This window comes from Streptomyces sp. NC-S4 (genome assembly GCF_054353315.1).
On the sequence record NZ_CM135937.1, the window covers coordinates 5,939,532 to 5,996,417 of the forward strand.

The following is a 56,886-nucleotide window of genomic DNA, read 5'->3' on the forward strand; positions in this document are numbered from 1 at the left end:
GTGAAGTCCCCGTCCACGGCCCGCGCGTACGGGTCCAGGAGCAGCTTCGCCGGGTTGTAGCGGGCTCCCGTCCAGGGATCCCAGCGGCCGTGCACCCGAAATCCGTACCGCTGTCCGGGGCGTACGCCCGGCACGAAACCGTGCCAGATCTCGTGCGTGTGCTCCGTCAGGGTGCAGCGGGTCTCGGCGCCGGCCTCGTCGAACAGACACACCTCCACCGCCTCCGCGCCCTGCGCCCACAGGGCGAAATTGGTGCCCGCGGTCCCGTCGGGACCGTGATGGAACCGGGCTCCCAGCGGATGCGAGGACCCCGGCCACACCGGCGCCCCCGGACGCGTGTGCACCCGTATCACCTGACCCCTGACCTGGCCGTTCGGCCGCTCCTTCAGTCGGCCGTCGATCTGCGGTACGGGCACGGCCCGGCCGCTCCGCACCGCTTCCGCGGCATTGCTGACGGCTTCCACCGCCTCCTGCTCGGCTGCGCTCGACACTGCCCGCCTCCACGGCTCCTGGGTACCGGCGGGGGTAGGGGAGAGTACGGCCCCGGCGTCCCGGCCCGGGCCCGCCCCCGTCTGGTCCTTCACACTGTTCTGCCCGGACAGTTCTGCCCGGAACGTGGCCCGCACTCACGTTTCCCCCGCAGCGCACGGTCGTTGGAGGGATCGTGACACTTCTGACGAGGCGGGCAGGGGCGGGCTTGGCCGCCGTGGCGGCATGGGCGGGCCTGCTGGGCGGCCTGGCCGGATGCACCCAGGACGGCAAGGCCCCGGTCGAGATCCAGCTGCCCGGCAAACCCCGCTCGCCGGACGAGGCCATCCGCATCACCCCCGACGACAACGCGAAGGGGGTCCCCGCGGACGGACGGCTGTCGGTCACCGTGCCCGAGGGCCGCCTGGAGCGGGTCGTCGTCACCAAGGTGGAGGACGCCCAGCAGGAACTGGTCCCCGGCGCCATTGCCGCCGACGGACTCAGCTGGAGCCCCGACCCCGAGTCCGGACGGCTCGCGCTCGCGGCCAAGTACACCGTGGACGCCGTCGCCCTCGACGGGCACGACCGCCGCCAGGCCCGCCACACCACCTTCACCACCTACGTTCCCGAGGAGCGGTTCATCGGCTACTTCAAGCCCGAGAACCGCTCGACCGTCGGCACCGGGATGATCGTCTCCTTCAGGTTCAGCCAGGCGATCGAGCGCCGCGCCGAAGTGGAGAGGGCCATTTCCGTCACCTCCGATCCCGGCGTGCAGGTCGTCGGCCACTGGTTCGGACGGGAACGGCTCGACTTCCGGCCCAAGGAGTACTGGAAGTCCGGCACCAAGGTCACCGTGAAGATGGACCTGCGCGACATCGAGGGCGCGCCCGGCGCGTACGGCATCCAGGACAAGACCGTCGGGTTCACCGTGGGCCGCTCCCAGATCTCCACCGTGGACGCGGACGCGCACACCATGGAGGTCCGCCGGAACGGGCAACTGGTGTCGACCGTCCCGATCAGCGCCGGGGCGCCCAAGTCCCCCACCTACAACGGCAGGATGGTGGTGATGGAGATGTTCGACGTCACCCGCATGAACGGCCAGACCGTCGGCTTCGGCGGCGAGTACGACATCCCCGACGTCCCGCACGCGATGCGGCTCACCTCCTCCGGAACCTTCCTGCACGGGAACTACTGGTCCAGCCCCGACACCTTCGGCACCACCAACGTGAGCCACGGCTGCGTGGGCCTGCGCGACGACAAGGGCGGCGGCTCCGACACCCCGGCCGGCTGGTTCTTCGACCGGACCCTCGTCGGGGACGTGGTGGAGGTCGTGAACTCGCAGGACAAGACCGTCGCCCCCGACAACGGGCTGGGCGGCTGGAACATGTCCTGGGCGGACTGGGTCGCCGGCTCCGCCATCGCCTGAGCACGGGCGGCCACCCCGCCCGGGAGGGTGATCACTGTGATCGAAATGCCGTAGCGGGGAGTGTCCCCGCCGCGCCCCGCCGGAGCCCGCCCCCAGCCTGTCAGGGCACATCAGGGCAGCAGGCAACGGACGGAGCGTCATGTCAGCAAGGAACTGGACCCTCGGGCTCGCGATCGGAGCCGTACTGGCCTCCGCCGCGCCCGCGGCCTTCGCGGAGGGTCCCGGTGGCGACCGCGCGGCGGCGGTCGCCAGAGCTCCGCTTCCCGACGGGCTGGGGCCCTGCGTGCCGGGAGACTGCCCCGACCCGTACCCGGCCATCGGCAGCGACGGTGTCCCCCAGGGCCGGGACAACGGCATCAACATCTTCGCGGGGGGCGACTTCCGCGTCCGGGGCCGGGCCTCCGAGGCCGAGGGCCGGCTCGTCGTCCTCGGCGACTTCGACCAGGACAAGCAGGCGGGCGGGGACAGCCGCTACAACGTGGGCATCGTCGGCGCCGGATCGAGGGTGCCCCCGCCCGTCGGCGCCGACTTCCTCACCACCGGCGGATCGGTCACCGTCGCGGCGGGCGAACGCCTGCTCGCCGACGGCGGCGTCGTCCGCCACGCCGGCTCCGTCGAAGGCACGGTGACGGGCCGCCCGGTCCGCGACCCCGCCGCCGCCACCGCGTACGCGGGGCTGCGCGACCGGCTCAGCGCCGCCAGCCAGTGCTACGCGCGGGTCGGCGGACAGCCCCGCGCAGCCACCGGCACGGCCGTCAACAACGGCTACGAGACCGTCTTCACCGGCGACGGCTCCTCCGCGCTCCAGGTCTTCAACGTCGACGCGAACCTCGTCGGCAACGGGGGCGGCCAGCAGGGCATCCGCTTCACCCGCATCCCGGCCACGGCCACCGTGCTGGTGAACGTCCTGGGCGCCACCCGCACGATCAGCACGTACAGCGGCGGCATCCAGGACACCGACCCCCTCAACGCCTACCGCGACCGGCTGCTGTGGAACTTCCCGGACGCCACCACCGTGAACCTGACCGGCGGCGGCCAGTTCCAGGGCAGCTTCCTCATCGGGCAGCAGTCCTCGGAGACCACCGTCACCCTGCCCGGCATCAACGGGCGCTTCTTCACGACTGGCTCCGTCACCCACGGCAGCAGCACGACCGGGGGCGGCGGCCAGGAGTTCCACGCCTACCCCTTCAACGGCGACCTGCCCGAGTGCGCCGGCCCGGCCCCGGTCACCGGCACGGTCTCGGTGCTCAAGCGGGACGCGGGGACGGGCGCGGCGCTGGCGGGCGCGCGCTTCGAACTCTGGCGCGAGACGAACGGGACCGCCGGGCTGCAGGACACCGCGCCCCGGGCCGACACCCTGGTCGCCGAGTGCGTCACGCCGGCGAGCGGCATCTGCGAGCGGACCACCGAGCCCGGCACGTACTACTGGCGCGAGACCCGGGCGCCGTTCGGCTACGACCTGGACGAAACCGTCCACGAGCTGACCCTCACCGCCGAGAACGCCGCTGCCGGGGTCCGGTACGAGGCGGACAACCGGCGCACCCCCGAGCCGCCGGACACCGCCCGGGTGGAGCTGCGCAAGACCGACCGGGCCACCGGCCTCCCGCTGGCGGGCGCGCGGTTCGACCTCTGGCGGGAGAGCAACGGCTCCACCGGCCTGCAGACGGACCAGCCGGGCGGCGACACCCGTCTCGACGGGGCCTGCGTGACCGACACCCTCGGCACCTGCACGGTGGAGCTGCCGGTCGGGCACACGTACTACTGGCGGGAGACCGCCGCCCCCACCGGGTACGAGACCCCGGCCGACCCGGCCACCCGCTTCGACCTGGACCGGGGCGACGTGGCGGACGGACGCGTCGTCGACGTCGCGAACGTCCCGGTGAGCGAGGAGTACGAGGGCTCGATCCGGGTCGTGAAGCAGGACGCCAGGACCAAGAAGCCGCTGCGCGGCGCGGTCTTCGAGCTGTGGCAGGAGACCAACAACACCCCGGGCCTGCAGACGCGCGGCGTCAACGCCGACCGCCGGGTCGCCCCCGGCTGCACCACCGACCGCACCGGCGTCTGCGACTTCCGGCCGCTCCCCGAGGGCTGGTACTACCTGGTCGAGACGGCGGTCCCCGCGGGTTACGTCCTGCCGGCCGACCGGGTCACCGGCCCGCTGCGCCTCGACATCGGCACCCCGGACCGGCGCATCGTGGTCACGCTGCGGAACAAGCCGGTCGACCACGGCAAGGTCGACCACGGCAAGGGCGACCACGGGAAGGGCAAGCACCCCAAGCACCCCAAGGGTGATCACGGCAAGGGCAAGCACCCCCAGCAGCCCAAGCACCCGAAGGGCGACCACGGGAAGGGCAAGCACTCCAAGCACCCCCAGCAGTCCAAGTACCAGAAGCACCAGAAGCACCCGAAGCACCCGAAGAACGCCAAGGGCCCCCGGGCCTGATCCCTCGGCGGCCGCCCCCTCGGGATTGGCCTGATCACCTACCGTGCCCAGGTCGCGGGGGGCGGCCGCCACGGCACTTCTCCGGGCAGTTGGGACGGAACGGTGACAAGACCGTGGCTCATCGTGATCCCTCCGTGTGATTACCTGTCAACAAGCGCGCGACAGTCCGCGCGCGGGGGACATGGGGAGAACACGAGTGAACGTGCAGCCGATACGCGGCCGCGCCCGCACCGGCCTGTCGGCCCTGTTGCTGGGGGCGGCCCTGCTGTTCACCACCGCGTGCGGTGGCGGTGGCGGCAGCAACAGCGGCGGCAGCGGTGGCGACAACGCCGGGGGTGGCGGTAAGACCGGTACCGAGGCCTCCAAGGCGGTCGTCAGCGTCAAGCCCGACGACGGGGCCAAGGAAGTCGCCACCAGCGGCGTCCTGAAGATATCGAGCACGGGCGGCAAGCTCAGCACGGTGACCGTGGCGGACACCAAGGGCAACGCGGTCGAGGGCAAGATCGCCGCCGACGGCGCGTCCTGGGAGCCGGCCCGCCACCTGGCCTCCGCCACCGAGTACAAGGTGCACGCGGTCGCCAAGGACGAGGCCGGCCGGGAGTCCGCCAAGGACACCACCTTCACCACCCTGACCCCGACCAACACCTTCGTGGGCCACTACACGCCCGAGGACGGCGCCACCGTCGGCGTGGGCATGCCGGTCTCGATCAACTTCACCCGGGGAATCACCAACCCCGAGGCCGTCGAGAAGGCCATCACGGTCACGGCCGAGCCGGCCGTCCAGATCGAGGGCCACTGGTTCGGCAACGACCGCCTCGACTTCCGCCCCGAGAACTACTGGGCCGCGGGCACCAAGGTCACCGTGAAGCTCGCCCTCGACGGGGTCGAAGGCCGCCCCGGCGTCTACGGCAAGCAGACCCGCACGGTCACCTTCACCATCGGCCGCTCCCAGGTCTCCACGGTCGACGCGAGCACCAAGCAGATGGAGGTCGTCCGTGACGGCCAGGTGTTCAAGAACGTCCCGATCACCGCGGGCGCCCCGTCGACGACCACGTACAACGGTCAGATGGTCATCAGCGAGAAGTACGAGGTGACCCGGATGAACGGCGCGACCGTCGGATTCGGCGGCGAGTACGACATCGCCGACGTCCCGCACGCCATGCGCCTGTCGCAGTCCGGCACCTTCGTCCACGGCAACTACTGGGCCTCCTCCGGCACCTTCGGCTCGTCGAACGTCAGCCACGGCTGCGTAGGCCTGCGCGACCAGCGCGGCGGCGGCGACCCGGACGCGCCCGCGGCCTGGTTCTTCAACGAGTCGATGATCGGTGACGTGGTCGTCGTGAAGAACTCGAAGGACAAGCAGATCGCCCCGGACAACGGCCTCAACGGCTGGAACATGCCCTGGGCGGAGTGGATCAAGTAAGTACGCCGCCCGCGCGGCCGGAGTGGCCCGGTGCTGTGACCCACAGCACCGGGCCACTTCACGTTAACCGGCGCTAACCTGACCCGTATGACCCTCTCTCTCGAAGTCTCCGAAGGCGTCGGCACCATCCGCCTGGACCGGCCGCCCATGAACGCCCTGGACATCGCCACCCAGGACCGGCTGCGCGAGCTCGCGGTGGAGGCGACCGACCGGAGCGACGTCCGCGCGGTCATCATCTACGGCGGGGAGAAGGTGTTCGCGGCGGGCGCGGACATCAAGGAGATGCAGACGATGGACCACGCGGCGATGGTCGCCCGGTCCCGCGCGCTCCAGGACGCCTTCACCGCCGTGGCCCGGATCCCCAAGCCCGTCGTCGCGGCCATCACCGGCTACGCGCTGGGCGGCGGGTGCGAGCTCGCGCTGTGCGCCGACTACCGGATCGCCGCCGACAACGCCAAGCTCGGCCAGCCCGAGATCCTGCTCGGCCTGATCCCGGGCGCGGGCGGCACCCAGCGGCTGTCCCGGCTGATCGGGCCGTCCAGGGCCAAGGACCTGATCTTCACCGGGCGCATGGTCAAGGCCGACGAGGCGCTGACCCTCGGCCTGGTCGACCGGGTGGTGCCCGCCGCCGAGGTGTACGAGCAGGCGCACGCCTGGGCCGCCAAGCTGGCGCAGGGTCCGGCCATCGCGCTGCGCGCCGCCAAGGAGTGCGTGGACGCGGGTCTGGAGGCCGACATCGACACCGGTCTCACCATCGAACGCAACTGGTTCGCGGGCCTGTTCGCCACGGAGGACCGTGAGCGCGGGATGCGCAGTTTCGTCGAAGAAGGCCCGGGCAAGGCGAAGTTCGTCTGAGCCGGGATCCCGGCCGGGCATTCCGGTCCTCCCTGTGGGTGGATTAGCCAGGCCTTAAGGCAGCCTTAAGGGGAATGAGTGATCCACTCGCGGTGATCCCTTCCGTGTGGCGCCCCATTGCAGGTCAAGGCGCACGCGGAGGCCCTCCGGTTGCCTTTTGCATATGCCAGAACACCCCCCGGGAGTTGTTGAATCCGGGGGGTGTTTTCCTGTGGAACGGCCCGGGGGGGTCGGTCGGCCGTCCATGATGGGTGCATGGCGGGCCTGGAGGGTGTGGAACAGCCGCGGCAGCGCGGCAGCGTTTCGGCGGTACGGCTCACGGCGGCCGTCGAGGACGAACAGGGACTCAAAGCGCTGGAGTCGTACGGAAATCCGGCCGAGGCCGAAGTGACACTGCCGTCCATGCCGGAGTCGGCGAGCACCGCGCGCCGGCTCACCCAGTGCGTGGTGGTCCGCCTCTGGGGCCTCTCCCCGCAGATCGCCGAGCACGCCGTCCTGCTGGTCTCGGAGCTCGTGGGCAACGCCGTCCGGCACACCGGGGCCCGCTCCTTCGGCTTACGCCTGCTGCGGCGCCGCGGCTGGATCCGGGTGGAGGTGCGCGATCCCTCGCGCGGACTGCCCTGTCTGATGCCGGTCCACGAGCTGGACACCACCGGCCGGGGCCTCTTCCTCGTCGACAAGCTGTCCGACCGCTGGGGCGCGGACCTGCTGCCGCGCGGGAAGATCACCTGGTTCGAGATGCGGGTCGCCGACCGCCAGAACGCCTGAAGCCCCCGTGCGCCGAGTGGGGCGGTGTGGGGGCTTCATGGGTGCGCCGAGGATCTGAGGGGGTGTGATCCTCGGCGTGGCGACTTCGCTCGGGTCAATGGGAAGTCGTGCTTCCGACTATGGCAGACGAGGGCCGGAACGCCAAAAGTCCCTACTTGGACATAAGTGGGCAAATAGTAAGACTTTCTAGCTAAATCCTAGGTGAGGTGGGCCACCCACCTCGTAATCCATGAATAAATATCGACTGCTCTGTGTAAATCGTTGATCACATAGCGACCCGACCGCCCGATCGGCCCCTTTTGGCGACCGTCTTGAATTGGGTCAATCGTTACCTTCAGGGTCATCCACCCCTTAAATGGGCAAGTGCTCTCACAACCAGGCCGCCGCGCGGCCCTGCGCGTGGCCCTGCGCGCGGCAGCTCTCGGCACGGCCGGTACCGCCGCGGCCGGCCTCACCGCCGCCTGCGGACCGGGCCGGCCCGCCACCGCGCCCTCCGGCGCGCCGCCGGGTCCGGCCCGCCCGGCCCGCCCGGCACAGGTGGCTCCGGCCGCCGCCCCGCGCCGGTTCGCCGGGCAGCCCGTCGAGATCGGCCACGGTCCGCGCGACCGCCGCCGCGTCGCCCTCACCTTCCACGGCAACGGAGACCCCGCCATCGCCCGGGCGGTGCTGGCAGCGGCCGAGAAGGGGGGTGCGCGGGTCACCGTACTGGCCATCGGATCCTGGCTCGACGCACACCCGGAGCTGGCCCGGCGCATCCTCGACGGCGGTCACGAGCTCGGCAACCACACCCAGCGCCACCTCGCGATCAACGACATGCCCGAGGCGCAGGCCTACGCCGAGATCACCGGCTGCGCCCAGCGCCTCAAGCGCCTCACCGGCTCCATCGGCACCTGGTTCCGGCCCTCCCAGACCCAGTACGCGACCCCGCTCGTGCAGAGGCTGGCCCAGCGCGCGGGCTACCCGCACGTCCTCTCGTACGACGTGGACTCCCTCGACTTCACCTCGCCCGGCGCCGCGGCCGTCATCCGCACCGTCATCGGGACGATCCGGCCCGGGTCGGTGGTGAGTCTGCACTTCGGCTACGCGGACACGGTCGACGCGATGCCTCCCCTCCTCGAAGAACTCGCGCGCCGCGACCTGCGCGCGGTGACCACCACGGAGCTGCTGACCCCATGACGACCACCCGCCTTCCCCGGACTGCCGGCGTGCTGCTGGCAGGTCTGGTCCTCGCCGCCCTGGCCGGCTGCGGATCGGCCGGCAAGGAACCCGCCGAGGCACTCGGCACCAAGGCCCCGGCCAAGCCCGTCAAGGCCGCGCCGGCCGCCCCGCCCGGTCTGCCCGGTATGCCGCCCGTGCTCGATCCGAACGACGTCTACGCCGCGGACCGGCCGAACAAGCTCTCTCCCGTGGTCAAGGACTTCCCGTCCCGCGTCTACGTGCCGAACACCAACTCCAACACGGTGTCCGTCATCGACCCGGCGACCTACCAGGTCATCGACACCATCCCGGTCGGCGTCCAGCCCCAGCACGTGGTCCCCTCCTGGGACCTGAAGACCCTGTGGGTCAACAACAACCGCGGTCACACCCTCACCCCGATCAACCCGGCCACCGGCGAGGCCGGAAAGCCGGTCGAGGTGCACGACCCGTACAACCTGTACTTCACGCCGAACGGCAAGTACGCGATCGTCATGGCCTCGATGGACAAGGAGCTCGTCTTCCGCGACCCGCACACGATGGACCGGGTCAAGACGGTCCCCGTGACCTGCTACGGCGTCAACCACGCGGACTTCTCCGCCGACGGCCGCTACTTCATCGTGAGCTGCGAGTTCTCCGGCGAACTCCTCAAGGTCGACACCGAGCGCATGGAGGTCGTCGGCCAGCAGAAGCTGCCGTTCGAGGGCGCGATGCCGCAGGACGTCAAGGTCTCCCCGGACGGGAAGACCTTCTACGTCGCGGACATGATGGCGCACGGCATGTGGGTGCTCGGCGGGGACACGTTCGGGACCCCCAAACTGCTGCCCACCGGGAAGGGCTGCCACGGCCTCTACGTGAGCCGCGACTCCAAGGAGATGTACGTCTCCAACCGGGGCGAGGGCACCATCTCGGTCTTCAACTTCCCCGAGAACAAGCTCACCAAGAAGTGGACCCTGCCGGACGGCGGCAGCCCCGACATGGGCGGGGTCTCCGCCGACGGCAAGGTCCTGTGGCTGTCGGGCCGTTACCACTCCGAGGTCTACGCGCTCGACACGCAGACCGGCAAGCAGCTCGCCCGGATCCCGGTGGGTGGCGGACCGCACGGACTCGCCGTCTACCCGCAGCCCGGCCGCTACTCGCTCGGCCACACCGGCATCTTCCGCTAGAACCGGGCGGGCCGGATGCGGCGGTGCCCCGGAAGCTCGCACAGCTCCCGGGACACCGCGGTCCACTCGCCGGAGCCCGGGCAGCCGATCGACCCCCACTTCCAGCGCAGCAGTTCCTCCACCGCCCCGGCCATCGGCCCGGAGACCCCCCGAGGAGCCCCGTACGCTCCTCGGGGGCCGGGGCGAGCCGGTCGTTCAGCCGGCCGGCGAAGCCCGCCCGGTGGTCCGCCGGGCCGCCCTCCGCCACGAGCGCGTCGCCCCCGGGCCCTCAAGCTGCTCGGCGCCCATCGGCGGTCCTTTCGGTCGGTGCGCGGTCGCGGTCCGCGGCGCTCCCGGGTGCACCGGCCCCGGGCCGTACGACGGCGTACGCCTGGTTGCGGGTCGCGCGCAGGCCCCCGCCGCGCGCGAAGAGGACATCGGTCAGCGGCATCCTGACGTGGTAGGCCGCCACCGAGGACGGCACGTCGAGAATGCTCGGGGTGTCCACGAAGAACGGCAGCTCGGCCGCCATGTAGTCGAAACAGACCCGCAACTGCCCGGCCGTGATCGATTCACCTTCCGGCAACTTGGAGCCGACGAATTGCAGGGCCATTTCCTCGCAGCCCCTACGGAATTCCTCGTCGGTCTCCAGGAAATGTAGGACGCGACGGTGCAGTAGTTGGTAGACCGGGTTCGACTGGAATTCGGAAAGTGCCCGGACGCGGATTTCCACCCCTGGCGGGCCTGATTCCGTCACGCCCTTGAGGATCCGCCGCCGGACCGCCTTGATCTCCTTCGCCGCACGCTTCTCCGCATGCTCCCGGGTGTGGCCGAAGGCGGCGAACATCCGGTCCACGTGCAGGTCCGCGTAGACGAAGTCGACCTGCGCGAATCGGGTGGTGGCCCATCGGGCCAGGCCGGCGATGCGTTCGGCGCTGAAATAGCTGTTCCCGGGGCTCACGCCGATGAGCACATGGTCGCCGTCTTCCCAGATGTGTCGGCAGGTCCGGGTGAAGGGCAGAACTTCGAATGATGCGTCAGCTGTGATCGTCATCTGATTGATCGCCCTTGTTGCCACTTGTCCCTGGGAGCCCTGCGCTCCTGGTGTGGCGGCAATGCCAGTACGTTATGCCGTGGCCCCGGAGTGTGACAAGTGGAATCCTCGTCCATTTCTCCGGAATTATCCATTCCGCATTACGGGCCGGTAATTGAAATGATTTCTGCCGCCCGAACGGGACCCGGGGCGGGGGCGGACCGGGACGGCCGCTACCCTGAGCCGGTCAACAAGGCATCAAGAAGGAGTGGACCCAGTGGCGGACATCGAGAGCGCACGGACGACGTTCGGCAAGTTCGACGTGAACGGTGACGGCTTCGTCACGGCCGACGAGTTCAAGGCGGCCATGGCGGCCATGGGCGACCCGTTCGTCACCGGCCCCGTCGCGGACGCCGTGATCGCCGCCAAGGACGCGAACGGCGACGGCCTGCTGAGCTTCGACGAGTTCTGGGCCTCCCTGAACAAGTAGTCCCTCCGCCGCCCCGCCCCGCCCCGGACAGCCGGAGCGGGGCGTCGGTGTGCGTTGCGCGCCGGGCCCGGGGTGATCGGGCCCGCGCGTCAGTTCTGAGGTCCGGACATGTCCTCGACCTCGCCCAGTGCCTCCTCTAGCCAGTGCAGCCAGAACGTCTCCAGGGCGATCCCGCCGTGCAGCACGAGCCGCCGCAGCCGGTCCTCCACGGCGTCCCGCCCGGGCGGGAAGTCCCTCTCCTCGATGGCCTCGTACTGTGCGAGCTGGCGCCGGTGCAGCTCCAGATGGCGCCGCAGCTCGGGACCGAGCCCCTGCGGCCCCACGACACCCGCCGCGCGGATGCGCAGCAGCAGCGGGTCGCGCATCGGCTTGGGGTCCTGGCTCTCGCCGACCCACCGGGCCAGCTCCGCACCGCCGGCCGGCAGCACCTCGTACTCCTTCTTCTGCCCGCGCACGGGCACCTCGCTCGGCAGCTCCCGGATCAGCCCGGACTCCTCCAGGCGCCCCAGCTCGCGGTAGATCTGCTGGTGCGTCGCCGACCAGAAGTACCCGATCGACTTGTCGAACCGCCGGGTCAGCTCCAGCCCGGACGAGGGCTTCTCCAGCAGGGCGGTGAGGATGGCGTGCGGCAGCGACATGGCGCCATCCTAGGTTTGCGGCGGCGCAGGCCCCCACCCCGTGTCCGTACGGCCGTCCCCGGACGGGTGCGGCCCGCTGGCGGGGGCGGGGTGCCGTGGCGAGGCTGGTGGGTGTGGCTGCCGCATACGACTACTCGGACCTGACCGCCCTCTACGTGAACTGCACGCTCAAACGCTCGCCCGAGACCAGCAACACCGAGGGCCTGATCGACAGGAGCCGCCGCGTCATGGAAGCGGCCGGCACCCGGACCTCCCTCATCCGTGCCGTCGACCACGACATCGCGACCGGGGTCTGGCCCGACATGACCGAGCACGGCTGGGAGAGCGACCAGTGGCCGGTCCTCTACAGCCAGATCATGGACGCCGACATCCTCGTCCTGTGCGGCCCCATCTGGCTCGGCGACAACAGCTCCGTGATGAAGCAGGTCATCGAGCGGCTCTACGCCTGCTCCTCGCTGCTGAACGAGCGCGGCCAGTACGCCTACTACGGGCGGGTCGGCGGCGCGCTGATCACCGGCAACGAGGACGGCGTCAAGCACTGCGCCATGAACATCCTCTACAGCCTCCAGCACCTCGGCTACGCGATCCCGCCGCAGGCCGACGCGGGCTGGATCGGCGAGGCCGGGCCCGGACCCTCCTACCTGGACCCCGGCTCGGGCGGCCCCGAGAACGACTTCACCAACCGCAACACCGCCTTCATGTCCTGGAACCTGATGCACCTGGCCGCGCTGCTCAAGCGCTCGGGCGGCATCCCCCCGCACGGCAACCAGCGCTCGCAGTGGGACGCGGGCTGCCGCTCCGAATTCCCCAACCCCGAGCACCGATGAGCTCGCTGCTGAGGGTCCAGAACTTCGCCGTGTCGCGCGACGGATTCGGTGCCGGTGCGCACCAGAGCCTCGAGCGGCCGTTCGGCGACGCCGATCCCGGCGCGCTGCTCGCCTGGGCCGGAGCCACCGCGAGCTGGCCCCACCGCACCGACGCTGGAGGGAGCCGGGGTCTCGACGACTACTTCACCCGGGACTTCGCGCACAACATCGGTGCCGAGATCATGGGCCGCAACAAGTTCGGTCCCCAGCGCGGGCCCTGGACCGACCACGACTGGCTCGGCTGGTGGGGCGAGGAGCCCCCGTTCCACACCCCGGTGTTCGTGCTGACCCACCACGTGCGTCCCTCGTTCACGCTCTCCGACACCACCTTCCACTTCGTCGACGCCGACCCGGCCACGGTCCTGGAACGGGCGCGGGAAGCCGCGCGGGGCAAGGACGTCCGGCTCGGCGGCGGGGCCACCACCATCCGGGAGTTCCTCGACGCCGACCTCGTCGACACCCTGCACGTGGCGGTCGCTCCGGTGGAGATCGGAGCCGGGGTACGGCTCTGGGAGTCGCCCGACGAGCTGCTCGACCGGTTCCACCTCGACGTCGTGCCCAGTCCGAGCGGTGTGACGCACCACCTGTTCTGGCGCAGATGACGGCGGGGCCCGGGGTGCGTGCGCCCCGGGCCCCGCGTCCGGCACCGGTTCAGTGCGCGATGTCCACGACGAACCGCTCCGGCGAGTGCAGCGGGAACGCGCGGTAGTACGGCAGGGTGTCGAAGGCGGCGCCGAAGGTTACGTACCCCTCGTAGTCGCCGGTCAGGGCGATGCCCTTGAGCTTGCCGAGGTTGATCTTCTGCAGTTTCGGGCCCTGGTAGACGCTGTGCCCCGCTTCGTCGTGCGCGGCGGCCGGGTGGAGGCGGATCTCCAGGAAGTACTTCCCGGGCAGCGGTACGGGCTTCCCGGACCCGTCGTACACCAGCTGCGGAACGGGAGTGACGGTGACCGCGGGGACGTGGCCCCGGAGGTCGATGACGATGCGGTCGTACGTGGGGTGCCCGGCCCAGCGGGCGTTGACGACGAGCGGGGTCGGCGCCTGGGTGGTGGCGGCGCGGGTGGAGGCCGAGGCGGGCGCGGCGAAGGAGAGGCAGGCGGCGAGCAGGGCGCCGGTCGCCAGGGCCACGAACTGCCGGAGACGGGTGTGGATCATGACGTCCCCTCGATTCTCGAGAGACGGGGACCAGTGGCACTGTCTGGGACGCCCCGAGGGGATCCCGTGGTTCCGGTTCCGCCGTCCCGTTGCGTCGAGCTTCCGGCTACCTGTGCGCCGCTTCCGGTTGCGCGGCCGGTCGGCCGGTGACGGGCGAGGGGGCGGCGTTCCGCGTCGGGCGGAGCAGCAGTGCGACGAGGAGTGCTGCGGCTGCCATGGCGGCGCTGCCGCAGCGCAGCGCCAGGTGCAGGGCGTCGATGAAGGCGGCGTTCACGGCGTCGTGGACGGGCTCGGGGAAGGCGGCGGCGCCGTCCGGAGCCGTTCCGGGCAGATGGTGGCCGAGGTCGGCGGGCACGCCGAGGCGGTGCAGCGACTCGGTCAGCGTGGCGGTGAGCCGGCTGCTGAGGACGGCGCCCAGGACGGCGACGCCGATGACACCGCCGATCTCGCGCAGGGTGTTGAGGGTCGCGGATGCCATGCCGGCCCGTGCCGGGTCCACGCGCTGCATGACCGTGATGGACACGGGGGTGAACGTCATCCCCATGCCGAGGCCCATGGTGAGCAGCACACAGACGTACTGCGGGTAGCGGGCGTCCGCGCCGTAGAGCGAGAGGGCGCCGAGCGCCGTGGCGCACAGGGCCAGCCCGGTGACCAGCGGGAGGCGGGGGCCGTGGCGCGAGGTGAGCGCGCTCGACAGCGGCGCGGCGACGACGATCATCGCGGTCATCGGCAGGCCCGCCAGGCCCGCGTCCGACGGGGACCAGCCCATCACGTCCTGCATGAGCAGGGGCAGGAAGAACGCGGCTCCGAACATGCCGAAGCTGGTCATGAAGCCGCTCACCGCGGCGCCGGTGAGCACCCGGTCCCGGAAGAAGCGCAGGTCGAGCATGGGGTCGGCGCTACGGGCCTCGACGGCGACGAAGGCGGGCAGGGCCAGCATCGCCACGGCGGCGAGGGCGAGCACCCGGGTGTCGGTCCAGCCGCGGGCGGGCCCCTCGATCAGCGCGTACACCAGCGCGCCGAACCCCAGTGCGGAGAGCGCCTGGCCCGGCAGGTCGAGCCGCTTGGTGCGGGCCGCGAACTCGGGCAGCACCCGGGCCGCGAGCAGTAGCCCCGCCACACCGATGGGGACGTTGATCCAGAAGACGGCCGCCCATCCGAAGGCGTCCACGATCGGCCCGCCCAGGACGGGGCCGACGGCCAGGCCGAGCGCGGAGACGCCGGACCACAGGCCGACGGCCCTCGCCCGCTCCTTCTCGTCCGTGAAGACGTGGCGCAGGATGGACAGGCTGCCTGGTGTGAGCAGTGCCGCGCCGAGGCCCTGGAGCATCCGGGAGGCGATCAGCGTGCCGGTCGAGCCGGACAGTGCCGCGGCCGCCGAGCCCGCCGTGAAGACCGCCAGGCCGGTGAGGAAGACCCGCCTGCGGCCGTACCGGTCGCCCAGGGTGCCGCCGGTGAGCAGCAGGGCCGCGTAGACCAGGCTGTAGCCCTCCACCACCCACTGGAGTCCGCTGACGCCGGAATGCAGGTCCTGCCCGATGCGGGGCAGGGCGTTGTTGACGATGACGTTGTCGAGCATCGCCATGAACATCGTCGCGCACAGTGTGGCGAGCACGAGCCCTTTGTGCCGGGCAGGCGGCTTCGTCATCACACTCCCTAACAGTGTTAGTCGGTTGTTCGGTGCGGCTAGACTGCCCCTAACGGTGTTAGTTGGCAAGCGGGATTCCCGGCGGGACCCGTGGACGGAGGTGGCCGATGGCCGTAACGGGCAGTGCTGATGACGGGGCGTCGCAACCGGGACTGACCCGCCGGACGCTCGTTCGGGCGGCCCTGCGGGTGCTGGAGCGCGAGGGCATCAACGGCCTGTCGATGCGCAAGGTCGCCGCCGAACTGGGGGTGAAGGCGGCCTCGTTGTACTGGCACGTGCGCAACAAGGAGGAGCTGCTCGACCTGCTCACCGACGAGCTCATGGCCGACGCCGAGGCGCCGCCCCGGGAGGGCGACTGGCGTGAGCAGCTGCGCGAGTACTGCGTGCGCTACCGCCGGCACCTGCTCGGCAAGCGCGACGCCGCCAAGGTCGTCGCCGGCCGGCTCGCCCCGGGCCCGTATCTGCTGCGACTGATGGAGGATCAGCTCGGCCGCCTGCGCGAGGCCGGTTTCTCCGACGCCGACGCCGCCATGATCAGCTACCTGCTCGGCGCGTTCGTCCAGGGCTTCGTGCTCCAGGAGCAGGGGCCCGTCTCCGCGTCCGAGGCCATGGGTGCCAGCCGCCGCGAGGCCGTCACGGCTGTGGGGGAGCAGCTGCGCCGGCTGCCCCAGGACTCCTTCCCCGTCCTGGTCGCGCTCGCCGACGACCTGACCGACCCGTCCATGGAGGACCGCTTCGCGTTCGGCCTCGAACGCCTCCTGGACGGTCTGTCCACCCTGCTGGAGCCGGAATCCCGCTGACACGCGAGAGGGGCCCGGCGCGCGCCGGGCCCCTCTCGCGTCACGTGGTGCGCGTCAGCACTCGATGACGTTGACGGCGAGGCCGCCGCGGGCGGTCTCCTTGTACTTGACCTTCATGTCGGCGCCGGTCTCCTTCATGGTCTTGATGACCTTGTCGAGGGACACCTTGTGGCTGCCGTCGCCGCGCATCGCCATCCGCGCCGCGGTGACGGCCTTGACCGCCGCCATGCCGTTGCGCTCGATGCAGGGGATCTGCACCAGGCCGCCGACCGGGTCGCAGGTCAGGCCGAGGTTGTGCTCCATGCCGATCTCGGCCGCGTTCTCGACCTGCTCCGGGGTTCCGCCGAGGACCTCGGCGAGGGCGCCGGCCGCCATCGAGCAGGCGGAGCCCACCTCGCCCTGGCAGCCGACCTCCGCGCCGGAGATCGAGGCGTTCTCCTTGAAGAGCATGCCGATCGCACCCGCGGCGAGGAGGAAGCGGACCACGCCGTCCTCGTCCGCGCCCGGCACGAAGTTCATGTAGTAGTGCAGCACGGCCGGCAGGACGCCCGCGGCACCGTTGGTCGGAGCGGTCACCACCCGGCCGCCGGCCGCGTTCTCCTCGTTGACCGCCATCGCGTAGATCGTCGCCCACTCGCTGCGGTGCAGCATCGGGTCGCCCTCGGTGCGCAGCTGGCGCGCCGTGGCGGCGGCCCGGCGCTTGACCCGCAGGCCGCCGGGGAGGATGCCCTCGCGGGACATGCCGCGCGAGACGCAGGACTGCATGACGCGCCAGATCTCCAGGAGGCCCTCGCGGATCTCCTCCTCCGTGCGCCAGGCCTTCTCGTTCTCCAGCATCAGGGAGGAGATCGACAGGCCGGTCTCGTTCGCGAGGCGCAGCATCTCGTCGCCGGAGCGGAAAGGATACTTCAGCACCGTGTCGTCGAGCTTGATCCGGTCCTCGCCGACCGCGTCCTCGTCCACGACGAAGCCGCCGCCGACCGAGTAGTAGGTCTTCTCCAGCAGCGGGGTGCCGGCGCCGTCGTACGCGAAGAGCGTCATGCCGTTCGCGTGGTACGGCAGGGAACGGCGGCGGTGCAGGATCAGCTGGTTCGGCTCGTCGAAGGCGATCTCGTGGACATCGCCTATCTCCGCGCCCAGCAGCCGCAGCCGGCCGCTCTTGCGGATGCGCTCGACCTCGTCGTCGGCGGTCTCGACGTTCACGGTGCGGGGGGAGTGGCCCTCCAGGCCGAGCAGCACCGCCTTGGGGGTGCCGTGCCCGTGGCCGGTCGCGCCGAGGGATCCGAAGAGCTCGGCCCGGACGGAGGTGGTCTGGGCCAGCACGCCGTCCTTCTTCAGCCGCGTCACGAACATGCGCGCGGCCCGCATCGGACCGACCGTGTGGGAGGAGGAGGGACCGATACCGATGGAGAAGAGATCGAAGACGGAGATGGCCACGGTGGCGGACTCCCTTGTCTGCTCGTGGGGTGGGAGGGGGCGGGAGAGGAGAAGAGGATTATTCGGATTTTGTCCGGCAGACGAGCTTAACGCGCGGAGGTGAACGTCTCGGCTCTCGGACGGGGTGGGAAGGATTACGCGGACCGGGCGGCCGGGTGTCGGCCCGGGGCCCCGGGTGATCCATCGGGCCCGCGGTGCGGCGCGCGGGCCGGGAGGGGTGAGTGCGGAAAGCGCGGGGGCGGGGGCGGGCCCCCACCGCGGCCGGGCCGGGTGGTGTCGGGCCCGTTCATGAGAAGGGCCCGGCCTGTGCGGGAACAAGGCCGGGCCCTTCCGTGGCCGTTGGCCGGACGCCGGTTAGAGCGTCGGGTACAGCGGGAACTTCGCGGCGAGCGCCGAGACGCGGGCCTTGAGGGCCTCGCTGTCGTACGCGGGCTTCAGCGCCTGCGCGATGATCTCGGCGACCTCGGTGAAGGCCTCGGCGTCGAAACCGCGGGTGGCCAGGGCCGGCGTACCGATCCGCAGACCCGAGGTCACCATCGGCGGCCGCGGGTCGTTCGGGATGGCGTTGCGGTTGACCGTGATGCCGACCTCGTGGAGGCGGTCCTCGGCCTGCTGGCCGTCCAGCTCCGAGTTGCGCAGGTCGACCAGGACCAGGTGCACGTCGGTGCCACCGGTGAGGACGTCCACGCCCACGGCCTTGACGTCGTCCTGGACCAGGCGGGCGGCGAGGATCTTCGCACCCTCCAGGGTGCGCTCCTGGCGCTCCTTGAACTCGGGCGAGGCCGCGACCTTGAAGGAGACGGCCTTGGCCGCGATCACGTGCTCCAGCGGGCCGCCCTGCTGACCCGGGAAGACCGCGGAGTTGATCTTCTTGGCCAGCTCCTGCGTCGACAGGATCACACCGCCGCGCGGACCGCCGAGGGTCTTGTGCGTGGTGGTGGTGACGACGTGGGCGTGCGGCACCGGGTTCGGGTGCAGACCCGCGGCGACCAGGCCGGCGAAGTGCGCCATGTCGACCATCAGGTACGCGCCGACCTCGTCCGCGATGCGGCGGAAGGCGGCGAAGTCCAGCTGGCGCGGGTAGGCGGACCAGCCGGCGACGATCAGCTGCGGCTTGGACTCCTTGGCGAGGCGCTCGACCTCGGCCATGTCGACCTCGCCGGTCTCGTCGACGTGGTACGGGACCACGTTGTAGAGCTTGCCGGAGAAGTTGATCTTCATGCCGTGGGTCAGGTGACCGCCGTGGGCCAGGTTCAGACCCATGATCGTGTCGCCCGGCTTCAGCAGCGCGAACATCGCGGCGGCGTTGGCCTGCGCACCGGAGTGCGGCTGGACGTTCGCGGCCTCGGCGCCGAACAGCGCCTTGATGCGGTCGATCGCGATCTGCTCGACGACGTCCACGTGCTCGCAGCCACCGTAGTAGCGGCGGCCCGGGTAGCCCTCGGCGTACTTGTTGGTCAGGACCGAGCCCTGGGCCTCCATGACGGCGACCGGAGCGAAGTTCTCCGACGCGATCATTTCCAGGGTGGACTGCTGGCGCACGAGCTCGGCGTCGACGGCGGCGGCGACGTCCGGGTCGAGCTCGTGCAGCGGGGTGTTGAGAACAGACATCAGGATCCCCTGGGGTGTCAGTTGTCGGAGTGGGTGAGCGCGGCGTACTCGTCGGCCGTCAGCACGTCCTTCGGCTCTTCCGAGAGACGCACCTTGAACAGCCAGCCACCCTCGAAGGGGGCGGTGTTGACGAGGGCCGGGTCGTCCACGACGTCCTGGTTGGCCTCGACGACCTCACCGGTGACGGGGGAGTACAGGTCGCTGACCGACTTGGTCGACTCCAGCTCGCCACAGGTCTCGCCCTCGGTGACGGTGTCGCCGACCGCGGGGAGCTGGGCGTAGACGACGTCACCGAGCGCGTTGGCCGCGAACTCCGTGATGCCGACCGTCGCGACGCCGTCCACGGCGTCCGACAGCCACTCGTGCTCCTTGGTGTAACGCAGCTGCTGGGGGTTGCTCATGACCTGATTCTCCTGGATGCGGGGGAGTGGATACGAACTGCGGTCTTGGGTACTGAGACGGCGCCGTACGGGTTCCCGGACGGCGGACGCGGTGCGTGGGGCTACTTCTGCCGCTTGTAGAACGGCAGGGCCACGACCTCGTACGGCTCATGCGTACCGCGAATGTCGACGCCGACGCCGGACGTGCCGGGCGCGGCGTGCGCCGCGTCCACATACGCCATCGCGATCGGCTTGCCCAGCGTCGGGGACGGGGCGCCGGAGGTGACCTCGCCGATGACCCGGCCGTCGGCCACGACCGGGAAACCGGCGCGCGGCACGCGGCGGCCCTCGGCGATCAGGCCGACCAGCTTGCGCGGCGGAGCGGTGGCGGCGCGCTCGGCGGCGGCCTCCAGCGCGGCGCGGCCGACGAAGTCGCCCTCCTTCTCGAACTTCACGACCCGGCCCAGGCCCGCGTCGAACGGGGTGAGGGCGGTGGTCAGCTCGTGCCCGTACAGCGGCATGCCCGCTTCCAGGCGCAGGGTGTCGCGGCAGGACAGGCCGGCCGGGACCAGGCCGACGCCCTCGCCCGCCTTGGTCAGCGCCTGCCACAGCTCCACGGCGTGCTCCGGGGCGACGAACAGCTCGAAGCCGTCCTCGCCCGTGTAGCCGGTGCGCGCGATCAGCGCGGGCACGCCCGCGACGGTGCCCGGCAGGCCCGCGTAGTACTTCAGGCCGTCCAGGTCGGCGTCGGTCAGGGACGCCAGGATGCCGGGGGACTCCGGGCCCTGCACGGCGATCAGGGCGTACGCGTCGCGGTCGTCGCGGACCTCGGTGTCGAAGCCGGCGGCGCGCTCGGTCAGGGCGTCCAGGACGACCTGGGCGTTGGAGGCGTTGGCGACGACCATGTACTCGGTCTCGCCGAGGCGGTAGACGATCAGGTCGTCGACGATCCCGCCGTCCTCCTGGCAGATGTGCGTGTAGCGGGCGCGGCCGACACCGACGGTGGAGATGTTGCCGACCAGGGCGTAGTCCAGGGCCTTGACGGCCTCCGGGCCGGTCAGCGTGATTTCGCCCATGTGGGACAGGTCGAAGAGACCGGCCCTGGTGCGTACGGCGTTGTGCTCGTCGCGCTCGCTGGCGTACCGCAGCGGCATGTCCCAGCCCGCGAAATCGGTCATGGTCGCACCGAGCGAGCGGTGCAGCGCATCGAGGGCGGTCAGGCGGGGGGCAGTGCTCATGGGTGTGGCTCCCGGGTCCCAGGGCATCGACATGACATGACGAGGACGTTCCTCCCCATCTGTCATCGGAACCTGAGAGGTTCGCCGAGAGTTCCGCCGATCGCCCGATCGCCGGTTCTTCTCATCGACTTGCACCTTGGGTGGAGCTGCTGCGCTGCAGCTCGCTTTTCAGATCTGCCTCATCCACGCGGTACGGGGCCTGAGAGATTCAAGGGAGGTTCTTGCTCCTTCGGCGCCCGCGCACGGCCTTGCGGCGTGCCGGGACTCTCCCGCGCGGATTCAAGCGGCCGGTATGCAGTTGGTCCAGATGGCGCACATCATTGCACGCCATGCCCGAGATCGGGCGGCGGGGTCCGAAAGTTCGTACGGCCCTCCGAAAGGCCGGACCGGAACCGGGTCCGCCGGATTACCGTCTCTTTACACTCAGTGGGCAAGGGTCCGGGTGACCCGATTCGGGGGAGGCGAACACTGTGCGGAGATTCGGAGTGGTGACGACGACCGGAACCGTGGAGGCGGTGCCCGCACAGCGCGGCGCGCGCGGGCGCGGGAGGGCGGCCGAGAGCTGCCCCGGCCTCGTACGCGACCTGCGCGGACCGGCCGTGCGCGCCCCGCGCCGGCTCGGCTTCGCCGACGGGGACATCGTCGTGGTGTCCGGTCTGCCCGGCGGCGGCAAGAGCACGCTGATCAAGCGGGCGGCAGCCGAGGGCGGGGCCGTGGACTCCCAGGACACCCGTGAGCGCTGGGAGCGCCGCATGCCCGCGGCGCTGCCGTACGCCGTGTACCGGCCGCTGGTGCGCGCCGCGCACTACTGGGGGCTGTGGCGGATCCTGCGCTCCGGGGCCTCCGTGGTCGTCCACGACTGCGGTACGCAGGCCTGGGTGCGCGGCCTGCTCGCGGCCGTCGCGCGCCGCCGGGGCCGGGCGCTGCACCTGCTCCTGCTGGACAGCAGCCCCGAGGAGGCCCTCTCCGGTCAGGCCGCGCGCGGCCGCGGGGTCTCCGCCTATGCCTTCGCCCGCCACCGCGGCGCGGTGACCCGGCTGCTGCGCGAGGCCGAGGCGGGCCGCCCGCCCGCGGGCTGCGCCTCGGCGACCCTGCTGGACCGGGCCTCCGCCGCCACGGTGACCCGCATAGCCTTCGGCGCCTGAGCCGCCGGGCGGCGCCGCTGCCGGGCTCCGCCCGGACCCGCTCCCCGAACGCCCGGGGGGCGGGATCCGCCGCCGGACCCCGGCGGCGCGGCCGCGCGCGGGGCCGGTACCCTGCGGGGCGACACGCGGCGGGATCACGGAGGCAGGGGACATGCAGGGCAGCGGCTGGCCGGGGAATGAGCTGGAGCAGGTGCTCGGGGCGGCGCTCGGGCAGCCGGACGCCGGGGGGCGGATCCTGGAGGTCCTCGGGCGCAGCCAGGTATGGGTGCCCCTGCCGGGCGGCGGCGGCACCCCGCCGACGGCCGGCCTCGACCTGCCCACCATGGACATCGGCGGGGCGGCGTACGTCCCCGTCTACAGCTCCGAGGCCCAGTTCCTCGCCTGCGTCGGCCCCGGCATGGACTTCGCGGTGGCTCCCGCCGTCGAGTTCGCCCGCGGCCTGCCCCCGCAGCTCGGCATCGCCCTCAATCCCGAAGGCGCCGTCGGCGTACCGCTCCCGCCGCCCGCCGTCGCGGAGCTCTGCCGCAGCGGCCGGACCCCGCTCGACGGCCCGGCCACCGGCGGCCGGGTCCGGCTCTTCGAGCCCGACTGGCAGGACGATCCGGTGGATTTCCTGGCCGCCGCCACCGAGGAGTTCCGGGCCACCGGGGTGGTCGCCGCCGCGCACCGCTGCCTCGCCAGCATCGAGGGCGGGGAGCCCCAGCTGTTCGTCGGTGTCCGCCTGGTGGGATGGGAACCGGAAATGCAGAGCGCGCCGATGGAGGCCCTCGGACGGGCCCTGACCCGTGTCCCGCCGCCGTGGCCCGTGCAGTTGATCCTGCTGGACGCCGCCCAGGACCCGGTCACGGACTGGATTCGTGAGCGCGTACGCCCCTTCTACCTGCCGTAGGGCCGCTTAAGCTGGTTACATCTCCTGGCCGCACGCGCGACTGCCGGTTCGGAGGAAACGCGTGGAGCGACGGGCGGACGAAGAGGGGTTCCGGGTGAGTGCGTCAGGCACGGCCGCGGCCGGGCAGGTCGAGCACATGATGCGCCAGGTGACTCCCGGGCGCTACGAGAGTTACGAGTCACTCCTGCACGCCCTCGCCGAGGGCCGGCTGTGGATGCTGCTCTGGCAGGGGCAGCCGGGATCCCCGGACGCCCAGTACGGCGGCATGGAGGTCGACAGCCTCGGCTACGCGCCCTGCGTCACCTCCCCCCAGGAGCTGGCCGCCAGCGGCTGGAACCGGGGCTACGAGGTGGTCACCGGGCGGGACATCGCCCGCGCGCTGTACCCGGACCGCTGGGGCCTGTGGCTCAACCCGCACGCCCAGGGCGGTGGCCTCGGCGTGCCCTGGGCGGACCTGCGCCGGATCGCCACCGGCCTGGACCGGATGCCGGCCGGCCCGCTGCGGCTCTCCGAGCCCGCGATCGAGCTCCCGCAGTTCTACGGGCTGCTGACCCAGCACGCGCACCGCACCCCGGCGGTGCGGTCGCTGCGCCGCGCCTGGGTGCAGCCCGCGCTCGGCTCCCCGTACCTCGCGGTCGGGCTCGACCTGTACGACGCCTCCGCGCCCGCGCTGGAATCCGTACGGGAGATGATGCGGCAGTCGGTCGGGGTGGTCCCCGAGGGCGTCCCGGTGTGCACGGTCGCACTCGGGGACGAGCACGACCCCGTCGCCATGTGGCTGCGCGCGCAGACCCGCCCCTTCTACGACCGCGAGGGGCAGGCGCCGGCGTACTGACCGGACGCTCCGCGTTCCGCGATGTCCGGATATCGATCCATCCACCTCGAAGGCCGCACCGGTCCCCATCGGTGCGGCCTTCGGCGTATCCGGGGAGTCCGCCCAAGATCCGTGGCTGAAAAGGCAGTTGGGCCGGATGTCCGTTCCGTGCCGAACGGGCGGTGTTTCACCGCTCAACAGATCCCGGGGTTCGGATAACGGAAGGTGTAGGCGTAGATCACGGTTGCGCATCACATCCCCGGGGGGTCTGGCGGGCGCTCGAGAGGGCGTTGAAGACTCCACCCCACCGAAGGCCGGTCCATCTCGCAAACACCAGCTCTTCACGTGCACTTCCGGCACATTTCGTGCCAATCGCACCACCAGCGACGCCGATTGAACCAAGCCGCCACAGCGGCGGGCATGGGCCGACCGATGTCGGCCGAGAGGGGTCCCACCACGATGACGGCACCACTGCAGGACACCAGCGCGGCCGAGCCCGCAGCCGTGGCCACCTCCGAGGTTCCGCGCAAGGCGATCGAGGGACGTTCGCTCGGCCGTATCGCGTGGACCAGACTCAAGCGCGACAAGGTGGCCATGACCGGCGGCCTGGTCGTCCTGCTGCTGGTGGTCCTGGCCATGCTCTCGCAGCCGATCCAGTGGATGTTCGGGCTGGACCCGGACGCCCTGCACCAGGACCTCATCGATCCCTCCCTGGCCACCCCCATCGGCTCCTTCGGCGGCATCAGCTGGGACCATCCGCTGGGCGTGGAGCCGAAGTTCGGCCGCGACATCGCCACCCGCATCCTGGAAGGCTCCTGGGTCTCCCTGCTGGTCGCCTTCGGGTCGACCGTGGTCTCGGTGTTCATCGGCTCCGTGCTGGGCGTCATCGCCGGGTACTACGGAGGCTGGGCCGACACGGTGATCAGCCGCATGATGGACACCTTCCTCGCCTTCCCGCTGCTGCTCTTCGCGATCTCCATCTCGGCCGCCCTCCAGGGCGGGGCCTTCGGCCTCGAAGGACTGCCGCTGCACATCAGCGTGCTGATCTTCGTGATCGGCTTCTTCAGCTGGCCCTACATCGGACGCATCGTGCGCGGCCAGACCCTTTCGCTGCGCGAGCGGGAGTTCGTCGACGCGGCCCGCAGCCTCGGCGCCCGCGGCCCGTTCATCGTCTTCCGCGAGCTGCTGCCGAACCTGATGGCACCGATCCTCGTCTACTCGACGCTGCTGATCCCGACCAACATCCTCTTCGAGGCCTCCCTGAGCTTCCTCGGCGTGGGCATCCAGCCGCCGCAGGCCTCCTGGGGCGGAATGCTCAGCTCCGCCGTGGCCTACTACAAGGTCGACCCGATGTTCATGGTCGTCCCGGGCATGGCGATCTTCGTCACCGTGCTCGCCTTCAACCTCCTCGGCGACGGTCTGCGCGACGCCCTGGACCCCAAGAGCTCGCGCTGACCCACCCGTACCTCGGGCACCCGGCCGAGGCTCCGCCAGTACGCACCATCACTCCGAATCAGGGGGCATCACTCCGCCATGAGAAGCAGGTCGAGAACAGCCGCGGTGCTCGCCGCCGCCATCACCGTCGCCCTCACCGCCTCCGCCTGCAATGGTGGTGACAAGACCGGCGGCGACGACAAGTCGGCCGGCGCCAACGCCGCCGTCAAGGCCGTGGTCAACGCCTCGGACAAGAAGGGCGGGACGGTCGTCTACGAGGCGTCCGACACCCCCGACTCCTTCGACCCCGGCAACACGTACTACGGCTTCGTCTTCAACTTCAGCCGCCTGTACGCCCGTCCGCTGACCACCTTCGCGCCCGCCCCGGGCGCCGAGGGCAACAAGGTGGTCCCGGACCTCGCCGAGAGCCTCGGCGTGCCGAGCGACGGTGGCGCCACCTGGACGTACAAGCTGCGAAAGGGCGTCAAGTACAGCGACGGTTCGCTGGTCACGTCCAAGGACGTCAAGTACGCGGTCGAGCGCAGCAACTTCGCGCGCGACGTGCACTCCAACGGCCCGAACTACCTCGCGCAGTACCTCAAGAACAACGAGACCCCGTACGAGGGCCCGTACAAGGACAAGTCCGACACGGGACTGCAGTCCATCGAGACCCCCGACGACCAGACGATCGTCTTCAAGCTGAAGCAGCCCTTCGCCGAGTTCGACTACCTGCTGGCGAACCCGCAGTCGGCCCCCGTGCCGAAGGCCAAGGACAACGGCGCGGACTATGTGAAGAACATCGTCTCCTCGGGCTCCTACATGTTCGAGAGCTACGAGCACGACAAGCAGGCCGTCCTGGTCCGCAACCCCAACTGGGACGCCTCCACGGACCCGCTGCGCAAGCAGCTCCCGGAGAAGATCGTCGTCAAGCTGAAGGTCAACCAGGAGACGATCGACTCCAACCTGAAGGCCGGCAACATCCACATCGACATCGTCGGCAACGGTGTGGCCCAGCAGACCCAGACCGAGCTGCTGACCTCGAAGGACCCCAACACCGACAACGCCGAGGGTGGTCGCCTGGTCTACATGGCGATGAACACCAAGGTGGCACCCTTCGACAACGTCGAGTGCCGCAAGGCGGTCCAGTACGCGATCGACAAGGTGTCGGTGCAGACCGCCTTCGGCGGCCCGATCCGCGGTGCCATCGCCAGCACCGTCCTGCCGACCGACATCCCGGGTCACGTCGACTTCAACACGTACAAGACCCCGGACGACAAGGGTGACGAGGCCAAGGCCAAGGCCGCGCTGACCGCCTGCGGCCAGCCGAACGGCTTCGAGACCACCATCACCGCGCGCAACGACCGCGCCGGCGAGGTCGACATGGCCACGGCCATCCAGGCGTCCCTGAAGAAGATCGGGATCACGGTCAAGATCCAGCAGTTCCCGGCCGGCAAGTACTTCAGCGACTACGCCGGTGTCCCGAAGTTCACCGAGGACAACAAGATCGGCCTCATGATGATGCAGTGGGGCGCCGACTGGCCGAGCGGCTTCGGCTTCCTCCAGCAGGTCGTCCACGGTGACGCGATCAGCAAGACGGGCAACACCAACCTGTCGCAGCTGAACGACCCCGAGATCAACAAGATGCTGAACGACAACATCGCCAACACCGACTCCGCCGCCCGCGAGAAGGTCTACGGCGAGATCGACAAGAAGGTCATGGACCAGGCGGTCATCGTGCCCCTGACCTACTTCAAGGTCCTGCACTACCGCTCGCCCAAGCTCACCAACGTGGTCTCCAACCCGGCGTGGAGCGGTCAGTACGACTACCTCAACATCGGCCTGAAGTAACCCCGGACGTCAAGTCCTCAGGCAGTTCGACCCTCTCAGCCAGATCTGCCAGAACCGTGGAAGGCAGGTGAAGGCAGCAGTGCGCGCGCCGGTCCGTCCCGCGCCCCCGACCGGGGTGCGGGGCGGACCGGCGGACGCCGAAGCCGACCCCCGTGTTTGTGTACATCGTCCGGCGGCTGTTCGCCGCGGTGTTCCTGCTGCTCGTTGTCAGCGCGATCACCTTCGCGATCTTCTTCCTGCTGCCCCGGTTGGCCGGCGGCACGGCCGACTCACTGGCCACCCAGTACGTCGGCAAGAACCCCTCGCCCGAATCCATCGCCGCGGTCAAGAAGAACCTCGGCTTCGACCAGCCCCTGTACGCGCAGTACTGGGACTTCCTGCGGGGCATCTTCGCGGGCCGCGAGTTCAACTACGGCCCCGACCCCTCGCAGTGCAGCGCCCCCTGCCTCGGCTACTCCTTCAAGGACCACGTCGAGGTCTGGCCCGACATCGTCAACCGGCTGCCCATCACCGCCTCCCTCACCCTGGGAGCGGCCGTCATCTGGCTGATCACCGGTGTGACCACGGGCGTGGTCTCGGCCCTGCGGCCGGGCTCGCTCTTCGACCGTCTCGCGATGGGCGTGGCCCTCGCCGGCGTCTCGCTGCCGATGTTCTTCACCGGCACGCTCTCGCTGGCCGTCTTCGTCTTCAACTGGCCCGTGTTCACCAATGTGTACGTGGACTTCTCCGAGGATCCGGCCGCCTGGTTCCAGGGGCTGGTCCTGCCCTGGAGCACGCTGGCCTTCCTCTACTCCGCGCTCTACGCCCGGCTCACCCGGGCCGGGATGCTGGAGACCATGAGTGAGGACTACATCCGCACCGCGCGCGCCAAGGGCCTGCGCGAACGGGTGGTCATCACCCGCCACGGGCTGCGCTCCGCGCTGACCCCGATCGTGACCATCTTCGGCATGGACTTCGGGCTGCTCCTCGGCGGCGCCATCGTCACCGAGACGGTCTTCTCGTACCACGGCATCGGTGAGTACGCGTACCACGCCATCGCGGTGAACGACCTGCCGAAGATCCTCGGGGTGACCCTCTTCGCCGGAGCCTTCATCGTGCTGTGCAACCTGGTGGTGGACCTCGTCTACGCCATCATCGACCCGAGGGTGAGGCTGTCGTGACCGATCCGACTCCGAAGGGGAACGAGGCCGGCGACGCCGGCGCCGCCGACCGCGGCGCGCACACCGCCACCGCCACGGCGCTCGTGGCGGGACCGGGCGACGGCCCTCCCTCCGAGGCCTTCCTCGACGTACGCGACCTCAAGGTCCACTTCCCCACCGACGACGGCCTCGTCAAGTCCGTCGACGGGCTCTCCTTCCAGCTGGAGAAGGGCCGGACCCTCGGCATCGTGGGCGAGTCCGGCTCCGGCAAGTCGGTCACCTCGCTGGCCGTCATGGGCCTGCACCGGGCCGGCAACGCCGACCGCTCCAAAGTCGAGATGTCGGGCGAGATCTGGCTCGGGGGCAGGGAACTGCTCTCCGCCGATCCCGAGGAGGTGCGCCGGCTGCGGGGCCGCGACATGGCGATGATCTTCCAGGACCCGCTCAGCGCTCTGCACCCGTACTACACGATCGGCTCCCAGATCGTGGAGGCGTACCGCGTCCACAACGACGTCGACAAGAAGACGGCGCGCAAGCGGGCCGTCGAGATGCTCGACCGGGTGGGCATCCCCGAGCCGGGCAAGCGCGTCGACGACTATCCGCACCAGTTCTCCGGCGGCATGCGCCAGCGCGCGATGATCGCGATGTCGCTGGTCAACAACCCCGACCTGCTGATCGCGGACGAGCCGACCACGGCGCTGGACGTCACCGTGCAGGCGCAGATCCTGGACCTGATCCGCGATCTGCAGAAGGAGTTCGGCTCCGCCGTCATCATGATCACGCACGACCTCGGCGTCGTCGCGGAGATGGCCGACGAGATCCTCGTGATGTACGGCGGCCGGTGCGTCGAGCGGGGCACCGCCGAGAAGGTGTTCTACGAGCCCCGCCACCCCTACACCTGGGGCCTGCTGGGCTCGATGCCGCGCATCGACCGCGAGCAGAGCGAGCGCCTCATCCCGGTCAAGGGCTCCCCGCCCAGCCTCATCAACATCCCCGACGGCTGCGCCTTCAACCCGCGCTGCCCGTACGCCGACGTGCCCAAGGGCAATGTGACGCGTACGGTCCGGCCCGAGCTCACCCGGGACGACAGCCACCACTGGTCCGCCTGCCACATGCCGCAGGAAGAGCGGACCCGGATCTGGACCGAAGAGATTGCGCCGAAGCTGTGACCGAGACGCCTGACACGAAGAAGCCGGAAACGGCGGTCATCCCCGCGCAGGCCACGGACTCTCCCGAGGTCCTGCTCAAGGTCACCGGCCTGGCGAAGCACTTCCCGATCACCAAGGGGCTGATCCGGCGCCAGGTGGGCGCGGTCAAGGCCGTCGACGGCCTCGACTTCGACGTCCGGCGAGGGGAGACCCTCGGCATCGTCGGCGAGTCCGGCTGCGGGAAGTCGACCATGGGCCGGCTGATCACGCGGCTGCTGGAGCCGACCGGCGGCTCCATCGAGTTCGAGGGCAAGGACATCACGCACCTCGGGGTGTCGGGCATGCGCCCGCTGCGCCGGGACGTGCAGATGATCTTCCAGGACCCGTACGGGTCGCTGAACCCGCGCCACACGGTGGGCACCATCGTCAGCGCGCCGTTCAAGCTCCAGAAGGTCACCCCGGAGGGCGGGCTCAAGGCGGAGGTCCAGCGGCTGCTCTCGCTCGTGGGCCTCAACCCCGAGCACTACAACCGCTACCCGCACGAGTTCTCCGGCGGCCAGCGCCAGCGCATCGGCATCGCGCGGGCCCTGGCGCTGAAGCCGAAGCTGGTGGTCGCGGACGAGCCGGTCTCGGCACTGGACGTCTCGATCCAGGCGCAGGTGGTGAACCTGCTGGACGACCTCCAGGAGGAGCTCGGCCTCACGTACGTGATCATCGCGCACGACCTGTCGGTCATCCGGCACGTCTCGGACCGCATCGCCGTGATGTACCTCGGCAAGATCGTCGAGCTGGCCGACAACAAGGGGCTGTACGGGGCGCCCATGCACCCCTACACCACGGCCCTGATGTCGGCCGTGCCGGTGCCGGACCCGAGGCGGCGCGGTGCCAAGAGCGGCCGCATCCTGCTCAAGGGCGACGTCCCGTCGCCGATCTCGCCGCCGAGCGGCTGCCGCTTCCACACCCGGTGCTGGAAGGCCACGCAGATCTGCGCGACGCAGGAGCCGCCGCTGCTGGCGCTGAAGCCGGGCCACCAGGTGGCCTGCCACCACCCGGAGAACGCCCCCGACCAGGCGCCGGGCGACCAGCCCCTGCCGGGCGCGGCGGACGCGGTGGCCACGGTCACGGAGTGACCGCTGCGGCAGTCACGGCCCTGCCCGGTCATCCGGGCAGGGCCGCGCGATCGCGGCCCCGCCGGCGATTGAGGCGCGGAGTCCGCGGCGGAGCCCCGGCAGTGGCGCCGCACGGCACCACGGCACGCTGCCGGCAGCGCGCAGCCGGCGGCCGCGGCAGGCGCGCCTCCATCCCGGCGGGAGCCGGGCTGCACACCCGGCCTCGCACCCGGCCTCGGCGGAGCCCCGCATTCCGCCGAGCCCGCCGCAGGTGACAATGGCCCGGTGCTCCACGATCTCTTCCCGCCCGGGATCCAGCATGCCCTGGACCTCGCCGGCATCTTCGTCTTCGCCACCGCGGGCGCCCTGCTCGCCGTCCGCAAGAACTTCGACGTCTTCGGCATCGCCGTCCTCGCCCTGGTCACCGCCCTGGGCGGCGGCCTCTTCCGCGACCTCGTCATCGGCGCCGTACCGCCCGCCGCCTTCGGCGAGCTCAGCTTCTTCGTGACCCCGCTGGTCGCCGCCGCGATCGTCTACTTCCTGCACCCCGAGGTGCAGCGGATCAACCGCGCCATCAACGTCTTCGACGCGGCCGGCCTCGGGCTGTTCTGCGTGACGGGCACGACCAAGGCCTACGAGTACGGCCTCGGCCTCACCGCCTCCGCCTCGCTCGGCGTCGCCACGGCCGTCGGCGGCGGCGTCCTGCGCGACGTGCTGGTCAACGAGGTGCCCTCGCTGCTGCGCGACCGCGAGATGTACGCCGTACCCGCGCTGGTCGGCGCCTCGATGGTGGCCGTCTTCATTAGCATGCACGCCCTCAACGGCATCACCACGGGCCTCGCGATCGTCACCACCTTCGTCCTGCGCCTCCTCGCCATGCGCTACCACTGGCGGGCGCCGCTGGCCTGGAACAGGCGGTCGTCGGTGGCCGAAGAGCCGTGACAATAGAAAGCTACCGCTTAGTAGTAAGCCGGTGTACCGTCGTTTACATGTCACACGCAGCTGCCAAGGCATCCATCGGCGACAGTGAGTTCGACCGCGACACCGCCATCACCGCACGCGCGGACGAGCCCGGGGTGTACGACGCGGAACTCTCCGCCGGATGGACGATCATCGCCGCCGTGAACGGCGGCTACCTGCTGGCCCTGGTCGGCCGGGCCCTGTCCGCGGCCCTCCCGCACCCGGACCCGTTCACCGTCTCCGCGCACTACCTGACCTCCTCCGTGCCCGGCCCCGCCGTGATCCGCACCCAGGTCGTCCGCGTCGGCCGCACCCTCTCCACCGGCCAGGCCTCGCTGTTCCAGTACGACGAGAGCGGCGCCGAGATCGAGCGCATCCGCGTCCTCGCCTCCTACGGCGACCTCGCGGCCCTGCCGGACGACGTGCGCACCGTCGCCGTGCCCCCCGCCATCCCCGCCTACGAGGACTGCATCGGCCCCGAGGCCGGCCCGGCCCCGATTCCCGGCAGCTCCGCCATCGTGGACCGGCTGCGGCTCCGCCTGGACCCGGCGACCGCCGGATGGGCCGTCGGCGCGCCCTCCGGAAAGGGCGAGATGCGGGCCTGGTTCGAGCTGGCCGACGGCCGCGACGCCGACCCGCTCTCCATGCTGCTGGCCGTCGACGCGCTCCCGCCGACCGCTTTCGACATGGGCCTGGTGGCCTGGACCCCGACGGTGGAACTCACCACCCACGTCCGCCGCCGCCCGGCCCCCGGGCCGCTCCGCGTCTCCATCACCACCCGCAACCTGGCCGGCGGCTTCCTGGAGGAGGACGCCGAGGTCTGGGACTCCTCGGACCACCTGGTCGCGCAGTCCCGCCAACTGGCCCGCGCCCTGCGCCCGGCCTGACCGCCGCCCGGCCCCGGCCCGGCCCCGGCCCCGCCCCGGTCCGCCGGATCGGACGGCGCCCGGGGCCCTTGTCGGCCATCGCGGGGTCCCGCGGCGCAAGCGGCCGCCGGCGGGCTCGTAGAATCGGGGGATCATGGCCTACCTCGACCACGCCGCCACCACCCCGATGCTGCCGGAGGCCGCTGCGGCGATGACCGCGCAGTTCGCCGCCACGGGGAACGCCTCCTCCCTGCACGCCGCAGGCCGCCGGGCCCGCCGTACCGTGGAGGAGGCCCGCGAGGCCTTCGCCGAGGCGATCGGCGCCCGCCCCAGCGAGGTGGTCTTCACCGCCGGCGGCACGGAGGCCGACAACCTCGCCGTCAAGGGCCTCTACTGGGCCCGGCGTGACGCCGACCCCGCCCGGACCCGGGTCATCGCCAGCCCCGTCGAGCACCACGCCGTGCTCGACGCCGTGCACTGGCTCGCCGAACACGAGGGCGCGCAGGTCGAGTACCTGCCCGTGGACCGCTACGGGCGCGTCCACGCCGACGCCTTCCGCGAAGCCGTCGAGCGCAACCCCGACGACGTGGCCCTGGCCACCGTCATGTGGGCCAACAACGAGATCGGGACCGTCATGCCGGTCCGCGAACTCGCCGCCATCGCCCGCGAGTCCGGGATCCCGCTGCACTCCGACGCCGTCCAGGCCTTCGGCCAGCTCGACGTCGACTTCGGCGACAGCGGCCTCGCCGCCATGACCGTCAGCGGCCACAAGATCGGCGGTCCCTACGGCATCGGCGCACTGCTCCTCGGCCGCGACCAGAGCCCCGTACCCGTCCTGCACGGCGGAGGCCAGGAGCGGCACGTCCGCTCCGGCACCCTCGACGTGCCGGCCGTCGCCGCCTTCGCCGTGGCAGCCGTCCTCGCCGTCGAACGGCAGGAGCGGTTCGCCACCGAGATCGGGGCCCTGCGCGACGAGCTGATCGCCGCCGTCCGCGCGGCCGTGCCCGACGCCGTCCTCGGCGGAGACCCCGACGAGCGGCTTCCCGCCAACGCCCACTTCAGCTTCCCCGGCTGCGAGGGCGACTCGCTGCTGCTCCTGCTCGACGCCCAGGGCATCGAGTGCTCCACCGGCTCCGCCTGCACCGCGGGAGTGGCCCAGCCCAGCCACGTCCTGCTGGCCGCCGGCACCGACCCGCAGCTGGCCCGCGGCACCCTGCGCTTCTCCCTCGGCCACACCTCCACCAAGGAGGACGTCGCGGCCCTGGCCGCGGCCATCGGCCCGGCGGTGGAGCGCGCCCGCACGGCGGGCCTCAGCTAGGAGCGTCCAGGGCCGCCCGGACCAGGCCGATGTAGCGGTTCCAGTCCCAGTGGCGGCCGGGATCGGTGTGGTCGGCGCCCGGGACCTCGGAGTGGCCGACTATGTGCGTGCGGTCCGCGGGTATGTCGTACCGGCGGCAGACGTCGGCCGCCAGCCGGGCCGAAGCCGCGTACATGGCGTCCGTGAAGTCCTGCGGGCGGTCCACGAAGCCCACGTGCTCGATGCCGACACTGCGCTCGTTCATCGAGCGGTTCCCCGAGTGGAAGGCCACGTCCAGCTCGCGCACCATCTGCTCCACGTGCCCGTCCCCGCGCACGATGTAGTGCGCCGACGCCTTGTGCCACGGGTTCTTGAAGGCGTCCACCGAGGACTCGAAGCCGCCCTGTGTGACATGCACGACGATCCGGTCCACCCGGTAGTCGGCCGGCCGGTCCGCCTTGCGCCAGTTCGCCGGCGAGGCCGACGTCCAGCTCGCGCCCGCGTGGTCGAGCTCGCCCTCCTTGCGCGGCTTGTCCACACCCGGTATCAGCCACCAGGCACGGCCGATCTCCTCCCGGCCGGCCACCGCCGCCACCGCGAAGATCCCGAGACCGCCGAAGAGCACGGCCCTGCGGGTCCGCCCCGGCGGCCTCTTCCCCTTGTTCCCCTGCTCGACGATGTGATCCACCCCCCGTACCCGACAACGCGCTGTGACCCCGCTCGGTTCCCCCGTACTCTGGACGGTGCTATGACTGAGAACCTGCCGAGCACCGCCCGTCCCCTTCGCGTCCTGGCCGCCATGTCCGGGGGCGTGGACTCCGCCGTCGCCGCCGCCCGCGCGGTCGAAGCCGGGCACGACGTGACCGGCGTCCACCTCGCGCTCTCCGCGAACCCGCAGTCCTTCCGGACCGGTGCCCGCGGCTGCTGCACCATCGAGGACTCCCGCGACGCCCGCCGGGCCGCCGACGTCATCGGCATCCCGTTCTACGTCTGGGACCTCGCCGAGCGCTTCCGCGAGGACGTCGTCGAGGACTTCATCTCCGAGTACGAGGCCGGGCGCACCCCGAACCCCTGCCTGCGCTGCAACGAGAAGATCAAGTTCGCGGCGCTGCTCGACAAGGCCCTCGCGCTCGGCTTCGACGCCGTCTGCACCGGCCACTACGCGACCGTCGTGCTCAAGGAGGACGGCTCCCGCGAGCTGCACCGCGCCTCCGACATGGCCAAGGACCAGTCGTATGTCCTCGGTGTCCTCGACGAGAAGCAGCTCGCCCACGCCCTCTTCCCGCTCGGTGACACCCTCACCACCAAGGAAGAGATCCGCGCCGAGGCCGAGCAGCGGGGGCTGGCCGTCGCGAAGAAGCCCGACAGCCACGACATCTGCTTCATCGCCGACGGCGACACCCAGGGCTTCCTCGCGAACCGCCTCGGCAAGGCCGAGGGCGACATCGTCGACGAGGCCACCGGCGAGAAGGTCGGCACCCACGAGGGCGCCTTCGGCTTCACCATCGGCCAGCGCAAGGGCCTGCGCATCGGCCACCCCGCCCCCGACGGCAAGCCGCGCTACGTCCTCGACATCTCCCCGGTGAACAACACCGTCACCGTCGGCCCCGTCGAGGCCCTCGACGTCACCGCCCTCACCGCGATCCGCCCCCGCTGGTGCGGAGCCGTGGCCGCCGCCCCGGGCACGTACACCGCCCAGCTGCGCGCCCACGGCGGCGAGACCGAGGTCTTCGCCGAGGTCGTGGACGGCGAGCTGCGCGTCTCCTTCACCGAGCCGGTCCGGGGCGTGGCCCCCGGCCAGGCGATCGTGCTCTACGACGGCACCCGCGTGGTCGGCTCGGCCACCATCGCGACCACGACGCGGGCGACTGCGGCCGTCTGAACGGCTCCCCGCACCACCTGCGCGGCCGGCCCACCCACGAGGGGGTGGACCGGGCCTCGTTCCGCACCGTCTCCGGACGATGGTCCGGTCCGGTGATCGTCGCCCAGCAGAGCCCGCAGGAGATGAGGTCGTCGTCCTCGTCGAAGGTGAGGTCCGCGGTCTGACCCGCTACGGACCCGGAGCGGGGTGGCCCCGCGGGCCCTCGCTCAGGCGACCGTCAGGACGATCTTTCCGGTGGTGCGCCCCTGCTCGCCGATCTCGTGGGCCTTCGCGGCCTGCTCCAGCGGCAGCACCGTGTCGACCAGAGGCTTCAGCAGGCCCTGCTCGACGAGCGCTGCGATCTCGCGCAGGCCGCCCAGGTCCGGCTCCACCAGGACCCAGGAGGCGTGCACGCCCTGCGGGTCGGCCGGGAGGGAGTCGGGGCCGGGCAGGGTCACCAGGTGGCCGCCGGGCTTGAGGACCTTCAGGGAGCGCGGGGTGTAGTCCCCGCCGATGGCGTCGATCACGACGTCCACGTCGGCGACGGCGTCCTCGAAGTCCGTGGTGCGGTAGTCGATCACCTCGTCGGCGCCGAGCTCGCGCAGCAGCGCGTGCTTGCCCGCGCTCGCGGTGCCGATCACGTAAGCGCCGCGGGCCTTGGCGATCTGCACCGCCAGGTGGCCCACCCCGCCGGCCGCCGCGTGCACCAGCACCCGCTGTCCGGGGCCGACCCCGGCCGTGTCCACCAGGGCCTGCCAGGCCGTCAGCGCGGCCAGCGGCAGCGCCGCGGCCCGCACGTGGTCCAGCCCGGCCGGCTTGGGGGCGAAGTGCCGGGCGGGTGCCGTCACGTACTCGGCGTACGCGCCGGCCTGCTGCGGGAAGCGGGGCATCCCGTAGACCTCGTCGCCCACCCGGTACAGGGTCACGCCGGGGCCCACGGCCTCGACGGTGCCGGACACGTCCCAGCCGACCGCCGGCACCGGGCCCCAGGGGATCAGGGCGCCGCTCTCGCGCGTCTTCCAGTCCACCGGGTTGACGCCCGCGGCGTGGACCCGGACCAGGACCTCGCCCATACCGGGCTCGGGACGCTCGGCCTCGGTCTCGACGAGGACCTCGGGTCCGCCCCACTTGCTGACGACGACGGCGCGCATGACATGTCTCCTTGCTGGGTTCCTGCTGGGTTCCCACTGGGTTCTCGCCGACCGCTGTCCCGGCCGACGACCTCACTGTCCCCGCTCGCCGACCCTCGCGGTGTTGGCCGTACGGCCACCATGTGTCAGGATCTGGCCATGCACCGAATTGCCGTCCTCGCCCTAGAAGGGGTCCCTCCGTTCGAGCTCGGCATCCCCTCCCGCGTCTTCGGCAACGCCCAGGACGAGGCCGGGGAGCCGCTCTACGAGGTGACCGTCTGCACCGCCGACGGACAGCCCGTGACCAGCGACGCGGGCTTCACCGTCGGCGTCTCGGCGGGCCCCGAGGCCCTCGCCGCCGCCGACACCGTGATCGTCACGCCCACCCACGCCATGGACGAGCTCGCGCACGGCGCCCCCCTGCCGCAGCCGCTGACCGACGCCCTCGCGGCGATCCGCCCCGGCACCCGGCTGGTCTCCTTGTGCACCGGCTCGTACGTCCTGGCCGCGGCCGGACTGCTCGACGGCCGGCCCGCCACCACGCACTGGCTGCACGCGCCCGAGTTCCAGCGCGGCTTCCCGCGCGTCCGGCTCGACGAGGAGGTGCTCTTCGTCGACGACGGCGACATCCTCACCTCGGCCGGCGTGGCCGCGGGCATCGACCTCTGCCTCTACCTGATCCGTCAGGACCACGGCACGGGCGTGGCCAACCGGGCCGCGCGGCTGTGCGTGGTCCCGCCCTGGCGCGACGGCGGCCAGGTCCAGTACATCGACCGCCCCGTCCCCGAGCCGACGCTCGCCACCACCACCGCCACCCGCGCGTGGGCCCTGGAACGCCTCGCCGAACCGGTCAGCCTCGGCGAGCTGGCCGCCCACGCCCGGATGAGCCTGCGCACCTTCACCCGCAGGTTCCGCGACGAGGTCGGCATGACACCGGTGCAGTGGCTCACCGCCCAGCGCCTCGAACTGGCCCGGCACCTGCTGGAGTCCAGTGACCTGCCGGTGGACCTCGTCGCCCACCGGGCCGGCTTCGGCTCCGCGAACTCCCTGCGCCAGCACATGCGTTCCACGCTCGGCGTCTCCCCGATCGCCTACCGGCGCACCTTCCAGCCCGCATCGGCATGACCTGCGAAGTAATCGCCGGGGGAGCAGCGCGCTGACAGGATCGGACCAACGGGCCCGCACCGGCGGGCCGGCCGACACGGGGAGCAGACCATGACCGCGTACGCCATCGCCCACATACGCCCCGAGACGATGAACGAGGACATCCTCACCTACATCGAGACCATGCAGTCGACGATGGACCCCTTCGGCGGCCGCTTCCTCGTGCACGGCAAGGAGGTCGAGGTCCTGGAGGGACCCTTCGCCGGCACGATCGTCATGATCGGCTTCCCGGACATCGAAAGGGCCCGCGCCTGGTACGCCTCCGACGCCTACCGGGCCATCCTCCCGCTGCGCACCGACCACATCCCCGGCGAGGTCATCCTGGTCGAGGGCGTCCCGGCCGACTATGACGCCGCGACGACGGCCGCCGGCCTGCGCGCAGCCGCAGGGCTCTGACCATGGGCAACCGGGCCACCTTCGTGATCGCGGGCGCCGAGGGGTACGAGCGCCGGGGCTCCTCCTCCGGCGCCGTCGGCCTCGACCTCGACCTGCTCGGCGGCCCGGACGCGGTCCTGCCGTTCGTCCTCGGCCACCGGCTCGAGGAAGGCCCCTGGTACGACGACGACATGTGCGAGGCGGGCGCCCTGATCGACCCCTCCCGCAGACTGCTCCTGGTCTTCGCCCAGGAAGGCCCGTCGGTGGCCATGAGCACCCGCGCGGCCTGGTGGCGGCTGCTCGGGCCCGCCTGGCCCGGCTGGGAGCTCCGCTGGGTGTACGACGGCCAGAGCGGCCTGCGCACCCACGTCGGCGTGGACCCGGGACCCGTAAGCGACACCGTGTACCCCGGCCCGGCCCTGGAGGCCGACGACGAGGAGCTGGCCGGCCCCGACCCGATGGCCGCCGTCGTCACGGTCGGATCCGGCCGCTGCCACGTCCTCGCCCACATCGACGACCATCCCGTGGCCGAGGGCCCGGCCCTCCTCGACCGGCTCTCGGCAGCCCCCGGCCACGCCCCGTACGCGGGGCGCGCCGAAGCCGGCGTGCACATCGACCCCGCGACCCGCACGGTCGGCTGGTGGCTGACCGGGATCGTGCCGCACGCCGGACGCACGGCCGACCGCTGGCCCGGCTGGACCGTGGAGTTCTGGGCCGACCGCTGGAGCGAGCACGCCCGGCGGGCACCCGGCCTGTTCGGCCCGCCCGCCGCCGACCCGGCGGCCGCGCTGGACGCCGTACGCGACGAGGCGCTGGAGCGCTGGGCCGGGCCGCGCGACGACCGGCGGGCACAGCTCGCAGCCGCGCACCCGCACATCGTCATCGGCACCGGCTTCCCGCCCGCCGTCACCGCGCGGAGGGCGGCCCTGGCCCGGGAGGTCGTCCAACGATCCCGGCGGTCCGCTGCAGCCGGCTGACCTCCGGGCGCGCGGACGGGCCCGAGCGGCGGCCGTCGGCACCTGACCTCGGCCTTCGGCCCACGCGCCCGCCCGGGGGTGCGAGCATGGGCGGTATGGCTACTCACTTGATCACCGGTGCCGGTTCCGGCATCGGCGCCGCCGTCGCGGCCCGGCTGCACGCCCGCGGCGACGACCTCGTCCTCCTGGCCCGGGACGCCGGCCGGGCCCGCGAGCTCGTCGCCCGTTACCCCGGCGCCACGTCCCTCGTCGGCGACCTCGCCGACCCCGACCGGCTGTCGTGGGCCTTCTCCAAGCAGGCCCTTCCGGAGCGGATCGACTCCCTGCTGCACATCGCCGGGATCGTCGACCTCGGACCGGTCGGTGAGCTCCGGCCCAAGACCTGGCACCAGCAGCTCAACGTGAACCTGATCGCCCCCGCCGAGGTCACCCGGCTGCTGCTGCCCACCCTGCGCGCCTCCAGGGCCACCGTCGTCTTCGTGAACTCCGGCGCCGGCCTGACCGCCCACGCCGACTGGAGCGCGTACGCCGCCTCCAAGCACGGGCTCAAGGCCCTCGCCGACTCGCTGCGCGGCGAGGAGCGGGCCAACGGCATCCGCGTCACCTCCGTCTACCCGGGCCGCACCGCCAGCCCCATGCAGGCCAAGGTGCACTCGCAGGAGGGCAAGGAGTACGACCCGGCCGCCTGGATCGACCCCGAGTCCGTGGCGACCACGATCGTCATGGCCGTCGACCTGCCCCGCGACGCCGAGGTCAACGACCTGAGCGTCCGGCCGGGCCGATGAGCGCCGGCGCCACCGGCGTCGGATCGCTGCCCGGCGGCGACGCCCGCGAGGCAGCGAAGACCGTCACCGGGTCCTTCGAGGAGTTCCCCTACCTCGCCGAGCTGCCCGCCCGCGGGCCCGGCGCGGACATGATCGGCCGGTCCCTCGGACTGCTCGTCGACATGTACGCGCACGTCGAACCCAGCGGCTGGCGGATCAGCGACCGCCCGGGACGGGACACCAGGCGCGCCCGGTCCTGGCTGGGGGAGGACCTCGACGCCCTCGAGGAGTTCACCCAGGGGTACGCGGGGAAGCTCAAGGTCCAGGCCGTCGGACCGTGGACGCTGGCCGCCGCCCTGGAACTGCACGGCGGCGAGGCGATGCTGCAGGACGCCGGCGCCTGCCGGGACCTGGCCGGATCGCTCGCCGAGGGCCTGCGCGAGCACCTGGCCGATGTGCGCAAGCGGGTCCCCGGCGCCGACGTCGTGCTGCAGCTCGACGAACCCTCCCTGACGGCCGTACTGCTCGGCCGGGTCCGCTCGGCGAGCGGCTACCGCACCTACCGCGCCGTCGACCGCCAGGTGGTCGAGGGCGCGCTGCGCGAGGTGTTCGCCGTCCACGACGGCGAGGTCGTCGTGCACTCCTGCGCACCCGAGGTCCCCTTCGGCCTGCTCCGCCGGGCCGGTGCCACCGGGGTGTCGTTCGATTTCTCCCTGCTCACCGAGCGCGAGGACGACGCCATCGGAGAAGCGGTCGAAGGCGGCACGAAACTCTTCGCCGGAGTGGTGCCCGGCACGGACGCCCCGTTGTCGGACCCGGGCGGTAGCGTCATGGGTGTCAGGAAGCTTTGGCGCAGGCTGGGGCTGGCCCCGGGGACTCTGGCGGAGTCCGTCGTGGTCACCCCGTCGTGCGGTCTGGCGGGCGCTTCGCCCGCCTACGCCCGCGCGGTGCAGGCGCATTGCGTCAGGGCGGCGAGGTCGCTCGCCGACAACCCTGAGTGACGGTCGAAGACGGGCCACGGGAGGACACGGCATGGCAGCCGAACAGCAGGACACGGCAGTACCGGCGGCGGTGCGCGATCAGCACGCGCTGCTGGCGGAGCAGGTCGAGGAGCACCGCTTCCGGTACTACGTGAACGACCAGCCGGTCGTCAGCGATGCCGAGTTCGACCAGCTGCTGCGCTCGCTGGAGGCGCTGGAGGAGCAGTACCCGGAGCTGCGCACGCCCGACTCGCCCACCCAGAAGGTGGCCGGGGCGTACGAGACGGACTTCGCCTCCGTCGAGCACCGGGAGCGCATGCTCTCCCTCGACAACGCCTTCGACGACGAGGAACTGGCAGCCTGGGCCGAGCGGGTGGCCCGGGACGTGAACACCTCGGACTACCACTACCTGTGCGAGCTGAAGGTGGACGGCCTCGCCGTCAACCTCACCTACGAGAACGGCCGGCTCACCCGGGCGGCCACCCGCGGCGACGGCCGCACCGGTGAGGACATCACGCCCAACGTCCGCACCATCGCCGAGATCCCGGACCGCCTCAAGGGCGACCGGATCCCGGCCCTCGTCGAGATCCGCGGCGAGGTCTACTTCCCGATGGAGAAGTTCGAGGAGCTCAACGCCCGGCTGGTGGAGGCCGAGGGCAAGCCCTTCGCCAACCCGCGCAACGCGGCGGCCGGTTCACTGCGGCAGAAGGACCCCAAGGTCACGGCGAGCCGCCCGCTGCACATGGTCGTGCACGGCATCGGCGCCCGTGAGGGCTTCGAGATCGAGCGCCAGTCGCAGGCGTACGAACTGCTGCACGAGTGGGGTCTGCCCACCGCGCAGCACAACAAGGTGGTCGCCACGCTCGCCGAGGTCCGCGACTTCATCAGGGACTTCGGCGTGAACCGGCACTCGGTGGAGCACGAGATCGACGGCGTGGTCGTCAAGCTCGACGAGATCGCCCTCCAGGGCCGGCTCGGCTCCACCGCGCGCGCCCCGCGCTGGGCGATCGCCTGGAAGTACGCGCCCGAGGAGGTCAACACCAAGCTGATCGACATCAAGGTCGGTGTCGGCCGCACCGGCCGGGTGACCCCGTACGCCCAGGTCGAGCCGGTCAAGGTGGCGGGCTCCGAGGTCGAGTTCGCGACCCTGCACAACCAGGAGGTCGTCAAGGCCAAGGGCGTCCTCATCGGGGACACCGTCGTCCTGCGCAAGGCGGGCGACGTCATCCCCGAGATCCTCGGCCCCGTGGTGGACCTGCGCGACGGCAGCGAGCGGGAGTTCGTGATGCCGGCCGTCTGTCCCGCGTGCGGGACGGAGCTGCGGCCGATGAAGGAGGGGGACATCGACGTCCGGTGCCCCAACGCCCAGACCTGTCCGGCGCAGTTGCGCGAGCGGCTCTTCTACCTCGGCGGCCGGCAGTCCCTGGACATCGAGAACTTCGGCATGGTGGCGGCGGCCGCGCTGACCGGCCCGCTGGAACCGGCCGAGCCGCCGCTGCTGGACGAGGGCGACCTGTTCGGCCTGACCATCGAGCAGCTGCTGCCCATCAAGGCGTACGTCCTCGACCCGGACAGCGGGCTGCCCAAGCGGGACCCGAAGACGGGCGAGGAGAAGATCGTCACGGTCTTCGCCAACCAGAAGGGCGAGCCGAAGAAGAACGCCCTCTCGATGCTGGAGCACATCGCCGCCGCCAAGCAGCGTCCGCTCGCCCGCATCATCAACGGCCTGTCGATCCGTCACGTCGGGCCGGTCGCGGCCGAGGCGCTCGCCCGCGAGTTCCGATCGATCGAGCGCATCGAGCAGGCCACCGAGGAGGAGCTGACCGCCACCGACGGCGTCGGCGCGATCATCGCCGCCTCGCTCAAGGAGTGGTTCGCCGTCGACTGGCACCAGGAGATCCTGCGCAAGTGGCGGGAGGCCGGCGTGCGGATGGAGGAGGAAGGTTCCGCCGAGGAGGTGGGACCGCGGCCGCTGGAGGGGCTGACCGTCGTGGTCACCGGCACCCTGCAGAGCCACACGCGGGACGGGGCGAAGGAAGCCCTGCAGAGCCGCGGCGCCAAGGTCACCGGATCCGTGTCGAAGAAGACCTCCTTCGTCGTGGTCGGGGACAACCCCGGCTCGAAGTACGACAAGGCCGTGCAGTTGAAGCTCGCCGTCCTCGACGACGCCGGGTTCGCGGTGCTGCTGGAGCAGGGGCCGGACGCGGCGCGGGAGGTCGCGCTCCCGGTGGACGGCGAGGGCGGAGCGCAGTAGAACCGGCAGGGGGAATCGCCGAGGGGAGTAGCCGAGGCGAACGGATGCGTGGCGTGCGGCCGTACGGGCGGGCGCACGCCAGGCGCGGCGAACGGTGGTAAACGGCCGGTACAAGGCTGGTCGCAGGGCGGTGAGCTGTCGGATCATCGGACGGGTGACGGGGGGCCCCGGTCCAAACTCACCCGTTCGGCGGATACCGTACTGATGAGGATGGCTGGGTCGCATTCGGGCAACCACTGCCGACCGCTGCCCCTGGGAGCCTCGCGCGTCCTACTGTTGAGGGGTGCGCCTGTCGTGCACGGCTGCAGGATGCGATTTCGGCCGTGGTGGCATGACATCGGGGCCATCGCGTGACATCGGCATCGCCGGCTGTGAGAGGTACGGGCATGAAACCCACCGAAAACGCCGACCCGACACCTGAATTCGGCGGGGAACTCCCGTCCATGCGGGCGGGCAGGGCGGGCAGGCCCGGGGTCCTGGGTCCCAGGACACCGGAGACCCGACCGGTCCCCACGAACACGGGCGGGCGGGAGCGGCGCGGTGTGCTGCCCTTCCTCGTCGTGGGCCTCGCCGTCACGGTGCTCACCACCGGCATCGTCACCGCGCTGAGCGGTCGTCATGCGCTGTTCCCCGGCGGACCGGTCGGCTGGGCGCTGGCCCTCCTCACCGGCATCATCGTCGGCCACCTCGTCGCCCTCGGCCGCGACCGCTGGTGGGGCGGCACCGGATCGGGTGCCGCGCTCACCCTCGGCGTGCTCCTCCTCTACGGATGGGTGCCCGCCGGACTGGTCTCGCTCGCGGTGGTCTCCCTGGTCGGAGCCGCGCGCCGGCACCGCTGGCGGCAGGGGCTGCTGCACGGCTCCGTGGACATCCTCGGCATCGGCGCCGGGGCCCTCGTACTCGCCGCCTTCGGCGAGGTGCCCTCCGTCGAGAAACCCTGGCTCCCGGCCACCTGGGGACTGGAGGCGGTCCCCGAGATCGTCTTCGTCGCCGTCGCCTACCTGCTCGCCACCCGGTTCCTCCTCTGGATCGCCCTGGCCCCGCGCGGCGACGGGCTGCCCACCGTGGCCCGCACGGCCCTGCTCCGGCAGGCCTTAGTAGCCGTGGCGCTGCTCGGCATCGCCCCCCTGATCTGCGTCGTCGCCGTCAGCCGGCCGGTCCTGCTGCCGCTGTTCGCCGTACCGCTGATCGCCCTGGACTCCACCCTGTGGATCGCCCGGGCCCGCGCCGAGGAACAGCTGCGGGACCCGCTGACCGGGCTGCCGAACCGGCAGTGGCTGCTCGAGCGGGCCTGGTCCGCGCTGGACGAGGCCGAGCGTTCCGGAACCCGGGCCGCCCTCGTGCTCATCGACCTGGACCGCTTCCGGGCGGTCAACGACACCCTGGGGCACCTGGCGGGCGACCGGCTGCTGCTCCAGATCGCCGAACGGCTGCGCCAGGCGCTGCCCGAGGACGCCGAGGCGGCCCGGCTCGGCGGCGACGAGTTCGCCGTCCTGCTCCCCTTCGCCGACTCCACCACCAGCGCCCAGCGCATCGCCCGCCACCTGGTCGCGGCGCTCAGCTCCCCCCTCGACCTGGACGGCCTCACGCTCGTCCTGGAGGCCAGCGCGGGCCTCGCCGTCTTCCCCGACCACGCGCTCGACGCGGAAGGACTGCTGCGGCGCGCGGACGTGGCGATGTACCAGGCGAAGCGCGACCGCACGGGCGTCGAGGTGTACGAGTCCAAGCGGGACAGCAACACCCCCGACCGCCTGGGCCTGCTCGGCGACCTCCGCAGGGCCCTCGACGCCGGGGAAGTGGAACTCCATTACCAGCCGAAGGTCCGCTTCGACGGCCAGGTCGCCGGGCTCGAAGCCCTGGTGCGATGGGTTCACCCGGAACGCGGCAGGGTGTCCCCGGACGAGTTCATCGCGATCGCCGAGACCTCCGGGCTGATGCCGCACCTGACGGAGTACGTACTGGAGACGGCCCTCGCCCAGGTGGCGCGGTGGCGGGCCCAGGGCCTCAAGGTCCCGGTGGCCGTCAACGTATCGCCCCGCGACGTCCACACCCCGGGCTTCGCGGGCGCGGTCGCCGCGCGACTGGCCCGCCACGGGGTCCCGGCGAGCGGGCTGCAGCTGGAGATAACGGAACACGTCCTGCTGGAGGACCCCCAGCGGGCGGCCGACACCATGGCCGGACTCACCGGTCACGGCGTGAAGATGTCCCTGGACGACTTCGGCACCGGCTATTCCTCGCTCGTCCACCTGCGCCGCCTGCCGGTCAGCGAGCTGAAGATCGACCGCTCGTTCGTGGGCAGGCTGGCGGTCGACGCGCAGGACGCGGAGATCGTCCGCTGCACGGTGGACCTCGCGCACTCGCTGGGCCTGCTGGTCGTGGCGGAGGGCGTGGAGGACGACGAGACCTGGGAGCGGCTGCGGGACCTGGGCTGCGACGCCGTCCAGGGCTGGCTGGTCGCCGCCGCCATGCCGCCGCAGGAGGCCACCGCCTGGCTGCTGGCCCGCGGCGAGCGCGGCTGGCGCCGCCCGGCGGACATCACGGCGGAGCTCGCCGCCGCGGAGGCCGACGCGGTCTGACCCTGCGCCGCCGGCCCGGCCGGGCGCGGCGCCGCTGCCGGGGCTCCGCCCCGAACCCCGCGCCTCAAACGCCGGCGAGGCTCGGTTTCGGCCGATCCCGCCCGTCGGGTGGCTGAAATCGCCGCGCAGCGGCAATTTCAGCCCCGCCGGCGATCGAGGCGCGGGTCCGGGCGGCGCCCGGGACGCTCCGAGCAGCGGCCCGGGCCAAACCGTTTCGCAGGCCGAGCGCCGCGCCCCATAGGATTGGGTCCGAAACGAAACATCCACCCACCCCCAGAGGATCGCTGCATGCCTGGCATTACGCGCGAGGAGGTCGTCCACCTCGCTCGGCTGGCGCGCCTTGAGCTGTCCAGCAACGAGCTGGATCACTTCGCCGGACAGCTCGGCGACATCATCGGCGCGGTCGCCCGCGTTTCCGAGGTCGCCGACCAAGACGTCCCGCCGACCTCCCACCCGCTGCCGCTGACCAACGTCATGCGCGCGGACGAGGTCCGTCCGTCGCTCACCCCCGAGCAGGCGCTCTCCGGTGCTCCCGCCCAGGAGCAGCAGCGTTTCAAGGTGCCGCAGATCCTGGGGGAGGACTAACAATCATGGTCGACATCATCAAGCTCACGGCCGCCGAGACCGCCGAGAAGATCGCCTCCGGCGAGCTCACGGCCGTCGAGGTGACCGAGGCCCACCTGGCCCGCATCGACGCCACCGACGAGAAGGTCAACGCCTTCCTGCACGTGGACCGCGAGGGCGCGCTCGCCCAGGCCCGCGCCGTCGACGCCAAGCGCGAGGCCGGCGAGAAGCTCGGCCCGCTGGCCGGCGTACCCCTCGCCCTCAAGGACATCTTCACCACCGTCGGGATCCCGACGACCGTCGGTTCGAAGATCCTCGAAGGCTGGATCCCGCCCTACGACGCCACCCTCACGCGCAAGCTGAAGGAAGCCGACGTCGTCATCCTCGGCAAGACCAACATGGACGAGTTCGCCATGGGGTCCTCCACCGAGAACAGCGCCTACGGCCCCACCGGCAACCCCTGGGACCTCACCCGGATCCCCGGCGGCTCCGGCGGCGGCTCCGCGGCGGCCCTCGCCGCCTTCCAGGCCCCGCTCGCGATCGGCACGGACACCGGCGGCTCCATCCGCCAGCCCGCCGCCGTCACGGGCACGGTCGGCGTGAAGCCCACGTACGGCGGCGTCTCCCGCTACGGCATGGTCGCCTTCTCCTCCTCCCTCGACCAGGGCGGGCCCTGCGCCCGTACGGTCCTGGACGCGGCGCTGCTGCACGAGGTGATCGCCGGGCACGACCCGCTCGACTCCACCTCCATCGACGCCCCGGTCCCGCCGGTCGTCGAGGCCGCCCGCAACGGCTCCGTAGCCGGCATGCGCGTCGGCGTGGTCAAGCAGTTCGCCGGTGAGGGCTACCAGGCCGGTGTCGTCCAGCGCTTCAACGAGTCGGTGGAGCTCCTCAAGGAGCTCGGCGCCGAGATCGTCGAGCTGGACTGCCCCTCCTTCGACCTCGCGATGGCCGCGTACTACCTGATCGCGCCGTCCGAGTGCTCCTCGAACCTGGCCCGCTTCGACGCCATGCGCTACGGCCTGCGCGTCGGCGACGACGGCACGAAGTCCGCCGAGGACGTCACCGCCCTGACCCGCGAAGCCGGCTTCGGCGACGAGGTCAAGCGCCGCATCATCCTCGGCACGTACGCGCTCAGCTCCGGCTACTACGACGCGTACTACGGCTCGGCCCAGAAGGTCCGCACGCTCATCACGAAGGACTTCGAGAAGTCCTTCGAGCAGGTCGACGTGATCGTCTCCCCGACGACCCCGACCACCGCCTTCCCCATCGGCGAGCGCACCGACGACCCCCTCGCCATGTACCTCGCGGACCTGTGCACCATCCCGACCAACCTGGCCGGCAACTCCGCCATGTCGCTCCCCTGCGGCCTGGCACCGGAGGACGGTCTCCCGGTCGGGCTCCAGATCATCGCCCCGGCGATGAAGGACGACCGGCTCTACAAGGTCGGTGCCGCCGTGGAGGCGGCCTTCGTCGCACGCTGGGGTCACCCGCTGCTTGAGGAGGCACCGTCCCTGTGAGCACCAGTGCACTGACCAAGGCCAAGGGCTTCAAGAAGTCCAAGACCGGCACCTACCTGTCGATCGGCACCACCGCCTTCGGCGCGATCAGCGTGATCAAGCAGGTCAAGAAGGCCCGCAGCGAGCACGACGTGCTGAAGCTGGTCGACGCCGCCGTGTCCGCCGCCGCCATCGTCACCGGCCTCGCGATCCTGTACCGCGAGCTGAAGCGCCTGGGCGACGACGACGTCCTGCTGGGCTGAGAGGGAAAGTTTCACCGTGACCACCTTCACCGAACTGCTCTCGTACGAGGACGCTCTCGCCTCGTACGACCCCGTCATGGGCCTCGAGGTCCATGTCGAGCTCGGCACCAAGACCAAGATGTTCTGCGGCTGCTCCACCGAGCTGGGCGCGGAGCCCAACTCGCAGACCTGCCCCACCTGCCTCGGTCTGCCCGGCTCCCTGCCGGTCGTCAACGCGATCGGCGTCGAGTCGGCCATCAAGATCGGTCTCGCGCTGAACTGCGAGATCGCCGAGTGGTGCCGCTTCGCCCGGAAGAACTACTTCTATCCGGACATGCCGAAGAACTTCCAGACCTCCCAGTACGACGAGCCCATCGCCTTCAACGGCTTCCTGGACGTCCAGCTGGAGGACGGCGAGATCTTCCGCGTGGAGATCGAGCGCGCCCACATGGAGGAGGACACCGGCAAGTCGCTGCACGTCGGCGGCGCCACCGGCCGTATCCACGGCGCGTCCCACTCCCTGCTGGACTACAACCGCGCCGGCATCCCGCTCATCGAGATCGTCACCAAGCCCATCGAGGGCGCGGGCGAGCGGGCCCCCGAGGTCGCCAAGGCGTACGTCGCCGAGCTGCGCGAGGTCATCAAGGCGCTCGGCGTCTCCGAGGCCCGCATGGACAAGGGCCAGATGCGCTGCGACGTGAACCTGTCGCTGCGCCCGACCCCCGAGTCCGAGTTCGGCACCCGCTCGGAGACCAAGAACGTCAACTCCCTGCGTTCCGTCGAGCGCGCGGCCCGCTTCGAGATCCAGCGCCACGCCGCGGTGCTCTCGTCGGGCGGTTCGATCGTGCAGGAGACCCGGCACTTCCACGAGGAGGACGGCTCCACCACGGCCGGCCGCATCAAGGACAACGCCGAGGACTACCGGTACTTCCCGGAGCCCGACCTGGTCCCCGTCGCCCCGGCCCGTGACTGGGTCGAGGAGCTGCGCGCCGGTCTGCCCGAGATGCCGCGGGTGCGCCGCAACCGGCTCCGCGAGGAGTGGGCCGTCAGCGAGCACGACATGCAGTCGATCCTCAACGCGGGTGCGGTGGACTCCATCGTCGCCACCATCGAGGCCGGCGCCGACTCGACCGCCGCGCGCAAGTGGTGGATGGGCGAGCTGGCCCGCAACGCCAACGAGCAGGGCGTCGTCGTCGACGAGCTGCCGATCACCCCGGTCCAGGTGGCCCGGGTCGCGGCCCTGGTCGCCGACGGTTCGCTCAACGACAAGCTGGCCCGCAAGGTCCTCGAAGGCGTCCTCGCCGGTGAGGGCACCCCGGACGAGGTCGTCGAGAAGCGCGGCCTGAAGGTCGTCTCGGACGAGGGCGCGCTCGGCGCGGCCGTGGACGAGGCCATCGCGGGCAACGCGGCCATCGCGGACAAGATCCGCGGCGGCAAGATCGCCGCTGTGGGCGCCCTGGTCGGAGCGGTCATGAAGACCACCCGCGGCCAGGCCGACGCGGCGCGCGTCAAGGAGCTCATCCTGGAGCGCCTGGGCGTCTCCGAGTAGTCCCCGTTTCGTACGACGGGCACGCGGTCGATGGAGTCGGGGGATGCGCCGGTGGAGATCGGTTCGATGGTCATCGCGGTAGTGGGCGTCGCGGGCACACTGGGCGGCGCGCTGCTCACCCAGCGGGGTGCGGAGCGCACGAAGCGCCGTGAGATCGAGCTCGTGCGCGCCCACGACGAGAAACGCGAGAACCGGACGCTGCGGCGCACGTGCTATGCGGACCTCAACCGGGACGCCCGGCAGTTCACCACCGCCCTCAACCGGCATCTGCACGCCCTGCGGGAACGCGGGGTCGAGGACGCCGACCGGGGCGCGCTCGACGCCGCGAAGGACGCCTTCCGCGACCGCTACTCAGAGGCGCAGATGATTGCCCCCGGCCCGGTCCTCGCGCCCGCGACGGTGGTCCACTACGCCCTGACCGCCGTCTACGGGCAGGTGAAGCGCCTGGAGCGGGGCACTCCGGAGGCGGGGGAGTCGATGGAGTCGGCGGTCGAGGCACAGCAGGCGATCTGGGACCCGCTCCGGGAGATGCGGGCAGCCATGCGGGCCGACCTCGGCGTGGGCTGAGGCACCGCGGCCCCGGTGCCGCCCGGGAAGCGGGGACCGGCGGTCGCCCTGCCGGGCGCCCGGTCGCGGAACTGCCCACCGGGCAGCTTCCGTTCGCCGGGCGCCCGGCCTGCGGGCGGGCCGCGCCGGGACGCGCGTTCCTGTCGGAGCCCGCCGTCGTCAGCGCTTGAGGACCGGGGCGGCGATGACGGCGTTGCCGCTGTTGCGGCAGCCCTCCTCCACCTTCAGCCGCAGGCGCAGGGCCCCCTTGATGTCCAGGGACTTGGTGACCGGCTTGCCCAGGTGGACCGCCTCGGAGAAGAGGGCGGGCTTGTCGTCCACGGAGATGGTCACGCGGGCCTGTTCCATGGTCGAGCCGTCGTCGACGCCGGCGGTGAACTCCAGCGTGGACCAGGCGCGGTTCACGTCGTACTCGATCGTCGCACCGTAATAGCAGCTGCCGAGGAGGGCGGCTCCGTACTCCTTCGTGTTCAGCTTCGCCGAGCCCACTTCGAAGTGCCGGACCGCTCCGACCGACGACAGTACGGTCAGGTCGGCCACGTTGCTGTCCTTCACCGAGCCCGGTGTGCCGGGGCTCGACGAGGCCTCCGCGGTGGCGGATTCCCCGGGGGAGGCCTCGGAGGGCGTGGGTTCGGCGGACCCGGTCGCCCGCGCCGACGGCGCGGAAGCCGACGCCGGCACCTGCGGCGCGCTCGCCCCGCCGGGCTTCTCGCCCCCCGCGGCGTTCTCCTTGTCCCTGTCGCCCAGGAGCTGTACGCCGACGACGGCCAGGGAGGCCAGCACCAGCACCGCGGCCACCGAGCCGAGGACGAGCCCGGTCCGCCGCTTCCTGGCGGGACGCGGCGGCTCGGGGGCGGGGGCCGGGCCCGGGGTGAGGTTGTACGTGGGCCCGTACCCGGCGGGCACCTGGGCCTGCACCGGCTCCGGCTGCGCGGGCGGCGCCGGTTGCACGGACTGCGCCGTCGGGGCGTACGCGGGCGGCGGCGCCACCGGCGGTGCGGTGACGGGCTGCGGCGGGACCGCCGGCTGCGGTGGGGCGGCCGGCCTGGGCGGAGCCTCCTGTGCGGCCCGCTGCGAGGTCGCGGTGGTCGTGGACACCACCGCGTGGCGGACGTCCTTCATCCAGCCGGCCAGGTTCACCGGCCGCTTCCCCGGGTCGGCCGAGCAGATCGCGGTGATCCGCGCCCGCTGCTCGGCGTCCAGCACGGAGATCTGCGGCAGCGCGGTCAGCGCCTGCGCCAGCTGCTCCGGTGTGGCGGGCGGGGACTCCCCGCTCAGCAGGAAGTACGCGATCGCCCCGAAGGCGTACCGGTCCGTGCCCGGGGTCCGCTTGCCGTCGAAGACCTCGGGCGCCGCGTAGCCCGGGGTGAACCAGACCTCGGCCGTCTGGTGGTCGGCGGTCAGCTTGCTGAGGCCGAAGTCCACCAGGGTGGCCTGCCCGTGCGCGTCGACCATCACATTGCCGGGGGAGAGGTCGCCGTGGACGACCTGACGTCCCGACGGGGTGGCCTTCCCCGAGTGCAGCCAGTCCAGGACGTCGGCCAGCTGCTCCAGCGTGCGCATCACCTCGCGCCGCTCGGCGGGGGTGGCCAGCGTCCGCTCGGCCCGCCAGTCCCGCAGGTCGAGCCCGTCGACGTGGTTCATGACCAGGACCAGCGCCCGCCCGCTCAGGGTCGAGGACTCACCGGGCCGGTGGATCGGCGGCCCCTCGAAGTGCTCGCGCACGCCCACGACACCGGGCCGGTGGACGAACCGCAGCAGTTCGGCCTGTTCGTTCCACTTCTGGCTGATCCGGTCGAAGACGTCCGGCGTGATGGTCGTCTTGGAGTCGAGCACTTTGACGACCACGGGTTCGGATCCGCCGGCGAGCTCGATCTCGGCGAGATAGAGCACGGCCTCCCCGCCGCGCCCGATCGAGCGGAGCAGACGATACCGGTCGGCCGCCGCGTCCGGGCCGATGTGCAGGTTCTGACTGGTCAATGTCCCCCACCTCAAGGCACTTTGAGAGGCCATCAGCTTCCAGTGGGGAGGCGCGCGAGGTCAATCGGAATCGGGAATCCCCGCCCGGGTTCACCCTTGCGCCGCTCGGCGGACCTTCGGCGGCCTTCGTCGACCGGTGGCGCACGCCGGCAGGGCCCGGACATGCCACCGGGCGCCCGGCTCCCGGCAGCCGCCCGAGGGGCGGCCGCCGTTCGCCGGACGCCCGGTCGACGGGGCGGCTCCGGTCAGCCCGCCGCCGGCGCGGCCCCCGGAGCGGTGAGGAAGGCCAGCTGCGCCGGCTTGGCGGGGAGGTAGACCTCGGGCAGGTCGATCTCCGGGAGCACGACGTGCGGTCCGAGCACGAAGCCGGTGCGCTCCATGAGGGAGATGGCCTTGGCGTTGCGGGCGTCGGGCTCCACGACCACGCGCCGCGCGGCGGGGTCGGAGAACACGAACGCGATGAAGACGGTCATCAGGGAGCCGGTGAAGCCGTGCTCGGCCGCGCCCGTGGTCGGGCCGATCAGCAGGTGCACGCCGACGTCCCCGGGCTGGACCTCGTAGCACTCGCTGACCCGGTCCTCGGCGCAGTCGTACGTCTGGAACAGGGCGACCTGCTCGCCGTCGCGGCTCACCATGAAGGCGTGGTGCGTCGTGCGGCGGTCGACGTCCTCGTAGATCTCCTGGACCAGTTCGCGACTGGCCTCGCCCATGCCCCAGAAGCGGGCCCGCTCCTGCGTGACCCAGCTGTGGATCAGCGCGGAGTCGGCCGCCGGGTCGACGGGGGTGATGGCGACGGTGCCGAAGCCCTCGACGACCCGGGTGAACACGGGCTGTCCGACGGAGACGGCGGAGGGGGCGGAGGTCACATCGATTCCTTGGTGAGCTGGGCCCAGTCGGTGACGACGGGGACGAGTTCGCACTGTGCCCACAGGGGCAGCTGGTCGCGGTGGTGGGGTGCGCCGGTGACGCCGTCCGCGCCCAGCGGGACCGCCCAGAGGCTGTCCTCGCGGCGGGCGAGGTCCCAGACGTAACGGGCCGCCGATGCACGGGCGGTGAGGTCGGTGAAGCCGGGGACGGTGGAGGTGGCGTTCACGCAGTCGTGGTCGCCGCCGAGGCCGGGCCACTCGGCCGGCTCCAGGTCGGGCACGGCCTGCCAGGGGGTGAGGCGGTGGACCTCCGACCAGGGGGTGTCGGGGGCGTCGGCCGCGGCCGTCTCCTCCAGGGCTGCCCGGACGTGCGCCGCGCGGTCGAGGCCGGGGACGAGGGACGTGGTGAGCAGACCCTCGAGGGCGTAGCCGATCCGCGGGACCAGGTACAGCCACGGGTGGAAGACCGCCGGGCCCGTGGGCGCCCCCCACAGGCCCTCGAAGACGGGGTCGGCGGCGAAGCGGCGTACGGTCGCGCTGCGGAAGGCCGAGAAGACGGTGGCGTCGGTGCTGTCGGCCGCCATGTGCCGGTCCCAGGCCAGCAGCCGGGTCCGCAGGGCCTGCGCGGCCGGCGTCAAGTCCTCGAATCCGGGCAGCAGCGCGAGCAGGGGCGCGGCCGAGGCCAGGTGCGTGTCCCGGTGTACGTCGGCCATCGCCTTCGGGGACCAGTCCGCGGAGCCGCTGAGCAGCTCGCGGATGCGGTCGGCGCGGTGCGGGGGCGCGAACTCCACGCCGAGCGGGGAGGCGATCCCGCGCGCGTTCGCCATCACGGCGAAGCCCTGTACCGGCTCCGCGGGGGTCGGGGCCCAGCCCTGCCAGGCGTGCTGCGGGTCCCAGGCGGGCACGGGCCGCAGCCGGTTGGTGCGGTGGCGCAGCGGCACGGCGCCCGCGACGCGGTGCAGCAGTCCGCCCTCGGAGTCGGCGGCGTGGACGACGTTCACCGGCTCGGCCCAGCCGTCGAAGGCGCGGTCGATGTCGGCGACGGTGCGGGAGCGCAGCAGCGCGGGGAGGGCGGCGAAGCCGAGGTCCAGGCGGACCCGCGGCGGGTAGCGCAGGGAGAGGGTCTGGGCGCTGCCGTCCGCGTGCGCCTCGGTGTCGGGGTCGGCCCCCAGGTCGCCGTCCGCGTGGATGATCACCGGGCCGCGGGGGGTCTCCAGGATCTCCACCTCGACGTCGTCGCCGCCGGCCACGGTGATGGTCTCGGTGTGGCGGGAGACGGGTTCCCAGGCGCCGTCCGCGCCGAGGGCACAGACGGTGCCGTCCTCACCGCGGCGCAACTGCTCGACGTACAGGTCCTGGTAGTCGGACATCGCGTTGGTGATGGCCCAGGCGGCGGTGCCGGTGTGCCCGAAGTGGCCGAGGCCGGGGACGCCGGGGACGGCCAGGCCCAGCACGTCGTATTCGGGGCAGGAGAGACGTATCTGCTGGTAGACGCCAGGGTCTTCGATGAAGCGGTGCGGGTCGCCCGCGATGATCGCCGAGCCGGTGGTGGTGCGGTCGCCCGGCACCAGCCAGCCGTTGCTGCCGGCCGTGCCGGGGCCGTCGGTGGCGAAGAGGGTGACGGCCTCGTCGCCGAGGGCGCGGGCCACGCGCTCGCGCCACAGTTTGGTGGCGAAACCCGCGAACAGGATGTGCGTGGCGATCCAGATGGCCAGCGGCACCCACGGTTCCCAGGGGGTGGGGGTCAGACCCGTGCGCGCGAAGCGTTCGTCGCGGGCGGCGCCGGCGGCGAGTCCGTCGTTGACGCCGTCCACGTACGCGCGCACCCAGGCGGCGGTGGCGGGGTCGTCGGCCTCCATGGCCTCGTAGCAGCGGCGGGCCGTGTCGGCCAGCCGGGACTGCCGGGCGAAGCGGTCCCAGGTGACGGCGTCCGCGCCGAGGAAGGATGCGCTGGAGCCTTCGGAACGGTGCCGTTCGACCTCCAGCTGCCAGGCGCGGTCGAAGGCGGTGACGCGGCCTTGGGCGTGGACGAGCCCGAGTTCGTCGGACGCCCGCAGGTGGGGGATGCCCCACCGGTCACGGTGAACACCGTAGGATTCCGGGGTCTCCACGGGGGGCTCGCCCGGGTCGGCTCCGTACGACCGGGCGTCGCCGTTCCCGCTGCTGGCACTGCTCACGCTGCTCACACTCTTCCCCGTCGCACGTTTAGGTTAGGCTGACCTAACTATAGGGGTGTCAGGGGAGGGGTTGGACATGGCTGTCGGCAAGGGCTGGGAGGGCGTGGTCCTCAAGCTCATGCGGGGCAAGGACTTCACGTTCACGGTCACGGGAGCGGAAGACCTGACGGAGAACTACCGTCGCGTGAGCTTCACGGACGGCGGGCTGCTCGCGGCGGCCGGTGAATCGCTGCACCCGACGATGTGGGTACGCGTCTGGTTCCAGGGCGCGGGCAAGCCGCACCAGCGGGCGTACACGCTGGTGGACCCGGATCCCCAAGCGGGCACCTTCAGCTTCGAGTTCGCCCTGCACGACGGGGTGGCCAGTGCCTGGGCGCGCGGTGCCAAGCCGGGCGACACGGTCGAGGCCACCGTCCAGGGCACCGGATTCACGGCGCCGGCGCCGGCCCCGCAGCGACTGCTCGTCATCGGGGACTCCGCGTCCCTCCCGGCGATCAACTCGCTGCTGGACACGTACCCCGAGACCCCGGCGACCATCTGGTTCGAGACGCAGCACGACTCGGACGAGCGGCTGCCGATGCGGGTGGAGCCGGGCCGGCACGACATACGCCGGGTGCGGCGCAGCGGTACGGACCTGGCCGACCGGGTGCGCGCCGAGCTGCCCGCACTGGCCACGGACCCGGAGGCGGCGTACGTCTGGCTGGCCTGCGACACGGTGACGACGCGCGCCCTGACGGCGTACCTGCGCAAGGAACTCGCGCTGCCCAAGCACCGGGTGAACGCGCTGGGCTACTGGCGGCCGGGAGCCTGAGGCCGAGGGCCGAGGCGGCCCGGTGCCCGAGGCGGCCCGGTGCCCGAGCCGGCCCGGTGCCCGAGGCGGCCTGCGGCCGCCCGGCCCGTCCGGCACCCGGTGGGGCGGACGGGCCGTGCAGTGGCCGGGCCGCGGAGGTGGTGGCGCCGCGGAGGTGGTCGGGCCGGGCTATTCGGCGGACGCCTTGCAGGCGCTCACCGCGGTCCCGTTGGTCACACCACTCTTGGTCAGCCCGCTCACGCACTGCGCCTGCTCACCGGCGTACCCGGCGGAACACGCCGACCGGACGGACTGCGGGGCCTCGCCGCCCTGCAGCTCCCGCTCGACCTGGTTGATGCAGGCCGAGACGTCCGCGTGAGCGGCGGGGGCCGCGAGGGCCGCCCCACCGAGCACGAGGGTCAGGCCGCTGAGGACACCTGCGATACGGGTCGACATGCGCATGGGACGCACCTGCTCTCCGGGATCGCCGCACGGCCCGGTACCGGCAGGTGCCGGATCCGCGCGGGAACGGCGCCGAGCCCACGCGGCCGGGTTCCGGCCCCAGGGGCCAGGGTCCCCGGCCCGGACCGGCTCGGCAGGGAATCCCCTCCTCCGTCCGACGCTAGAGCAGCCCCCTGCCACACGCACCCGCAGGAGCCTTTCCCCCGGTCAGGTGCCGGTGGTGCCGTCGATCCCCTCGCGGAGGAAGTCGGCGTGGCCGTTGTGGCGGGCGTACTCGTGGATGAGGTGCAGCATCACCAGACGCAGCGAGGCCTCCTCCTCCCAGCTCGGCACGTACGCCGTCACGTCCAGGGACCCGGCCGCGGCCTCGATCCGGCGGGCGTGCGCGATCTCCTCCTGCCAGGCGGTGAACGCCTCGGCCCGGCTGGAGCCGGAGGCGTCG

53 protein-coding genes and 1 riboswitch (2 of these 54 running past the window's edge) are annotated in these 56,886 nt (G+C 71.7%); of the genes, 36 read left to right on the plus strand and 17 right to left on the minus strand.

Annotated features, from left to right (window positions below):
* Positions 1-491 carry the 5' portion of a glycogen debranching protein GlgX gene (gene glgX, locus ACXNSR_RS26915; RefSeq protein ID WP_458637989.1) on the minus strand. It extends 1,843 nt beyond the left edge of the window, so 491 of the gene's 2,334 nt are visible here — the first part of the coding sequence; the start codon lies at positions 489-491; its stop codon lies off the left edge, out of view.
* Positions 492-673: 182 nt separating this feature from the next.
* Between glgX and ACXNSR_RS26920 the strand changes: the two genes are divergently transcribed.
* From ACXNSR_RS26920 to ACXNSR_RS26950, 7 genes are all read left to right on the plus strand, one after another.
* Positions 674-1,894, plus strand: coding sequence for a L,D-transpeptidase (locus ACXNSR_RS26920; RefSeq protein WP_458643402.1), 1,221 nt, complete (start codon positions 674-676; stop codon positions 1,892-1,894).
* A gap of 139 nt (positions 1,895-2,033) precedes the next feature.
* Positions 2,034-4,337 carry a choice-of-anchor A family protein gene (locus ACXNSR_RS26925; protein ID WP_458637990.1) on the plus strand — a complete coding sequence of 768 codons (2,304 nt, stop codon included), beginning with the start codon at positions 2,034-2,036 and terminating at the stop codon, positions 4,335-4,337.
* Between the two features lie 196 nt (positions 4,338-4,533).
* The gene (locus ACXNSR_RS26930) at positions 4,534-5,760 is read left to right on the plus strand and encodes a L,D-transpeptidase (RefSeq protein ID WP_458637991.1); all 1,227 of its coding nucleotides are present in this window, start codon (positions 4,534-4,536) and stop codon (positions 5,758-5,760) included.
* Between the two features lie 87 nt (positions 5,761-5,847).
* Positions 5,848-6,615 (plus strand): enoyl-CoA hydratase/isomerase family protein, encoded by a 768-nt coding sequence (locus ACXNSR_RS26935; RefSeq protein WP_458637992.1) that lies wholly within the window; start codon positions 5,848-5,850, stop codon positions 6,613-6,615.
* Between the two features lie 255 nt (positions 6,616-6,870).
* Positions 6,871-7,383, plus strand: coding sequence for an ATP-binding protein (locus tag ACXNSR_RS26940; protein WP_458637993.1), 513 nt, complete (start codon positions 6,871-6,873; stop codon positions 7,381-7,383).
* Between the two features lie 363 nt (positions 7,384-7,746).
* Entirely contained in the window at positions 7,747-8,559 is an 813-nt protein-coding gene (locus ACXNSR_RS26945; protein ID WP_458637994.1) for a polysaccharide deacetylase family protein, read from the plus strand.
* Positions 8,556-9,743, plus strand: a complete 1,188-nt coding sequence (locus ACXNSR_RS26950) for a YncE family protein (protein WP_458637995.1) — start codon at positions 8,556-8,558, stop codon at positions 9,741-9,743. The genes ACXNSR_RS26945 and ACXNSR_RS26950 overlap by 4 nt, the downstream gene beginning before the upstream one ends.
* Here ACXNSR_RS26950 and ACXNSR_RS26955 read toward each other — a convergent pair.
* Together ACXNSR_RS26955 and ACXNSR_RS26960 are read right to left on the minus strand one after the other, a co-directional pair.
* Positions 9,740-9,877, minus strand: coding sequence for a hypothetical protein (locus tag ACXNSR_RS26955; RefSeq protein WP_458637996.1), 138 nt, complete (start codon positions 9,875-9,877; stop codon positions 9,740-9,742). The two genes, ACXNSR_RS26950 and ACXNSR_RS26955, sit on opposite strands and share 4 nt — an antisense overlap.
* A gap of 134 nt (positions 9,878-10,011) precedes the next feature.
* The gene (locus ACXNSR_RS26960; protein WP_458637997.1) at positions 10,012-10,800 is read right to left on the minus strand and encodes a tRNA-dependent cyclodipeptide synthase; all 789 of its coding nucleotides are present in this window, start codon (positions 10,798-10,800) and stop codon (positions 10,012-10,014) included.
* 232 nt (positions 10,801-11,032) lie between these two features.
* On the opposite strand from ACXNSR_RS26960, the gene ACXNSR_RS26965 reads away from it, so the two are divergent.
* Positions 11,033-11,245: an EF-hand domain-containing protein gene (locus ACXNSR_RS26965; protein WP_150259513.1), complete on the plus strand. Its 213-nt coding sequence runs from the start codon at positions 11,033-11,035 to the stop codon at positions 11,243-11,245.
* An 89-nt stretch (positions 11,246-11,334) separates the two neighbouring features.
* Here ACXNSR_RS26965 and ACXNSR_RS26970 read toward each other — a convergent pair whose 3' ends face one another.
* Positions 11,335-11,883 carry a PadR family transcriptional regulator gene (locus tag ACXNSR_RS26970; protein ID WP_458637998.1) on the minus strand — a complete coding sequence of 183 codons (549 nt, stop codon included), beginning with the start codon at positions 11,881-11,883 and terminating at the stop codon, positions 11,335-11,337.
* Between the two features lie 113 nt (positions 11,884-11,996).
* Here ACXNSR_RS26970 and ACXNSR_RS26975 point away from each other — a divergent pair, with 113 nt between their 5' ends.
* The gene (locus ACXNSR_RS26975; RefSeq protein ID WP_458637999.1) at positions 11,997-12,710 is read left to right on the plus strand and encodes a flavodoxin family protein; all 714 of its coding nucleotides are present in this window, start codon (positions 11,997-11,999) and stop codon (positions 12,708-12,710) included.
* Positions 12,707-13,351, plus strand: coding sequence for a dihydrofolate reductase family protein (locus ACXNSR_RS26980; protein WP_458638000.1), 645 nt, complete (start codon positions 12,707-12,709; stop codon positions 13,349-13,351). The genes ACXNSR_RS26975 and ACXNSR_RS26980 overlap by 4 nt, the downstream gene beginning before the upstream one ends.
* Before the next feature lie 49 nt (positions 13,352-13,400).
* Here the strand turns inward: ACXNSR_RS26980 and ACXNSR_RS26985 are convergent, their stop codons facing one another.
* Both ACXNSR_RS26985 and ACXNSR_RS26990 read right to left on the minus strand, forming a co-directional pair.
* Complete coding sequence (locus tag ACXNSR_RS26985; protein WP_458638001.1) at positions 13,401-13,904, minus strand: AMIN-like domain-containing (lipo)protein; 504 nt, start codon at positions 13,902-13,904, stop codon at positions 13,401-13,403.
* Between the two features lie 106 nt (positions 13,905-14,010).
* A complete protein-coding gene (locus ACXNSR_RS26990; RefSeq protein ID WP_458638002.1) occupies positions 14,011-15,552 on the minus strand; it encodes an MFS transporter in 1,542 nt (513 codons plus the stop codon).
* A gap of 107 nt (positions 15,553-15,659) precedes the next feature.
* Here ACXNSR_RS26990 and ACXNSR_RS26995 point away from each other — a divergent pair, with 107 nt between their 5' ends.
* Positions 15,660-16,352: a TetR/AcrR family transcriptional regulator gene (locus ACXNSR_RS26995; protein ID WP_458638003.1), complete on the plus strand. Its 693-nt coding sequence runs from the start codon at positions 15,660-15,662 to the stop codon at positions 16,350-16,352.
* A gap of 54 nt (positions 16,353-16,406) precedes the next feature.
* Here ACXNSR_RS26995 and ACXNSR_RS27000 read toward each other — a convergent pair whose 3' ends face one another.
* The 4 genes from ACXNSR_RS27000 to gcvT form a co-directional block, all read right to left on the minus strand.
* A complete protein-coding gene (locus tag ACXNSR_RS27000; RefSeq protein WP_356789480.1) occupies positions 16,407-17,789 on the minus strand; it encodes an L-serine ammonia-lyase in 1,383 nt (460 codons plus the stop codon).
* A gap of 354 nt (positions 17,790-18,143) precedes the next feature.
* A complete protein-coding gene (gene glyA / locus ACXNSR_RS27005; RefSeq protein WP_030763890.1) occupies positions 18,144-19,400 on the minus strand; it encodes a serine hydroxymethyltransferase in 1,257 nt (418 codons plus the stop codon).
* A gap of 17 nt (positions 19,401-19,417) precedes the next feature.
* Positions 19,418-19,801 carry a glycine cleavage system protein GcvH gene (gene gcvH / locus ACXNSR_RS27010; RefSeq protein ID WP_458638004.1) on the minus strand — a complete coding sequence of 128 codons (384 nt, stop codon included), beginning with the start codon at positions 19,799-19,801 and terminating at the stop codon, positions 19,418-19,420.
* A 101-nt stretch (positions 19,802-19,902) separates the two neighbouring features.
* Positions 19,903-21,018, minus strand: a complete 1,116-nt coding sequence (gcvT, locus tag ACXNSR_RS27015) for a glycine cleavage system aminomethyltransferase GcvT (RefSeq protein ID WP_458638005.1) — start codon at positions 21,016-21,018, stop codon at positions 19,903-19,905.
* 178 nt (positions 21,019-21,196) lie between these two features.
* A riboswitch (glycine riboswitch) is annotated at positions 21,197-21,300 on the minus strand.
* Positions 21,301-21,506: 206 nt separating this feature from the next.
* Here gcvT and ACXNSR_RS27020 point away from each other — a divergent pair.
* The 11 genes from ACXNSR_RS27020 (at position 21,507) to ACXNSR_RS27070 (ending at position 33,688) form a co-directional block, all read left to right on the plus strand.
* Positions 21,507-22,163, plus strand: a complete 657-nt coding sequence (locus tag ACXNSR_RS27020) for an AAA family ATPase (protein ID WP_458638006.1) — start codon at positions 21,507-21,509, stop codon at positions 22,161-22,163.
* Positions 22,164-22,314: 151 nt separating this feature from the next.
* Positions 22,315-23,052: an enhanced serine sensitivity protein SseB gene (locus ACXNSR_RS27025; protein ID WP_458638007.1), complete on the plus strand. Its 738-nt coding sequence runs from the start codon at positions 22,315-22,317 to the stop codon at positions 23,050-23,052.
* Positions 23,053-23,146: 94 nt separating this feature from the next.
* Positions 23,147-23,887: an enhanced serine sensitivity protein SseB C-terminal domain-containing protein gene (locus ACXNSR_RS27030; protein ID WP_327383133.1), complete on the plus strand. Its 741-nt coding sequence runs from the start codon at positions 23,147-23,149 to the stop codon at positions 23,885-23,887.
* 438 nt (positions 23,888-24,325) lie between these two features.
* On the plus strand, positions 24,326-25,321 hold the full coding sequence (locus tag ACXNSR_RS27035) for an ABC transporter permease (protein WP_458638008.1): 996 nt from the start codon (positions 24,326-24,328) through the stop codon (positions 25,319-25,321).
* A 78-nt stretch (positions 25,322-25,399) separates the two neighbouring features.
* Complete coding sequence (locus ACXNSR_RS27040; protein ID WP_458638009.1) at positions 25,400-27,148, plus strand: ABC transporter substrate-binding protein; 1,749 nt, start codon at positions 25,400-25,402, stop codon at positions 27,146-27,148.
* Between the two features lie 152 nt (positions 27,149-27,300).
* Entirely contained in the window at positions 27,301-28,308 is a 1,008-nt protein-coding gene (locus ACXNSR_RS27045) for an ABC transporter permease (protein WP_327737522.1), read from the plus strand.
* A gap of 83 nt (positions 28,309-28,391) precedes the next feature.
* Positions 28,392-29,456: an ABC transporter ATP-binding protein gene (locus ACXNSR_RS27050; RefSeq protein WP_458643403.1), complete on the plus strand. Its 1,065-nt coding sequence runs from the start codon at positions 28,392-28,394 to the stop codon at positions 29,454-29,456.
* Complete coding sequence (locus ACXNSR_RS27055) at positions 29,453-30,565, plus strand: ABC transporter ATP-binding protein (RefSeq protein WP_458638010.1); 1,113 nt, start codon at positions 29,453-29,455, stop codon at positions 30,563-30,565. Before ACXNSR_RS27050 ends, ACXNSR_RS27055 begins: the two co-directional genes overlap by 4 nt.
* A 264-nt stretch (positions 30,566-30,829) precedes the next feature.
* Positions 30,830-31,486: a trimeric intracellular cation channel family protein gene (locus tag ACXNSR_RS27060; RefSeq protein WP_329098917.1), complete on the plus strand. Its 657-nt coding sequence runs from the start codon at positions 30,830-30,832 to the stop codon at positions 31,484-31,486.
* 47 nt (positions 31,487-31,533) lie between these two features.
* Positions 31,534-32,391 (plus strand): thioesterase family protein, encoded by an 858-nt coding sequence (locus ACXNSR_RS27065; protein WP_458638011.1) that lies wholly within the window; start codon positions 31,534-31,536, stop codon positions 32,389-32,391.
* Positions 32,392-32,524: 133 nt separating this feature from the next.
* On the plus strand, positions 32,525-33,688 hold the full coding sequence (locus tag ACXNSR_RS27070; RefSeq protein ID WP_458638012.1) for a cysteine desulfurase family protein: 1,164 nt from the start codon (positions 32,525-32,527) through the stop codon (positions 33,686-33,688).
* Here the strand turns inward: ACXNSR_RS27070 and ACXNSR_RS27075 are convergent.
* On the minus strand, positions 33,681-34,355 hold the full coding sequence (locus ACXNSR_RS27075) for an N-acetylmuramoyl-L-alanine amidase (protein WP_458638013.1): 675 nt from the start codon (positions 34,353-34,355) through the stop codon (positions 33,681-33,683). The genes ACXNSR_RS27070 and ACXNSR_RS27075 overlap by 8 nt on opposite strands.
* A gap of 60 nt (positions 34,356-34,415) precedes the next feature.
* Here ACXNSR_RS27075 and mnmA point away from each other — a divergent pair, with 60 nt between their 5' ends.
* Positions 34,416-35,549 carry a tRNA 2-thiouridine(34) synthase MnmA gene (gene mnmA / locus ACXNSR_RS27080; protein ID WP_458638014.1) on the plus strand — a complete coding sequence of 378 codons (1,134 nt, stop codon included), beginning with the start codon at positions 34,416-34,418 and terminating at the stop codon, positions 35,547-35,549.
* A 206-nt stretch (positions 35,550-35,755) separates the two neighbouring features.
* Here mnmA and ACXNSR_RS27085 read toward each other — a convergent pair whose 3' ends face one another.
* Positions 35,756-36,679, minus strand: coding sequence for an NADP-dependent oxidoreductase (locus tag ACXNSR_RS27085; RefSeq protein WP_458638015.1), 924 nt, complete (start codon positions 36,677-36,679; stop codon positions 35,756-35,758).
* A gap of 138 nt (positions 36,680-36,817) precedes the next feature.
* On the opposite strand from ACXNSR_RS27085, the gene ACXNSR_RS27090 reads away from it, so the two are divergent.
* From ACXNSR_RS27090 to ACXNSR_RS27145, 12 genes are all read left to right on the plus strand, one after another.
* Entirely contained in the window at positions 36,818-37,783 is a 966-nt protein-coding gene (locus tag ACXNSR_RS27090; RefSeq protein WP_458638016.1) for a GlxA family transcriptional regulator, read from the plus strand.
* Between the two features lie 90 nt (positions 37,784-37,873).
* Positions 37,874-38,218 (plus strand): DUF1330 domain-containing protein, encoded by a 345-nt coding sequence (locus ACXNSR_RS27095; RefSeq protein ID WP_458638017.1) that lies wholly within the window; start codon positions 37,874-37,876, stop codon positions 38,216-38,218.
* Positions 38,219-38,220: 2 nt separating this feature from the next.
* A complete protein-coding gene (locus ACXNSR_RS27100) occupies positions 38,221-39,174 on the plus strand; it encodes a hypothetical protein (RefSeq protein WP_458638018.1) in 954 nt (317 codons plus the stop codon).
* A 95-nt stretch (positions 39,175-39,269) separates the two neighbouring features.
* Positions 39,270-39,959, plus strand: a complete 690-nt coding sequence (locus ACXNSR_RS27105) for an SDR family oxidoreductase (RefSeq protein WP_458638019.1) — start codon at positions 39,270-39,272, stop codon at positions 39,957-39,959.
* A complete protein-coding gene (locus tag ACXNSR_RS27110; protein WP_458638020.1) occupies positions 39,956-40,939 on the plus strand; it encodes a methionine synthase in 984 nt (327 codons plus the stop codon). The genes ACXNSR_RS27105 and ACXNSR_RS27110 overlap by 4 nt, the downstream gene beginning before the upstream one ends.
* A gap of 31 nt (positions 40,940-40,970) precedes the next feature.
* Positions 40,971-43,172, plus strand: coding sequence for an NAD-dependent DNA ligase LigA (gene ligA / locus ACXNSR_RS27115; RefSeq protein WP_458638021.1), 2,202 nt, complete (start codon positions 40,971-40,973; stop codon positions 43,170-43,172).
* 386 nt (positions 43,173-43,558) lie between these two features.
* Positions 43,559-45,748, plus strand: a complete 2,190-nt coding sequence (locus ACXNSR_RS27120; RefSeq protein ID WP_458638022.1) for a putative bifunctional diguanylate cyclase/phosphodiesterase — start codon at positions 43,559-43,561, stop codon at positions 45,746-45,748.
* A gap of 288 nt (positions 45,749-46,036) precedes the next feature.
* Positions 46,037-46,333 carry an Asp-tRNA(Asn)/Glu-tRNA(Gln) amidotransferase subunit GatC gene (gene gatC, locus ACXNSR_RS27125; protein ID WP_030010586.1) on the plus strand — a complete coding sequence of 99 codons (297 nt, stop codon included), beginning with the start codon at positions 46,037-46,039 and terminating at the stop codon, positions 46,331-46,333.
* A 5-nt stretch (positions 46,334-46,338) separates the two neighbouring features.
* Positions 46,339-47,832 carry an Asp-tRNA(Asn)/Glu-tRNA(Gln) amidotransferase subunit GatA gene (gatA, locus tag ACXNSR_RS27130; RefSeq protein ID WP_388268343.1) on the plus strand — a complete coding sequence of 498 codons (1,494 nt, stop codon included), beginning with the start codon at positions 46,339-46,341 and terminating at the stop codon, positions 47,830-47,832.
* A complete protein-coding gene (locus tag ACXNSR_RS27135; RefSeq protein ID WP_030010588.1) occupies positions 47,829-48,074 on the plus strand; it encodes a hypothetical protein in 246 nt (81 codons plus the stop codon). The genes gatA and ACXNSR_RS27135 overlap by 4 nt, the downstream gene beginning before the upstream one ends.
* Positions 48,075-48,090: 16 nt before the next feature.
* Entirely contained in the window at positions 48,091-49,602 is a 1,512-nt protein-coding gene (gene gatB / locus ACXNSR_RS27140; protein ID WP_458638023.1) for an Asp-tRNA(Asn)/Glu-tRNA(Gln) amidotransferase subunit GatB, read from the plus strand.
* Positions 49,603-49,653: 51 nt separating this feature from the next.
* On the plus strand, positions 49,654-50,169 hold the full coding sequence (locus ACXNSR_RS27145) for a hypothetical protein (RefSeq protein ID WP_458638024.1): 516 nt from the start codon (positions 49,654-49,656) through the stop codon (positions 50,167-50,169).
* A 159-nt stretch (positions 50,170-50,328) separates the two neighbouring features.
* On the opposite strand, the gene ACXNSR_RS27150 is transcribed toward ACXNSR_RS27145, so the two are convergent.
* The 3 genes from ACXNSR_RS27150 to ACXNSR_RS27160 all read right to left on the minus strand — a co-directional run bounded on the left by ACXNSR_RS27150 (position 50,329) and on the right by ACXNSR_RS27160 (position 55,126).
* Positions 50,329-52,149, minus strand: a complete 1,821-nt coding sequence (locus ACXNSR_RS27150) for a protein kinase domain-containing protein (protein ID WP_458638025.1) — start codon at positions 52,147-52,149, stop codon at positions 50,329-50,331.
* A gap of 245 nt (positions 52,150-52,394) precedes the next feature.
* Positions 52,395-53,015, minus strand: a complete 621-nt coding sequence (locus ACXNSR_RS27155; RefSeq protein WP_458638026.1) for a GNAT family N-acetyltransferase — start codon at positions 53,013-53,015, stop codon at positions 52,395-52,397.
* Positions 53,012-55,126 carry a penicillin acylase family protein gene (locus tag ACXNSR_RS27160; RefSeq protein WP_458643404.1) on the minus strand — a complete coding sequence of 705 codons (2,115 nt, stop codon included), beginning with the start codon at positions 55,124-55,126 and terminating at the stop codon, positions 53,012-53,014. Before ACXNSR_RS27160 ends, ACXNSR_RS27155 begins: the two co-directional genes overlap by 4 nt.
* Before the next feature lie 142 nt (positions 55,127-55,268).
* Here ACXNSR_RS27160 and ACXNSR_RS27165 point away from each other — a divergent pair, with 142 nt between their 5' ends.
* The gene (locus ACXNSR_RS27165) at positions 55,269-56,003 is read left to right on the plus strand and encodes a siderophore-interacting protein (RefSeq protein WP_458638027.1); all 735 of its coding nucleotides are present in this window, start codon (positions 55,269-55,271) and stop codon (positions 56,001-56,003) included.
* A 168-nt stretch (positions 56,004-56,171) separates the two neighbouring features.
* Here the strand turns inward: ACXNSR_RS27165 and ACXNSR_RS27170 are convergent, their stop codons facing one another.
* Positions 56,172-56,444 (minus strand): hypothetical protein, encoded by a 273-nt coding sequence (locus ACXNSR_RS27170; RefSeq protein ID WP_458638028.1) that lies wholly within the window; start codon positions 56,442-56,444, stop codon positions 56,172-56,174.
* 207 nt (positions 56,445-56,651) lie between these two features.
* Positions 56,652-56,886 carry the end of a DinB family protein gene (locus ACXNSR_RS27175; RefSeq protein WP_458638029.1) on the minus strand. The gene runs 266 nt beyond the window's last position, so the window shows 235 of its 501 coding nt (coding positions 267-501); the start codon falls outside the window, past its right edge — the gene reads right to left on this strand; its stop codon occupies positions 56,652-56,654.

Bases quoted from the DNA above. Each gene is read 5' to 3' on its own strand.
- ACXNSR_RS26925 (WP_458637990.1), top strand. From the start codon at position 2,034: ATGTCAGCAAGGAACTGGACCCTCGGGCTCGCGATCGGAGCCGTACTG.
- ACXNSR_RS26935 (WP_458637992.1), top strand. From the start codon at position 5,848: ATGACCCTCTCTCTCGAAGTCTCCGAAGGCGTCGGCACCATCCGCCTG.
- ACXNSR_RS26940 (WP_458637993.1), top strand. From the start codon at position 6,871: ATGGCGGGCCTGGAGGGTGTGGAACAGCCGCGGCAGCGCGGCAGCGTT.
- ACXNSR_RS26950 (WP_458637995.1), top strand. From the start codon at position 8,556: ATGACGACCACCCGCCTTCCCCGGACTGCCGGCGTGCTGCTGGCAGGT.
- ACXNSR_RS26955 (WP_458637996.1), bottom strand. From the start codon at position 9,877: ATGGCCGGGGCGGTGGAGGAACTGCTGCGCTGGAAGTGGGGGTCGATC.
- ACXNSR_RS26970 (WP_458637998.1), bottom strand. From the start codon at position 11,883: ATGTCGCTGCCGCACGCCATCCTCACCGCCCTGCTGGAGAAGCCCTCG.
- ACXNSR_RS26980 (WP_458638000.1), top strand. From the start codon at position 12,707: ATGAGCTCGCTGCTGAGGGTCCAGAACTTCGCCGTGTCGCGCGACGGA.
- ACXNSR_RS26985 (WP_458638001.1), bottom strand. From the start codon at position 13,904: ATGATCCACACCCGTCTCCGGCAGTTCGTGGCCCTGGCGACCGGCGCC.
- ACXNSR_RS26990 (WP_458638002.1), bottom strand. From the start codon at position 15,552: ATGACGAAGCCGCCTGCCCGGCACAAAGGGCTCGTGCTCGCCACACTG.
- ACXNSR_RS26995 (WP_458638003.1), top strand. From the start codon at position 15,660: ATGGCCGTAACGGGCAGTGCTGATGACGGGGCGTCGCAACCGGGACTG.
- glyA (WP_030763890.1), bottom strand. From the start codon at position 19,400: ATGTCTGTTCTCAACACCCCGCTGCACGAGCTCGACCCGGACGTCGCC.
- gcvH (WP_458638004.1), bottom strand. From the start codon at position 19,801: ATGAGCAACCCCCAGCAGCTGCGTTACACCAAGGAGCACGAGTGGCTG.
- gcvT (WP_458638005.1), bottom strand. From the start codon at position 21,018: ATGAGCACTGCCCCCCGCCTGACCGCCCTCGATGCGCTGCACCGCTCG.
- ACXNSR_RS27025 (WP_458638007.1), top strand. From the start codon at position 22,315: ATGCAGGGCAGCGGCTGGCCGGGGAATGAGCTGGAGCAGGTGCTCGGG.
- ACXNSR_RS27035 (WP_458638008.1), top strand. From the start codon at position 24,326: ATGACGGCACCACTGCAGGACACCAGCGCGGCCGAGCCCGCAGCCGTG.
- ACXNSR_RS27040 (WP_458638009.1), top strand. From the start codon at position 25,400: ATGAGAAGCAGGTCGAGAACAGCCGCGGTGCTCGCCGCCGCCATCACC.
- ACXNSR_RS27065 (WP_458638011.1), top strand. From the start codon at position 31,534: ATGTCACACGCAGCTGCCAAGGCATCCATCGGCGACAGTGAGTTCGAC.
- ACXNSR_RS27070 (WP_458638012.1), top strand. From the start codon at position 32,525: ATGGCCTACCTCGACCACGCCGCCACCACCCCGATGCTGCCGGAGGCC.
- mnmA (WP_458638014.1), top strand. From the start codon at position 34,416: ATGACTGAGAACCTGCCGAGCACCGCCCGTCCCCTTCGCGTCCTGGCC.
- ACXNSR_RS27085 (WP_458638015.1), bottom strand. From the start codon at position 36,679: ATGCGCGCCGTCGTCGTCAGCAAGTGGGGCGGACCCGAGGTCCTCGTC.
- ACXNSR_RS27090 (WP_458638016.1), top strand. From the start codon at position 36,818: ATGCACCGAATTGCCGTCCTCGCCCTAGAAGGGGTCCCTCCGTTCGAG.
- ACXNSR_RS27095 (WP_458638017.1), top strand. From the start codon at position 37,874: ATGACCGCGTACGCCATCGCCCACATACGCCCCGAGACGATGAACGAG.
- ACXNSR_RS27100 (WP_458638018.1), top strand. From the start codon at position 38,221: ATGGGCAACCGGGCCACCTTCGTGATCGCGGGCGCCGAGGGGTACGAG.
- ACXNSR_RS27105 (WP_458638019.1), top strand. From the start codon at position 39,270: ATGGCTACTCACTTGATCACCGGTGCCGGTTCCGGCATCGGCGCCGCC.
- ACXNSR_RS27110 (WP_458638020.1), top strand. From the start codon at position 39,956: ATGAGCGCCGGCGCCACCGGCGTCGGATCGCTGCCCGGCGGCGACGCC.
- ligA (WP_458638021.1), top strand. From the start codon at position 40,971: ATGGCAGCCGAACAGCAGGACACGGCAGTACCGGCGGCGGTGCGCGAT.
- ACXNSR_RS27120 (WP_458638022.1), top strand. From the start codon at position 43,559: ATGAAACCCACCGAAAACGCCGACCCGACACCTGAATTCGGCGGGGAA.
- gatC (WP_030010586.1), top strand. From the start codon at position 46,037: ATGCCTGGCATTACGCGCGAGGAGGTCGTCCACCTCGCTCGGCTGGCG.
- gatA (WP_388268343.1), top strand. From the start codon at position 46,339: ATGGTCGACATCATCAAGCTCACGGCCGCCGAGACCGCCGAGAAGATC.
- ACXNSR_RS27165 (WP_458638027.1), top strand. From the start codon at position 55,269: ATGGCTGTCGGCAAGGGCTGGGAGGGCGTGGTCCTCAAGCTCATGCGG.
- ACXNSR_RS27170 (WP_458638028.1), bottom strand. From the start codon at position 56,444: ATGCGCATGTCGACCCGTATCGCAGGTGTCCTCAGCGGCCTGACCCTC.